Source organism: Sphingoaurantiacus capsulatus (assembly GCF_042648405.1).
Classification (GTDB): Bacteria; Pseudomonadota; Alphaproteobacteria; order Sphingomonadales; family Sphingomonadaceae; genus Sphingoaurantiacus; species Sphingoaurantiacus capsulatus.
Window position 1 is genome coordinate 56,775 of the sequence record NZ_JBHRXV010000010.1, and the last position, 54,910, is coordinate 111,684.

55 protein-coding genes (2 of these 55 only partly in view) are annotated in these 54,910 nt (G+C 67.6%); 29 read left to right on the forward strand and 26 right to left on the reverse strand.

Features of this window, described 5'->3' with window-relative positions:
• The 3 genes from ACFOMD_RS10860 to ACFOMD_RS10870 all read left to right on the forward strand — a co-directional run.
• On the forward strand, positions 1-1,509 hold the 3' portion of the coding sequence (locus tag ACFOMD_RS10860) for a DPP IV N-terminal domain-containing protein (RefSeq protein ID WP_380861202.1). The gene continues 798 nt to the left of window position 1, outside the view; only the last 1,509 of its 2,307 coding nucleotides appear in the window; the start codon falls outside the window, past its left edge; the stop codon is at positions 1,507-1,509.
• A gap of 73 nt (positions 1,510-1,582) precedes the next feature.
• Entirely contained in the window at positions 1,583-2,203 is a 621-nt protein-coding gene (locus ACFOMD_RS10865; protein WP_380861205.1) for an extensin family protein, read from the forward strand.
• Positions 2,204-2,261: 58 nt separating this feature from the next.
• On the forward strand, positions 2,262-3,125 hold the full coding sequence (locus ACFOMD_RS10870; RefSeq protein ID WP_380861208.1) for an LOG family protein: 864 nt from the start codon (positions 2,262-2,264) through the stop codon (positions 3,123-3,125).
• A 131-nt stretch (positions 3,126-3,256) separates the two neighbouring features.
• Here the strand turns inward: ACFOMD_RS10870 and ACFOMD_RS10875 are convergent, their stop codons facing one another.
• Complete coding sequence (locus tag ACFOMD_RS10875; protein ID WP_380861211.1) at positions 3,257-4,528, reverse strand: hypothetical protein; 1,272 nt, start codon at positions 4,526-4,528, stop codon at positions 3,257-3,259.
• A 2-nt stretch (positions 4,529-4,530) separates the two neighbouring features.
• Complete coding sequence (locus ACFOMD_RS10880) at positions 4,531-6,567, reverse strand: S9 family peptidase (protein WP_380861214.1); 2,037 nt, start codon at positions 6,565-6,567, stop codon at positions 4,531-4,533.
• A gap of 63 nt (positions 6,568-6,630) precedes the next feature.
• Here ACFOMD_RS10880 and ACFOMD_RS10885 point away from each other — a divergent pair, with 63 nt between their 5' ends.
• Positions 6,631-7,800, forward strand: a complete 1,170-nt coding sequence (locus tag ACFOMD_RS10885) for an acyl-CoA dehydrogenase family protein (RefSeq protein ID WP_380861217.1) — start codon at positions 6,631-6,633, stop codon at positions 7,798-7,800.
• A 5-nt stretch (positions 7,801-7,805) separates the two neighbouring features.
• A complete protein-coding gene (locus ACFOMD_RS10890) occupies positions 7,806-8,498 on the forward strand; it encodes an aspartate/glutamate racemase family protein (RefSeq protein WP_380861220.1) in 693 nt (230 codons plus the stop codon).
• On the opposite strand, the gene ACFOMD_RS10895 is transcribed toward ACFOMD_RS10890, so the two are convergent.
• Positions 8,495-8,947 (reverse strand): hypothetical protein, encoded by a 453-nt coding sequence (locus ACFOMD_RS10895; RefSeq protein WP_380861222.1) that lies wholly within the window; start codon positions 8,945-8,947, stop codon positions 8,495-8,497. The two genes, ACFOMD_RS10890 and ACFOMD_RS10895, sit on opposite strands and share 4 nt — an antisense overlap.
• Positions 8,948-9,078: 131 nt before the next feature.
• Here ACFOMD_RS10895 and ACFOMD_RS10900 point away from each other — a divergent pair, with 131 nt between their 5' ends.
• Positions 9,079-9,657 (forward strand): hypothetical protein, encoded by a 579-nt coding sequence (locus ACFOMD_RS10900; protein ID WP_380861225.1) that lies wholly within the window; start codon positions 9,079-9,081, stop codon positions 9,655-9,657.
• A gap of 177 nt (positions 9,658-9,834) precedes the next feature.
• Here the strand turns inward: ACFOMD_RS10900 and ACFOMD_RS10905 are convergent, their stop codons facing one another.
• Entirely contained in the window at positions 9,835-10,581 is a 747-nt protein-coding gene (locus tag ACFOMD_RS10905) for a glutathione S-transferase family protein (protein WP_380861227.1), read from the reverse strand.
• Positions 10,578-11,528 (reverse strand): L-threonylcarbamoyladenylate synthase, encoded by a 951-nt coding sequence (locus tag ACFOMD_RS10910; RefSeq protein WP_380861229.1) that lies wholly within the window; start codon positions 11,526-11,528, stop codon positions 10,578-10,580. Before ACFOMD_RS10910 ends, ACFOMD_RS10905 begins: the two co-directional genes overlap by 4 nt.
• Positions 11,529-11,573: 45 nt before the next feature.
• Between ACFOMD_RS10910 and ACFOMD_RS10915 the strand changes: the two genes are divergently transcribed.
• Both ACFOMD_RS10915 and ACFOMD_RS10920 read left to right on the forward strand, forming a co-directional pair.
• Entirely contained in the window at positions 11,574-13,313 is a 1,740-nt protein-coding gene (locus ACFOMD_RS10915) for an acyl-CoA dehydrogenase (RefSeq protein WP_380861232.1), read from the forward strand.
• Complete coding sequence (locus ACFOMD_RS10920; RefSeq protein ID WP_380861235.1) at positions 13,310-13,708, forward strand: DUF6157 family protein; 399 nt, start codon at positions 13,310-13,312, stop codon at positions 13,706-13,708. The genes ACFOMD_RS10915 and ACFOMD_RS10920 overlap by 4 nt, the downstream gene beginning before the upstream one ends.
• Positions 13,709-13,834: 126 nt before the next feature.
• On the opposite strand, the gene cysQ is transcribed toward ACFOMD_RS10920, so the two are convergent.
• The 3 genes from cysQ to ACFOMD_RS10935 all read right to left on the reverse strand — a co-directional run bounded on the left by cysQ (position 13,835) and on the right by ACFOMD_RS10935 (position 15,791).
• On the reverse strand, positions 13,835-14,653 hold the full coding sequence (gene cysQ / locus ACFOMD_RS10925; protein WP_380861238.1) for a 3'(2'),5'-bisphosphate nucleotidase CysQ: 819 nt from the start codon (positions 14,651-14,653) through the stop codon (positions 13,835-13,837).
• 112 nt (positions 14,654-14,765) lie between these two features.
• Entirely contained in the window at positions 14,766-15,113 is a 348-nt protein-coding gene (locus tag ACFOMD_RS10930; RefSeq protein WP_380861241.1) for a GntR family transcriptional regulator, read from the reverse strand.
• A gap of 93 nt (positions 15,114-15,206) precedes the next feature.
• On the reverse strand, positions 15,207-15,791 hold the full coding sequence (locus ACFOMD_RS10935) for a nitroreductase family protein (protein ID WP_380861244.1): 585 nt from the start codon (positions 15,789-15,791) through the stop codon (positions 15,207-15,209).
• Between the two features lie 156 nt (positions 15,792-15,947).
• Here ACFOMD_RS10935 and ACFOMD_RS10940 point away from each other — a divergent pair, with 156 nt between their 5' ends.
• From ACFOMD_RS10940 to ACFOMD_RS10960, 5 genes are read left to right on the forward strand one after another with little or no spacing between them, the layout of a single operon-like run.
• Entirely contained in the window at positions 15,948-17,558 is a 1,611-nt protein-coding gene (locus ACFOMD_RS10940; RefSeq protein ID WP_380861247.1) for a peptide MFS transporter, read from the forward strand.
• A gap of 55 nt (positions 17,559-17,613) precedes the next feature.
• Positions 17,614-19,050 carry an amidohydrolase gene (locus ACFOMD_RS10945; RefSeq protein ID WP_380861250.1) on the forward strand — a complete coding sequence of 479 codons (1,437 nt, stop codon included), beginning with the start codon at positions 17,614-17,616 and terminating at the stop codon, positions 19,048-19,050.
• On the forward strand, positions 19,050-20,357 hold the full coding sequence (locus tag ACFOMD_RS10950) for an amidohydrolase family protein (RefSeq protein WP_380861253.1): 1,308 nt from the start codon (positions 19,050-19,052) through the stop codon (positions 20,355-20,357). Before ACFOMD_RS10945 ends, ACFOMD_RS10950 begins: the two co-directional genes overlap by 1 nt.
• Before the next feature lie 5 nt (positions 20,358-20,362).
• Positions 20,363-21,025, forward strand: a complete 663-nt coding sequence (locus ACFOMD_RS10955; protein WP_380861256.1) for an NnrU family protein — start codon at positions 20,363-20,365, stop codon at positions 21,023-21,025.
• A complete protein-coding gene (locus ACFOMD_RS10960; RefSeq protein WP_380861259.1) occupies positions 21,025-21,822 on the forward strand; it encodes an SDR family NAD(P)-dependent oxidoreductase in 798 nt (265 codons plus the stop codon). Before ACFOMD_RS10955 ends, ACFOMD_RS10960 begins: the two co-directional genes overlap by 1 nt.
• On the opposite strand, the gene ybaL is transcribed toward ACFOMD_RS10960, so the two are convergent.
• The 3 genes from ybaL to ACFOMD_RS10975 all read right to left on the reverse strand — a co-directional run bounded on the left by ybaL (position 21,819) and on the right by ACFOMD_RS10975 (position 25,759).
• Positions 21,819-23,453, reverse strand: a complete 1,635-nt coding sequence (gene ybaL, locus ACFOMD_RS10965; protein WP_380861261.1) for a YbaL family putative K(+) efflux transporter — start codon at positions 23,451-23,453, stop codon at positions 21,819-21,821. The two genes, ACFOMD_RS10960 and ybaL, sit on opposite strands and share 4 nt — an antisense overlap.
• A 96-nt stretch (positions 23,454-23,549) precedes the next feature.
• Positions 23,550-24,254 carry a response regulator gene (locus tag ACFOMD_RS10970; RefSeq protein ID WP_380861263.1) on the reverse strand — a complete coding sequence of 235 codons (705 nt, stop codon included), beginning with the start codon at positions 24,252-24,254 and terminating at the stop codon, positions 23,550-23,552.
• A complete protein-coding gene (locus tag ACFOMD_RS10975) occupies positions 24,251-25,759 on the reverse strand; it encodes a sensor histidine kinase (RefSeq protein ID WP_380861265.1) in 1,509 nt (502 codons plus the stop codon). Before ACFOMD_RS10975 ends, ACFOMD_RS10970 begins: the two co-directional genes overlap by 4 nt.
• Before the next feature lie 268 nt (positions 25,760-26,027).
• Here ACFOMD_RS10975 and pal point away from each other — a divergent pair, with 268 nt between their 5' ends.
• The 5 genes from pal to nadC all read left to right on the forward strand — a co-directional run bounded on the left by pal (position 26,028) and on the right by nadC (position 31,825).
• Positions 26,028-26,558 (forward strand): peptidoglycan-associated lipoprotein Pal, encoded by a 531-nt coding sequence (gene pal, locus ACFOMD_RS10980; RefSeq protein WP_380861267.1) that lies wholly within the window; start codon positions 26,028-26,030, stop codon positions 26,556-26,558.
• 22 nt (positions 26,559-26,580) lie between these two features.
• Complete coding sequence (locus ACFOMD_RS10985) at positions 26,581-26,832, forward strand: hypothetical protein (RefSeq protein ID WP_380861269.1); 252 nt, start codon at positions 26,581-26,583, stop codon at positions 26,830-26,832.
• A gap of 71 nt (positions 26,833-26,903) precedes the next feature.
• Positions 26,904-29,018 carry a prolyl oligopeptidase family serine peptidase gene (locus tag ACFOMD_RS10990; protein WP_380861271.1) on the forward strand — a complete coding sequence of 705 codons (2,115 nt, stop codon included), beginning with the start codon at positions 26,904-26,906 and terminating at the stop codon, positions 29,016-29,018.
• Positions 29,015-30,850 (forward strand): DUF885 domain-containing protein, encoded by a 1,836-nt coding sequence (locus tag ACFOMD_RS10995; RefSeq protein ID WP_380861273.1) that lies wholly within the window; start codon positions 29,015-29,017, stop codon positions 30,848-30,850. Before ACFOMD_RS10990 ends, ACFOMD_RS10995 begins: the two co-directional genes overlap by 4 nt.
• 129 nt (positions 30,851-30,979) lie before the next feature.
• Complete coding sequence (nadC, locus tag ACFOMD_RS11000; RefSeq protein ID WP_380861275.1) at positions 30,980-31,825, forward strand: carboxylating nicotinate-nucleotide diphosphorylase; 846 nt, start codon at positions 30,980-30,982, stop codon at positions 31,823-31,825.
• On the opposite strand, the gene ACFOMD_RS11005 is transcribed toward nadC, so the two are convergent.
• Both ACFOMD_RS11005 and gor read right to left on the reverse strand, forming a co-directional pair.
• Positions 31,822-32,253, reverse strand: a complete 432-nt coding sequence (locus ACFOMD_RS11005; protein WP_380861277.1) for a DUF4112 domain-containing protein — start codon at positions 32,251-32,253, stop codon at positions 31,822-31,824. The genes nadC and ACFOMD_RS11005 overlap by 4 nt on opposite strands.
• 72 nt (positions 32,254-32,325) lie before the next feature.
• The gene (gene gor / locus ACFOMD_RS11010; RefSeq protein ID WP_380861279.1) at positions 32,326-33,672 is read right to left on the reverse strand and encodes a glutathione-disulfide reductase; all 1,347 of its coding nucleotides are present in this window, start codon (positions 33,670-33,672) and stop codon (positions 32,326-32,328) included.
• A 64-nt stretch (positions 33,673-33,736) separates the two neighbouring features.
• On the opposite strand from gor, the gene ACFOMD_RS11015 reads away from it, so the two are divergent.
• Positions 33,737-34,264 (forward strand): DUF411 domain-containing protein, encoded by a 528-nt coding sequence (locus ACFOMD_RS11015; RefSeq protein WP_380861281.1) that lies wholly within the window; start codon positions 33,737-33,739, stop codon positions 34,262-34,264.
• Here the strand turns inward: ACFOMD_RS11015 and ACFOMD_RS11020 are convergent.
• From ACFOMD_RS11020 to glmU, 5 genes are read right to left on the reverse strand one after another with little or no spacing between them, the layout of a single operon-like run.
• On the reverse strand, positions 34,261-34,593 hold the full coding sequence (locus ACFOMD_RS11020; protein ID WP_380861283.1) for a tRNA-binding protein: 333 nt from the start codon (positions 34,591-34,593) through the stop codon (positions 34,261-34,263). The genes ACFOMD_RS11015 and ACFOMD_RS11020 overlap by 4 nt on opposite strands.
• A gap of 8 nt (positions 34,594-34,601) precedes the next feature.
• Complete coding sequence (gene glmS, locus ACFOMD_RS11025) at positions 34,602-36,425, reverse strand: glutamine--fructose-6-phosphate transaminase (isomerizing) (protein WP_380861285.1); 1,824 nt, start codon at positions 36,423-36,425, stop codon at positions 34,602-34,604.
• A gap of 13 nt (positions 36,426-36,438) precedes the next feature.
• On the reverse strand, positions 36,439-36,804 hold the full coding sequence (locus tag ACFOMD_RS11030) for a PIN domain-containing protein (RefSeq protein WP_380861287.1): 366 nt from the start codon (positions 36,802-36,804) through the stop codon (positions 36,439-36,441).
• Positions 36,805-36,807: 3 nt separating this feature from the next.
• Positions 36,808-37,053 carry a ribbon-helix-helix domain-containing protein gene (locus tag ACFOMD_RS11035; protein ID WP_380861289.1) on the reverse strand — a complete coding sequence of 82 codons (246 nt, stop codon included), beginning with the start codon at positions 37,051-37,053 and terminating at the stop codon, positions 36,808-36,810.
• A gap of 32 nt (positions 37,054-37,085) precedes the next feature.
• On the reverse strand, positions 37,086-38,432 hold the full coding sequence (gene glmU, locus ACFOMD_RS11040) for a bifunctional UDP-N-acetylglucosamine diphosphorylase/glucosamine-1-phosphate N-acetyltransferase GlmU (RefSeq protein ID WP_380861291.1): 1,347 nt from the start codon (positions 38,430-38,432) through the stop codon (positions 37,086-37,088).
• A 77-nt stretch (positions 38,433-38,509) separates the two neighbouring features.
• Here glmU and ACFOMD_RS11045 point away from each other — a divergent pair, with 77 nt between their 5' ends.
• The gene (locus tag ACFOMD_RS11045) at positions 38,510-39,196 is read left to right on the forward strand and encodes an HAD family hydrolase (RefSeq protein ID WP_380861293.1); all 687 of its coding nucleotides are present in this window, start codon (positions 38,510-38,512) and stop codon (positions 39,194-39,196) included.
• On the opposite strand, the gene ACFOMD_RS11050 is transcribed toward ACFOMD_RS11045, so the two are convergent.
• Genes ACFOMD_RS11050 through ACFOMD_RS11065 form a run of 4 tightly spaced genes read right to left on the reverse strand, consistent with a single transcriptional unit; the run spans position 39,153 to position 41,742 of the window.
• Positions 39,153-40,190 (reverse strand): nucleotidyltransferase domain-containing protein, encoded by a 1,038-nt coding sequence (locus ACFOMD_RS11050; protein WP_380861295.1) that lies wholly within the window; start codon positions 40,188-40,190, stop codon positions 39,153-39,155. The genes ACFOMD_RS11045 and ACFOMD_RS11050 overlap by 44 nt on opposite strands.
• Positions 40,183-41,064, reverse strand: a complete 882-nt coding sequence (locus ACFOMD_RS11055) for an HprK-related kinase A (RefSeq protein WP_380861297.1) — start codon at positions 41,062-41,064, stop codon at positions 40,183-40,185. Before ACFOMD_RS11055 ends, ACFOMD_RS11050 begins: the two co-directional genes overlap by 8 nt.
• Entirely contained in the window at positions 41,061-41,318 is a 258-nt protein-coding gene (locus ACFOMD_RS11060; protein WP_380861299.1) for an HPr-rel-A system PqqD family peptide chaperone, read from the reverse strand. The genes ACFOMD_RS11055 and ACFOMD_RS11060 overlap by 4 nt, the downstream gene beginning before the upstream one ends.
• Before the next feature lie 25 nt (positions 41,319-41,343).
• Positions 41,344-41,742 (reverse strand): hypothetical protein, encoded by a 399-nt coding sequence (locus tag ACFOMD_RS11065; protein WP_380861301.1) that lies wholly within the window; start codon positions 41,740-41,742, stop codon positions 41,344-41,346.
• 131 nt (positions 41,743-41,873) lie between these two features.
• Here ACFOMD_RS11065 and ACFOMD_RS11070 point away from each other — a divergent pair, with 131 nt between their 5' ends.
• The 6 genes from ACFOMD_RS11070 to phoB all read left to right on the forward strand — a co-directional run bounded on the left by ACFOMD_RS11070 (position 41,874) and on the right by phoB (position 48,161).
• A complete protein-coding gene (locus ACFOMD_RS11070; protein ID WP_380861303.1) occupies positions 41,874-43,103 on the forward strand; it encodes a sensor histidine kinase in 1,230 nt (409 codons plus the stop codon).
• Between the two features lie 93 nt (positions 43,104-43,196).
• Positions 43,197-44,600, forward strand: a complete 1,404-nt coding sequence (pstC, locus tag ACFOMD_RS11075) for a phosphate ABC transporter permease subunit PstC (RefSeq protein WP_380861305.1) — start codon at positions 43,197-43,199, stop codon at positions 44,598-44,600.
• Entirely contained in the window at positions 44,593-45,888 is a 1,296-nt protein-coding gene (pstA, locus tag ACFOMD_RS11080; RefSeq protein WP_380861307.1) for a phosphate ABC transporter permease PstA, read from the forward strand. Before pstC ends, pstA begins: the two co-directional genes overlap by 8 nt.
• A 71-nt stretch (positions 45,889-45,959) precedes the next feature.
• Complete coding sequence (gene pstB / locus ACFOMD_RS11085) at positions 45,960-46,706, forward strand: phosphate ABC transporter ATP-binding protein PstB (protein ID WP_380861696.1); 747 nt, start codon at positions 45,960-45,962, stop codon at positions 46,704-46,706.
• 13 nt (positions 46,707-46,719) lie between these two features.
• The gene (phoU, locus tag ACFOMD_RS11090; RefSeq protein ID WP_380861309.1) at positions 46,720-47,451 is read left to right on the forward strand and encodes a phosphate signaling complex protein PhoU; all 732 of its coding nucleotides are present in this window, start codon (positions 46,720-46,722) and stop codon (positions 47,449-47,451) included.
• On the forward strand, positions 47,451-48,161 hold the full coding sequence (gene phoB / locus ACFOMD_RS11095; protein WP_380861311.1) for a phosphate regulon transcriptional regulator PhoB: 711 nt from the start codon (positions 47,451-47,453) through the stop codon (positions 48,159-48,161). The genes phoU and phoB overlap by 1 nt, the downstream gene beginning before the upstream one ends.
• Here phoB and ACFOMD_RS11100 read toward each other — a convergent pair.
• Positions 48,158-49,699: a 2-isopropylmalate synthase gene (locus ACFOMD_RS11100; protein ID WP_380861313.1), complete on the reverse strand. Its 1,542-nt coding sequence runs from the start codon at positions 49,697-49,699 to the stop codon at positions 48,158-48,160. The two genes, phoB and ACFOMD_RS11100, sit on opposite strands and share 4 nt — an antisense overlap.
• A gap of 463 nt (positions 49,700-50,162) precedes the next feature.
• Here ACFOMD_RS11100 and ACFOMD_RS11105 point away from each other — a divergent pair, with 463 nt between their 5' ends.
• The 3 genes from ACFOMD_RS11105 to ACFOMD_RS11115 all read left to right on the forward strand — a co-directional run bounded on the left by ACFOMD_RS11105 (position 50,163) and on the right by ACFOMD_RS11115 (position 52,315).
• Positions 50,163-51,242, forward strand: a complete 1,080-nt coding sequence (locus ACFOMD_RS11105) for a choice-of-anchor A family protein (RefSeq protein WP_380861315.1) — start codon at positions 50,163-50,165, stop codon at positions 51,240-51,242.
• A gap of 84 nt (positions 51,243-51,326) precedes the next feature.
• Entirely contained in the window at positions 51,327-51,653 is a 327-nt protein-coding gene (locus ACFOMD_RS11110) for a YnfA family protein (protein ID WP_380861317.1), read from the forward strand.
• Positions 51,654-51,715: 62 nt separating this feature from the next.
• On the forward strand, positions 51,716-52,315 hold the full coding sequence (locus ACFOMD_RS11115) for a methyltransferase family protein (RefSeq protein WP_380861319.1): 600 nt from the start codon (positions 51,716-51,718) through the stop codon (positions 52,313-52,315).
• A 9-nt stretch (positions 52,316-52,324) separates the two neighbouring features.
• Here ACFOMD_RS11115 and ilvC read toward each other — a convergent pair whose 3' ends face one another.
• The 3 genes in view from ilvC to ACFOMD_RS11130 are tightly spaced (at most 42 nt apart) and all read right to left on the reverse strand, a layout consistent with a single transcriptional unit that may run on beyond the window.
• Positions 52,325-53,344 (reverse strand): ketol-acid reductoisomerase, encoded by a 1,020-nt coding sequence (ilvC, locus tag ACFOMD_RS11120; RefSeq protein WP_380861321.1) that lies wholly within the window; start codon positions 53,342-53,344, stop codon positions 52,325-52,327.
• Between the two features lie 42 nt (positions 53,345-53,386).
• Entirely contained in the window at positions 53,387-53,902 is a 516-nt protein-coding gene (gene ilvN, locus ACFOMD_RS11125) for an acetolactate synthase small subunit (RefSeq protein ID WP_380861323.1), read from the reverse strand.
• Positions 53,902-54,910, reverse strand: the 3' portion of a protein-coding gene (locus ACFOMD_RS11130) for an acetolactate synthase 3 large subunit (RefSeq protein WP_380861325.1). The gene runs 746 nt beyond the window's last position; only the last 1,009 of its 1,755 coding nucleotides appear in the window; its start codon lies off the right edge, out of view; the stop codon is at positions 53,902-53,904. Before ACFOMD_RS11130 ends, ilvN begins: the two co-directional genes overlap by 1 nt.

Below are 54,910 nucleotides of genomic sequence, written 5' to 3' on the forward strand. Positions count from 1 at the left end.
GACGTGGCGAGCGGGGCGGCGACGGAAGTCGTTAGCAGCCTGTTCGCCAACCCCTATTCGATGTCGCCGATCAAGTGGCGCGCCGACAGCGGCAGCTTCTCCTTCGCCTATAACCAGCGCGGCCACGCCGTGTACCGGCTGGTGTCGGTCGACGGCCGCACCGGCAAGGCCAGCGCCGCGGTCGAGGAGAAATCGGACACCTTCTTCTACGCGCCGCGACACAGCTATCACGACGTGTCGAACCTCGGCCGCGAGATCGTGTGGATGTCGGAGCGCGACGGCTGGAATCACCTCTATCTGATCGACGGCAAGACCGGCCGCACCAAGAAGCAGATCACCCGCGGCGACTGGGTGGTGCGCGAGATCGTCAAGGTCGATGACGAGAAGCGCCAGATCTGGTTCGCGGCGAACGGCCGCCGCAAGGGCAGCGACCCCTATCTGCAGCATTATTACCGGGTGAACTTCGACGGGACGAACCTCGTCGAGCTGACCAGCGCCGACGCCTTCCACGACGTCGCTTTCTCGCCCGACATGCAATTCTACGTCGACACCTATTCGCGCAACAACATGGCGACGGTGTCCGAGCTGCGGCGCGGCGACGGCAGTCTGGTGTCGGTAATCGAGCGTGGCGACATCACCAAGCTGGTCGCCGCCGGCTGGCAGGCGCCGGAGAATTTCGTCGCCAAGGGGCGCGACGGCAGGACCGACATCTGGGGCGTGATCGTGCGCCCGCGCGACTTCGACCCGGCGAAGAAATATCCGGTGATCGAGAATATCTACGGCGCCGGCTGGGACCAGTTCGTGCCGAAGAAATTTTGGCCGTTCGGCTTCCATGCGGGTGGCGACGAGGTGGTCGGCATGCAGTCGCTCGCCGACCTCGGCTTCATCGTCGTGCAGATCGACGGCATGGGCACCTTGCACCGGTCGAAGGCATTCCATGACCATACGTGGAAGAACGCCGGCGACGGCGGAGCGCCCGACCGCATCCTCTGGCACAAGGCCGCCGCCCAGAAATATGCCTATTACGACATCGACCGCGTCGGCCTCTACGGCGGCTCGGCGGGCGGACAGAACACGCTCAACAATTTGCTGTTCTACCCGGAGTTCTACAAGGCGGGCGTGTCGTACAACGGCTGCCACGACAACCGGCTCGATAAGGTCACCTGGAACGAGCAATGGTCCGGCTGGCCGGTCGACGAGAGCTATTCCAAGGCCTCGAGCGTCGACAACGCCTGGCGCCTCAAGGGCAATGTCCTGCTGGTGATCGGCGAGCTCGACATGAACGTCGATCCGGTGGCGTCGATGCAGGTGGTCGACGCGCTGATCAAGGCGAACAAGACCTTCGAAATGCTCAATGTGCCGAACGGCGACCATGGCGTCGGCCGCACCGATGGGCCGATGGATTATGTGCTGGCGCGCCAGTACGACTTCTTCATCCGCCACCTGCAGGGCGTGCAGCCGCCGAACTGGAATGCGATCACCGATGCGACGCCACCGGCGGCTCGCTGAGTCAGTCCGCCGCATTTGACGCCTGACTCCCGCCTGTGCGATTCTGCATCGCATGGGCGGGTCTCGGGGGTTCTTGGCGAAAGCCGTGATGTGGGTGGCGCTGATCGCGCTCGCCGCCTGCGCGGGGCGCGAGGAGCGCGCGCAGCTCGCCAAGCCCGTCGACCTGAAACAATGCCTGCGCCAGCTCGACCGGCTGGAGGGGCTCGACTACCGCCGCCTCGCCGACAAGAAGGCCGGCCCGACCTGCGGGCTGCGCGGCGCCATCGACGTGCGCAACATCGGCGTGGTGGTGAAGGGCATCGGGCCGCTGTCCTGCCCGATGACCGCGCGGCTGCACGAGTGGATCCGCGAGGGGATGCAGCCGGCGGCGCGCAAGCGCTTCGGCAGCGAGGTGGTGCAGATCGACAGCTACGGCACCTATGCCTGCCGCCCGCGCAACAACATGGCCGGGTCGCAGCCGTCCGAGCATAGCTGGGCGAACGCCATCGATATCGCCGGGGTGCGGCTGGCGGACGGGCGGCGGATCAGCGTGCTCAGGGACTGGGACGGCAAGGACAAGGCGACGAAGAAGTTCCTGCGCGACCTGCGCGACGAGGGCTGCAAGGCGTTCAACCTCGTACTCGGCCCCGACGACAATGCCCAGCACCGCGACCATCTTCATTTCGACATGGGACGGTGGGACAATTGCAAATAGCGGCGGCGGCCCATTTCCGCTAAAGACCGCGGCCCAAAAATAAGAATCGAGTTAGAGCATGAACGCCACGCCGACCGTCCCGGAACGCATGTTTCCGTCCGCGAGCGAGGAAGCCCAGGTCGCCGCCAACCCAACGTCGGTGCCGCAGACCGAGCATCCGGCGTACCGGCTGGCCTTCCAGGACCCCGACTTCCTGCTGCGCGAGGATCTGCGCGCGGTGCGGTTCCAGCTCGAGCTCTTAAAGCCCGAGCTGCTGCTCAACGAGGCCAACATCGCGTCGACCTTCGTGATGTACGGGTCGGCGCGCATCCCGTCGCCGGAGGAGCAGGAGGGTGTGCTGGCGGCCGCGGAGACCGACGCGCAGAAGCGCATCGCCGACAATCTCGTCGCCAAGACCTGCTATTATGAGGAAGCGCGCAAGCTCGCGCAGCTCTCCTCACAGGTGCCGCCCGATGAGGACCGCAAGCGCCACTTCGTGGTGTGCTCGGGCGGCGGGCCGTCGATCATGGAAGCCGCCAACCGCGGCGCCGCCGACGTCGGCGCGCCGAGCGTCGGCCTCAACATCGTGCTGCCGTTCGAGCAGGTGCCGAACCCGTATGTCACCCCGGGCCTCAGCTTCCAGTTCCACTATTTCGCGCTCCGGAAGATGCACTTCCTGCTGCGCGCCCGCGCGGTCGCGGCCTTCCCCGGCGGCTTCGGCACCTTCGACGAGCTGTTCGAGCTGCTGACGCTCGTCCAGACCGGCAAGGTGAAGCCGATGCCGATCCTGCTTTTCGGCAAGAGCTTCTGGTCGAAGGTGGTGAACTTTGAGGCGCTGGCCGACGAGGGTGTGATCTCGGTCAACGACCTGAAGCTGTTCCACATCGTCGACGACGCCGAGGAGGCGTGGGCGATCGTGAAGAAGGCGTATGATCTCGCCTGACACCCACTAGGCTGACCTCACCCTACACGCATTAGGCCGTCATACCGGCGGAAGCCGGTATCCAGTCGGGCGCTGGTCTGGATACCGGCTTTCGCCGGTATGACGGGTTTGGGTGGGTCTGCTGGGTCGCGCTACTTCCGCAAATCAGCCGGCAACGTCGGTTCCGACAGCAGTTTCGTCATGGCCTGCCAGCGGGCGGCCTGCGTCTTGCCGGCGCTTTCCACATGCGCCTGCACCAGATCGCGCCCCAGGCCGTAGTTGATGATGTAGCTGCGGTAGGTGTCGATGAACTTCATCCGCTGTTCGGCGCGGGCGGGCGACGACAGCTCGTAGCGCTGGATCAGCGCCTTCGCCGCGTCGCGGGTGAGGCGGCCGGCGAGATAGTCGTTGGCGACGGTGTAGCTGGCGCCGGCCAGCGCGCGCGTCGAGCGGTTGAGTTCGACCAGCGCCTTCGCGGTCGCCGGGTTGAGACCGGCGATCGGGTAGATAGTCTTCGTCTCGAACGCAATCTGCTCGTCCTTCGGAAAGGCGAGATCGATGCCGTAGTTGGCGGAGCCTTCGGCGATCAGCGACTGCGGGCTGTAGAGCGGATAGACGGCGAACTCGGTCCAGCCGCGGCCCTTGACCAGCTCGCGTTCGAGCAGCGCGTTATAGACGTGGTGGCCGGGGTAGCCCTCGTGGCAGCCAAGGTCGACGGCGCGCGCCACATAGGTCGGCAGGTCGGTATTGATCTGGATGAGGCTGTGATAGCCGCCCTTGTACCAATTGTAGCCGCTCCACGGCTTGGCCGAGACGAACTCGAGGTCGAACTTTTCGCCGTCGGGCAGCGGCAGATTCTTCGCGGTGCGCGCCTTGCACTCGGCGATCGCCGCCTCCATCACGGGCTTCAAGCGGTCGGACGGAATCTCGTAGCGCTTGCGGAAAGCGTCGACGCGGTCGGCGAGCGCGCCGGGACCGGGGACGAGCTTGTCGATCTTGGCGAGCACGGGATCGTAGCTGGCGAGCGGCTTCAGCACCGGGCGGACGCCGAACAGCTCCTCCGCCTCGCTGGCGAAGTCGAGCTTCAGCCCCTGTTTCATCGCGATACGGGCGGAGAGCGCGCGGAGCTGGGCGGCGAGATATTTGCGCCGCAGCTCGTCCATGCCGGTCGCCTGTTCGGCGGCGACCCTGGCACGGAGCGCGGCGGTGTCGGTGGTCAGCCGCCCGAGGCTGCGCTTGCTCGCCCGCGCGGCTTCCGCCCATTCGGGCGGGCCGTAATAGGCGTCGACATAGCCTTCCTCATGCTCGCCATATTCGAGCACGAGGGCGACATAGTCGCGGGCCATGTCGTCGAGCGGGGCCGCCGCCACCGGTGCGGCAGCGGCGATCCCCAGCAAGGCGAGCGCGAGCTCCAGGCGGCGCATGCTCACTTCGCCTTGTACTTTTCGAACCAGTCGATCGGCATCAGGATCGAGGTGAGCCACTGGCTCGGCCGGCCCATGCCGTGGTTGGCCTCGGGCAGGCGCACCTTCATCGCATCGACGCCGCGCATCTTCAGCGCCTGATAGTACATCTCGGTCTGCGCGATCGGCGTGCGATAGTCGGCCTCGCCGGTGATCAGCATGGTCGGCGTCTTGACGCTGCCGACGAGGCTCAGCGGCGACTGCGCCCGGTAGAGTTCGGGCTTTTCCCACGGCATCGCGCCGAGCCAGTTCTGCGCGGTGGTCGACTGGATGTCCGACGACAGCGCCTGCACCGTCCAGTCGGTGACCGGGCGCAGCGCCACCGCGGCGCGGAAGCGGTCGGGCGCCTTGGCGATCGCCCAGAGCGTCAGCACGCCGCCGCCCGAGCCGCCGCCGATGAACAGGTTGTTCGCGTCGACATAGGGGCGCGACGCCAGCAGGTCGACGCCCGACATCAGGTCGTCGTGATCCTGGCTCGGGTAGGGCTTGCCGTAGAAATTGGCGAACTCGGCGCCGTAGCCGATCGAGCCGCGCGGGTTGGTGAAGAGGACGATATAGCCCGCCGCCGCATAGAGCTGATGGGTGATCGAGAACATCGGGCCGTAGTCGGTGTTCGGGCCGCCGTGGATGTCGAGGATCAGCGGGTATTTCTTCGCGGGGTCGAAATCAGGCGGATACTGCACCCAGCCCTGGATGTCGCGGCCGTCGGCCGAGGATTTGTAGCGGACCTCCTCCAGCTTGCCGATCGACTTGCCCTTGCGCCAGTCGCCGTTGAAGTCGACCGTCGCGATGGTCTTGCCGCCGCGGTTGATCGCGAGGCCGGCGGGGCGGTCGGTGTAGAGCGAAGTGTAGGCGATGGTGCCCTTTTCCGCGCTGTAATTGCCGCCCGCCGACGGCAGGTAGAGGCGGGTGCCGCCGACTTCCTTGACGACGGTGCGCGGCGCGCTGCCGTTGACCGGCACGAGCGCGACGCGGGTGACGCCTTCCTCATTGTAGAGGACGTAAACGCCCTTGCCGTCTTCCGCCCACACCGGGTTGGCGACCGGGCGATCGAAGCCCTGCGTCAGGTTCTTCGCCGCGCCGCCGCCGGCGGGCATCACCCACAGGTCGTCCTGCACGTAGAAGCCGGGCGTCTCGGGGAAGCCGGTGAAGGCGATCCACTTGCCGTCGGGCGAGACGGCCGGTTCGGATTCGTTGCCGAGACGGTCGGTGAGCTGGCGCGGCGTGGTGCCGTTGATCGGCACCAGCCACAGATCGGCCTCGCGCGCCTGCAGATCGCGCTCGGGACGGCGGTTGCCGACCGCGATCAGCGACTGCCCATCGGCGGTCCAGGTCAGGCCGCCGCCGTCGATATGATCGAAATTGCCGCTGGTGATCTGCCGCGTCGCGCCGCCGGCGGCGGGGACGACGAACAGGTGGCGATAACCCGGCGTCAGATAGCCGGTCTCGTTGAGGCGATAGCGGTAGGTGGTGGTGACGCGCGCGTCGGCGGCCCAGACGGCGCCTTCGGGCTTCGCCGGCATGCCGGTGACCTTGACCGGATCGCTGGTCACCGCCGCGGCAAAGGCGAGGCTCTTGCCATCGGGCGCCCATTCGACCGCGAAGGGCGCGGTCTTCGACGAGGTGACCGGCCGGCCGATGCCTTCCGACAGCTTCATCACATGAATCTGCGGCTTGCCGGCGAACGGCGCGACATAGGCGATGCGCTGGCCATCCGGTGACCATTTGACGCCGCCGGCGCGGCTGCCGGCGCCGATCAGCAGGCGACGGTTCAGATCCTTGGCGCCGATGTCGCCGATCCAGATCTCGCCCTGCCGCGAATCAGTGCCGATGTCGAAATAGGTGCGGGTGAAGATCACCTGCTTGCCGTCCGGCGAGACGACGGGGTCGGTGACCATCGAGAATTTGTAGAGATCGGCGCCGTCGACCTTGGCCGGCGCCTGCGCGAGAGCGGGGGCGGCCAGCGCGAGGGCGAGCGCTGGCAGGATGGCGAGCTTCATGACGACTCCCGGTTATGCTTTGGTTGCGCGCAAACAAGCACAGTTGGGGAGAGGGCGAAAGCCATGACGATGTTCGACGAATGGCGCGCAAGGTCGCCCTATTATGACGAGAGCCACGAGGCGGTGGCGCAGTCGGTACGGCGCTTCGTCGAGCGCGAGGTAACGCCCCACATCGACGCCTGGGAGGATGCGCGCGAGCTGCCGCGCGAGCTTCACAGAAAGGCGGCGGAGGCGGGCATCCTCGGCCTCGGCTACCCGGAGGAATATGGCGGCCACTCCGAGGGCTTCGACATCTTCCACTCGCTCGTCCAGTCGGAGGAGCTGGCGCGGCCCGGCGCGGGCGGGCTCACCGCGTCGCTGATGACGCACGGCATCGGGCTGCCGCCGATCCTGAAGATGGGGTCGGAGGAAATGAAGCGGCGGATCGCGCCGGAGGTGCTGGCGGGCGAGAAGATCATCGCGCTCGGCATCACCGAGCCGTCGGGCGGGTCGGACGTCGCGCAGCTGAAGACGCGCGCCGAGAAGGTCGGCAACAAATATGTCGTCAACGGCTCCAAGATGTTCATCACCAGCGGGATGCGCGCCGACTATTACACGGTGGCGGTGCGCACCGGCGGGGCGGGGATGGGCGGCATCTCGCTGATGCTGATCGAGAAGGACATGCCGGGCTTCACGCAGACGCCGCTCGAGAAGATGGGCTGGCACTGTTCCGACACCGCCGCGCTCTATTTCGACAATGTCGAGGTGCCGCCGGAAAATCTGATCGGGCCGGAGAATGCCGGCTTCATGGGCATCATGCAGAATTTCAACGGCGAGCGGCTGGGCATGGCGCATGGCTGCTGCGCTTATGCGCGCGTGTGCCTCGAGGAAGCGGTGGCGTGGGCGACGACACGCGAGACCTTCGGCAAGCGGCTGGCGCAGCATCAGTCGATCCGCATCAAGCTCGCCGACATGGCGCGGCAGATCGAGGCGACGCAGGCGTGGGTCGACCTCTGCGCCTGGCAGAACCGCGAAGGCAAGGCAAAACCCGCCGACTTCGCGATGCTGAAGGTGCAGGCGACGCGCATGCTGGAGGCGGTGGCGCGCGAGGCGGCGCAGGTGCTGGGCGGTGCCAGCTATCTGAAGGGCAGCAAGGTCGAGCGCATCTACCGCGAGGTGCGCGTCAACGCGATCGGCGGCGGCAGCGAGGAGATCATGCTCGACTTGGCAGGACGGCAGCTCGGCTATAGCTAAGGCCGATGAGAACAATCGGACTATTGGGCGGCATGAGTTGGGAAAGCACGGCGATCTATTATCGCCGGCTGAACGAGCTTGTCCGCGACCGGCTGGGCGGGTTGCATTCGGCCGACCTGCTGCTCCGCTCCTTCGATTTCCAGCCGATCGCCGACGCGCAAGGCGCCGACGATTGGGCGGGCCTGACCGCAATGATGATCGCGGCGGCGCAGAAGCTGGAGGCGGGTGGCGCCGAGGCGGTGCTGATCGGCAGCAACACGATGCACCGCATGGCCGACGAGGTCGCGGCGGCGATCTCCGTGCCGCTGCTGCATATCGGCGATGCAACGGCGGCGGCGATCAAGGCGGCCGGCAGCCGAAAGCCGCTGCTGCTCGGCACGCGCTTCACGATGGAAGGCGACTTCTATCGGGGGCGGCTCCGTGACAAGCATGGCCTCGACATGCTGCTCCCCGACGCAGGGCAGCGCGTGGAGGTCAACCGCGTCATCTATGACGAGTTGTGCCGCGGCGTGATCGATGCCGGGTCACGTACCGTCTATCTCGACATCGTCGAGGCGGCGAAGGCAGCGGGCGCCGACGGCGTGATCTTCGGCTGCACCGAGGTGGGCCTGCTGATCGGCGGCATCGACCTAGGCGTACCGTCCTTCGACACCGCCGAACTACACTGCGCGGCGGCTGTCGATTTCATGTTGGGTTAGCAATCGGCGACCTGCGCGAGCGACGCCGCCAGCGGCAGCAGTCGCGCCGCGCGGGGTTCGGCGCAGAGATCGACGAGCGCGTCGCGCGCGGCGTCGGGATCGTGCCGCGCCGAGCGTAGCGCGAACAGGATCGAGCCCTCATCCGCCAGCAGGATCGAGCAGGTCGGGTCGCCGACCTGGAGCTTCCGCGCCGAATAGGCGCCGAGCGCGGTGAGCAGGCAGCGCAGCAGATGCTCCACCCCCAGTGCCTCGTCGCCATAGACCTGATGCAGCGCGGTGCGCACCGAGCCGCAGCTCGGCCAGCAGACCAGCATGTGGCGCATCGACCAGAGCATGAGCTGCTCGGGCGGCGGCAGCGACGTCCAGCTTGGATCGGTCCCGAGATTGGCGGTCGCGATTTCGGGATGTTCGGCGGCGTCGAACCAATCGACAGGCAAAGCGACGTTCATGGCGACTCCCTCAATGTCCCCGAAGCTAAGTCATAATGAGAGTCGATTGCAATAGAGTGTTTTCGAGGGTTCAGCCCGCATTCACCCGCGGTGCGTTGTATTGGGGTGAAAAATATAGAAAGCTCCGTGCCATGCGCCCCCAGTTCCGCCGTCTCCCGCCGCTGATCCTGCTCGCCGCGCCGCTGCTGCTCGCGGGCTGCATGTACTATCCGCTCGGCGACGACAGCGGCGGCTACAACGACGATGGCGGCTTCTACGGCGGCGCCTCGATCGGCAGCGGCGGCTATTATGGCGGCGGGCCGGGCTATTACGGCGGCGGCGGCTCGGGCTGGTACGACGACTATTATTACCCGGGTAACGGCTATTATGTGTACGACCGCGCCGGCCGCCGCCACGAGATGCGCGACAAGGACCGCCAGCGCTGGATCGAGCGTCGCGAGGCACGCCGGGACGATCGCGAGGAGCGCCGCGACCGCCGTGAGGACCGGGCCGAGCGTCAGCGCGAACGCGCCGAGCGGGTAGCGAACATGACGCCCGAGCAGCGGGCCGTGGTGCAGCAACGCCGCCAGGAGCGTCAGGTGCGGCGTGAAGACCGGCAGGACGCTCGCCGCGACACCGGCGTGTTCAACCGCGAGGCGCGGCAGGCGGTGCGCAATGCCGTCCGCTCGCGTGGGGCGACGACGGGTGATACACCGGAGCGTGAGAACTGAAGCCTAGTCCCTCCCCGCTTGCGGGAGAGGTTAGGTGAGGGTGTGCGAGCGTCAGCGAGCTTGGCGCCTGCACGCACCGAGCCGAGAGGGCGGTACCCTCACCCTCCCACCGCTTCGCGGCGGGCCCCTCCCTCTCCCGCAAGCGGGCGAGGGGGAGGAGCGGGCGAGGGGGAAAGATCAGCCGAGCGTCATGACGCCGCGGCGGGGGGTGTCGCCACCATAGTCGACTTCGCTGAGCGCTGCGCCGAGGTCCGCAAGCCCGGCGCGCTGCTGCTTTGGCGGCGTCTTCAGGCAGAGGGTTTCGAACGGCTCCAGCGCCTTGAACGCCGGGTGCGCGAAGGCGCGGGCGATCAGCCCGGCCATCTTCGGCCAGCGCGCCGTATCGGGACGCCAGCGCACGAACAGCGCATTCTTGAACGGGGCGACCAGCGCGATGTCGGCGAGCGAGAGCTGGTCGCCGAACAGGAAGCCGTCGGCGGGCGCCTGCGTCTCCAGATAGTCCATCGCGGCGGGCAGGTCGGTTTCGAGGATCTGCGCGACCTTGTCCGCGTCGGTCGCCTCGCCGAGCACCGCGGGCTTGATCGCCTGCTGGAAGAACAGGCCCCAGATGAGCAGATCGCAGAGGCGGGTGTCGGCGAACTCCTCGATCCAGCGGGCCTTGGCCCGATCGGCCGGGGCGGCGGGCATCAGCGGCGGCGCCGGATAGCGCTCGTCGAGATATTCGTTGACGACCGTCGAGTCGGTGAGCGTCACCTGATCGTCGATCAGCACCGGAATGCGGCGCAGCGGGCTGAGCTTCAGGAAGTCGTCGGTGGCGAAGAAGGGCACCAGCGGGTCGATGCGATAGGGCACGCCCTTGAGGCCGAGCACCACCAGCACCTTGCGCACATAGGGCGAGACATAATTGCCGATGATCGTGGTCATGCGGAGGCTCCTTCGCGGGGCGCGGCTGCGCGGCGCAGCCGGTCGTTGATCGCGGCACCGAGGCCATGATGCGGGATCGGCGCGACGGCGATGCCGGTGCGGCCGCTCCCCTGCGCGGCGTGCAGTGCGTCGAACAGGTTGGCGGCGGCTTCGGTGAGGTCGCCGGTGGGGGACAGCGAGCGGTCGCCGGCGATGGGGCCGAAGCCGATGTGGAATTCGGTTGGCGTCGCGGTGGCGGCGTCGAGGCGGACGGGCTGCGCGGGGGCATAGTGGCTGGCGAGCTGGCCGGGGGCGGTGATCGGGCCACCGCTGACGCTGGTGTCGGTCAGGCCGAGCGCTTCGGCGGGGACGGCGCCGGCTCGGAGCAGGCGGACCCGGTCGCCCTCGACCGTGACGATGGTGGATTCGATGCCGGCGCGCGTGGCGCCGCCGTCGAGGATCAGCGGGATGCGGCCCGACAGGCTGTCGAGGACATGCGCGGGGCGGGTGGGGCTGATCCTGCCCGACGCGTTGGCGCTCGGCGCGGCGATCGGGCGGCCGAGGCTTTCGATCACCGCCCGCGTGACGGGATGGTCGGGGCAGCGGATGGCGAGCGTCGATAGCCCGGCGGTGACGATCTTTGCGATCGTCGCATCTGGGCGGAGCGGCAGCACGAGGGTTAGCGGCCCCGGCCAGAAGCGCGCCATCAGGTCGAGTGCTGCGGGCGGCACCTCGACCAGCTCCTGCGCCAGCGACAGGCCGGTGACATGGACGATCAGCGGGTTGAAGCTGGGGCGGCCCTTGGCGGCGTAGATGCGCGCCACCGCCTGCGCGTCGGTGGCGTCGGCGGCGAGGCCGTAGACGGTCTCGGTCGGCAGCGCGACGACCTCGCCGGCGCGCAAGGTCGCCACCGCCTGCGCGATACCTGCCGCGTCGGCAGCCAGAACTTCGGTCGTTTGTGCGGTCACAGGCCCCCCGCTATACCCTCTGCCGGAGATCGCCAAGGGACCCCGATGACCTACACCGCGCCCATCACCGAACAAACTTTCGTGCTCGAGACCGTCGCCGGCATCGGCGAGATCCAGCAACTGCCCGCCTATGAGTCGGCGACGCCCGACCTGGTGCAGGCGATCCTCGTTGAGGCGGGGAAGCTGGCGTCGGGGGTGTTCGCGCCGCTCAACCGCAAGGGCGACACCGAAGGCGCGAAGTGGAACGACGGCGCGGTGACGTTGCCGGCGGGGTTTGCCGATGCGTACCGGCAATATGTCGAGGGCGGCTGGGGCTCGCTCGGCGCCGATCCGGTCTATGGCGGGCAGGGCATGCCGTTCGTGCTGGCATCGGCGGTGCAGGAGCAGCTGACCTCCGCCAACATGGCGTTCAGCCTGTGCATGATGCTGACGCAGGGGGCGATCGAGGCGCTGGGGGCGCACGCGTCGGAAGATCAGAAGCAGGAGTACCTCACCAAGCTGATCAGCGGCGAGTGGACGGGGACGATGAACCTGACCGAGCCGCAGGCCGGGTCCGACGTCGGCGCGCTGCGCAGCCGCGCCGAGCCGCATGCCGACGGCAGTTACCGCATCACCGGGCAGAAGATCTTCATCACCTGGGGCGAGCATGACGTCGCCGACAACATCATCCACCTGGTGCTGGCGCGCCTTCCCGATGCGCCGGGCGGCACCAAGGGCATCTCGCTGTTCATCGTCCCGAAGATCCTGCCCGACGGCAGCCGCAATGATCTGCGTTGCGTATCGATCGAGCACAAGCTCGGCATCCACGCCTCGCCGACCTGCACGATGAGCTATGGCGATGAGGGCAACTGCATCGGCTATCTCGTCGGTGCGGAGAATGCCGGCATGCGAGCGATGTTCACGATGATGAACCATGCGCGCATCAACGTCGGCATGCAGGGCGTGTCGGTCGCCGAGCGCGCCTACCAGCATGCGCTCGCCTTTTCGAAGGAGCGGGTGCAGGTGAAACGGATCATCGAGCATCCCGACGTGCGCCGCATGCTGATGACGATGAAGTCGACGACCGAGGCGATCCGGGCTTTGGGCTATCTCAACGCCGCCGCGGTCGATCGCGCGCATGGCGAGAGCGATACCGAGGCGAAGCGCGAATGGCAGGCGCTCGCGGACCTGCTGACGCCGGTGACCAAGGGCTATGCCACCGACATGGGCGTCGAGATGTCGAGCCTGGCGGTGCAGGTGTTCGGCGGCATGGGCTTCATCGAGGAGACGGGCGCGGCGCAACATCTGCGGGATTCGCGGATCGCGCCGATCTACGAGGGCACGAACGGCATTCAGGCGCTCGACCTCGTCAACCGCAAGCTGCCGCAGGGGCGGTGGAAGCCGCTGTTCGCCGACATCCGCGAGACGATCCGCGCGCTGCCGGGCGACGGCGACCTCGGCGCGATCAAACCGTACCTCGACGATGGCTTGGCGGCGCTGGAGAATGCGACGGTCTGGCTGGTCGGCAACCACGGTGACGGCTTCGACGACGCGGCGGCGGGGGCGACGCCCTACCTGCGCATGTTCGGAATCGTCGCCGGCGGCTGGCTGCTGGCGAAGCAGGCGCTGGCCGCGAGCGAACGGCTGGCGGCGGGCGAGGGTGATCCGGCGTTCCTCAAGGCGAAGATCGTCACCGCGCGCTTTTTCGCCGAGCAGATCGTGCCGCAGGGCACCGCGCTGCTCGGGCCGATCACCCGCGGCGGCGCCTTGCTGTTCGCGCTCGACGAAGCACAATTCGCGGCATGAGCACCACCAACTACGCCAACACCTTCATCGCGGTGTCGCCGGACAGCCCGGTGACGGCGGGCGACCCGGCGCCGAAGCCGGGGTCGGTCGCGGCGATGCAGCTCGAGCTGCTGCAGGCGAAGCCCTACGGACTGACCAGCGACGATCTGCTGTTCGAGGTGCATGCGGGGCGGGCGGACATCGCGAAGGCGGATCGGGCAGAGGCGCGCGCGCGATTCTTCAGCAAGCCGCAGGCGTGCCTGCGCGCCTCGCCGCTGGTGAAGAAGCATGGCTGGGGGATTCATCACGACGCCGAGGGCCGTGTGGCGGCGGTGGCGGTCGAGAGCGATGACTACGCCAAGCTGAAGGCGCGCACCGATCTCAAGCAGACGATCGGGATGCGGAGCGCCCGATAATTCCCCTCGCCCGCTTGCGGGAGAGGGAGGGGCCCACGAAGTGGGAGGGTGAGGGTGACCGGCGGCCGAAGGGCTCGCTGGCGCTCGCACACCCTCACCTAACCTCTCCCGCAAGCGGGAGAGGGACTAGGAAAGTGGTGGGAGGCGACCGATGCTGTCGGGTTCACCTACCGCGAGGAAGGCCCCGTTCAGGAACTCGGCCTTGCCGTAGCTGAAATCGCGGCCGTCGGGGTGGCGGGTGGTGCCGCCCGCGGCGCGGAGGACGGCGTCGCCGGCGGCGGTGTCCCATTCGCTGGTCGGGCCGAAGCGCGGGTAGACGTCGGCCGAGCCCTCGGCGAGCAGGCAGAATTTGAGCGAGGAGCCGCTGGGGCGCGTCTGGGCGTTGGGGATCGCCGCGCAATAGGCGCGGGTCTGGTCGTCGAGGTGCGAGCGGCTGGTGACGACGACGGGGGCGGTAGGCATCGCGCGCGTCGCGATCGGCTCGCGCGCGCCGTCAGCGGCCTGGCGGAACGCGCCGACTCCGATGGCGCCCGCCCACAGCATTCCGCTGCGCGGCGCCAGCACCAGGCCGAGCATCGGGACACCGCCGTCGATCAGCGCGACGTTGACCGAATAGTCGGGGCCGCCGGCGATGAAGTCCTTGGTGCCGTCGACGGGATCGATCAGCCAGAAGCGCGCGGTCGGGTCGGGGCGGACGCCGGCGGCGCAGGCTTCCTCGCCGACGATCAGCGCGCCCGGGTCGGCCGCGGCGATGGCGGCGGTCAGCAGGATTTCGGCCTGCTCGTCGGCTTCGGTGACGGGCGAGGCGTCGGCCTTGTCGCGTGACACGAAGCCCGCGAGGCGGATACGCTCGACGAGCTCTCCGGCTTCGCGAACCGCGAGCGCGAGGGCGTCGATCAGTCGGCTGTGCATGGGGGCGTCGTAGGGGTCGGGCGGCGCGGTCACAAGAGTGATCCGCTCAAACCCGGCGCGTCATCCCGGCGAAGGCCGGGATCCATTCCGACGACCGTATGGATTCCGGCCTTCGCCGGAATGACGGACACTAAAATGGAGGGGCTTAAGCCGTCTCGCGCGCGAACAGGTCGGCCTGCGAGAGGCCGAGGCGGTCGATGTGGCGGCGGATGCGCGGCCAGTCCTCGGCGATGAACGCGGCGCGTTCGCTCTTCAGCAGCTTTTCCTTGGCGCCGGCCTCGACGAACAGGCCGAGGCCGCGGCGCGCAGCGATCAGCCCCGCGCTCTGCAGCTCCTGATAGGCCTTCGACACCGTAAGCGGATTGACCTCGCGGTCGGCGGCGAGCGCACGAACCGAGGGGAGCGGATCACCGGCGCGGTAGGTACCGTCGATGATGCCGCCGACGATGAGGTCGCGGATCTGCAGATAGATGGGTCGAGCGTCTTGCCACATGACTGTTGTATGCATCTACAACGGCAGTACGGTCAACCCGTATGCGACCGCATGGCGCACAAGCGTATCATTTCGCCGTGGGAACGGCTCGGTTCAGCCGTTCCAGACGCGGACGACGTCCTCGAGCAGCGGGCGGGGCCGCTCCTCGAGCTTCTTCACCGGCATGCCGATGAAGAAGAAGCCGGCGATGGTCTCGCCGGGCTCGCCGATCGCGGCGAGGACGGCGGGCGAGGTGCTCGCCCAGCCGGTCAGCCAGTTGCCGACGAAGCCCTGCGCGTGCGCCGCGAGCAGCAGATTGTGGCAGGCGGCGCCGACGCTCAGCTGCTGCTCCCACTGCGGAATGTGGCTCTCGGGCTTCAGGCGGCTCATCACCGCGACGAGCGTGGGAGCCTGCACCGCGAAGTCGCGCATCGCCTGGATTTCGAGGCGCCCGGCCTCGGGCTTCTCGGCGCGGTAGGCGGTTTCGAGCAGCTCGGCGAACTTTTCGCGGGCGGTGTCGGGGATGACCACGAAGCGCCACGGCGCGAGCTTGCCATGATCGGGGACGCGGCTGGCGATGCGCAGGATCTGCGCGAGCTGGTCGGCGGAAGGGCCCGGCGCGGCCATGTCGCGGGCCTTGCCCGAGCGGCGGGTGAGCAGCAGGTCGAGCGGGGTCGAGCGGTCGTTGAACGCAGTCATACCCTGCCGGTAGCCGATCCCCCGTTTGCCGTCACCCCTGGCTGTCCGTCGCACGCCGGGTGCCGGGGGCTATACGCTCCCCAAGGGCGCGGCTATCGTGCGCGCCATTACGGGCCGGCACAGATCGGCCCGGAGGGAGATTAAGGGGAGATACCCATGGCTCAGCCGCCAAGTGCTGCCGTGAATGGCGGCTTGCCGCCGTCCGATTCAGAAGGAACCTTCTTCGGACATCCGAAAGGTCTTTTCGTCCTGTTCTTCGCCGAAATGTGGGAGCGCTTTTCCTACTACGGCATGCGGGCGCTGCTGATTTTCTATCTCACGCAGCATTGGCTGTTCTCGGACGAAGCCTCGTCGGTCATCTATGGCGCCTACACCGCGCTGGTCTACATCACCCCGGTCATCGGCGGCTATCTCGCCGACCGCTATCTCGGGCAGCGCAAGGCGGTGCTCTATGGCGCGGTGCTGCTGACCATCGGCCATTTCCTGATGGCGTTCGAAGGCGAAGGCGGTCAGACGTCGGCCTATCTCAACATCTTCTGGCTGGCCCTGTCCTTCATCATCGTCGGCTCGGGCTTCCTGAAGGCGAACATCTCGGTGATCGTCGGGCAGCTCTATCCGCGCACCGACGTGCGCCGCGACGGCGCCTATACGATCTTCTACATGGGCATCAACGTCGGCGCCTTCATCGGCACGATCATTGCGGGCTACCTCGGCCAGACCTACGGCTGGGCGTATGGGTTCGGCGCGGCCGGCGTCGGCATGCTGCTCGGCCTCATCGTCTTCGTCTGGGGCACGCCGCTGCTGATGGGACGCGGCGAGTCACGCGACCCGCAGCGGCTGACCTCGCGCGTCGCCGGCCTGCCGTTCGAATGGCTGCTCTACGGCGTCGGCATCGTCGCCGTCGCCGTGGTCTGGCAGCTGATCCAGTATCAGGAGCTGGTCGGCACCTTGCTCGGCGTCGCGGGCGCGCTGCTGGTCGGCTACGTGCTGTTCACCGCCGTCTTCAAGCTGCCGGCGGAGGATCGCGACCGCATCTTCGCGGCGATGTTCCTCATCGTCGGCTCGATCCTGTTCTGGGCGCTGTTCGAGCAGGCGGGCTCATCGCTCAATCTGTTCGCCGATCGCCACGTCGACCGCGAGATATTCGGCGCCGTCGTTCCCGCGTCGGTGTTCCAGTCGGTCAACCCGGCCTACATCATTCTGTTCGCGCCGGTGTTCGCCTGGCTGTGGACGACGCTGGGGCGCCGCGGTCTCGAGCCCTCGGCGCCGGCCAAATTCGGCCTCGCGATGATCCAGCTCGGCGCCGGCTTCCTGGTGCTGGTTGCCGGGGCGCTCGCCTTCGGCGTCGAGAATGCGACGCCGCTGGTGTTCATCTTCCTCGTCTACCTCTTCCACACCACCGGCGAGCTCTGCCTTTCGCCCGTCGGCCTTTCGGCCATGAACCGGCTGGCGCCGGCGCATCTGGCGGGCCTGATCATGGGCACCTGGTTCTTCGCATCGGCCACCGGCAACTTCGCCGCCGGTCTGATCGCGGCGGCCACCGGATCGGAGAGCGCCTCGGGGTCGGGCGCGGCCAAGACCGTCGTCCTCGATGTCTATACGACGGTGGGCTGGACCGCCGTCGGTGTCGGCGTCGTCGTCATCCTGATCTCGCCGCTGATCAAGCGGCTGATGCACCTCGACACGCTGGGCGACGACGAGATCGAGGGCCGCGCCGAACTGGCCCAGTCGACCGCCAACGTCGTTACGCCGAAGAACGTGAACTGATGAACGTCGCGGGCTTCCGGCATCTGTCGGAAGCCCGCCTCCCGAGAGAGGAACTATGCAAGGCAAGCTGATCATGGCAGCGCTGCTGCTGACGACGGTCGCGTGCACGTCGGGCCAGAACGGCCCGGCGCGCTCGGCGTCGGACAAGCCGGCAAAGCCCGGCGAGGTGGTGCGGATCAACGAGGATCCGTTCCCCTCCACCTACCGCGCCTACGGCTCGGTCCCGACCGTCCTGCAGAACGTCAACATCTATGACGGGCGCGGCGGCAAGATTCTGAACGGTATGGTCGCGCTTGCCGACGGCAAGGTCGTCGCGGTCGGCCAGACCGTCGCGGTGCCGGCCGGCGCCACCGTTATCGACGGGCAGGGCAAGTGGGTGACGCCGGGTGTCATCGACATCCACAGCCACCTCGGCAACTACCCGTCGCCCGGCGTCCAGGCGCATTCGGACGGCAACGAGGTCACCGGCCCCGTCCGCCCCGAAGTGTGGGCCGAGCACTCGATCTGGCCGAACGATCCGGGCTTCAGCCGCGCGCTCGCCAACGGCGGCGTTACCGCGCTGCACGTGCTCCCCGGCTCGGCGAACCTGTTCGGCGGCCGCGGCGTCACGCTGAAGAACGTCTATGGCCGCAGCCAGCAGGACATGAAGTTCCCGGGCGCGCCCTACACGCTGAAGATGGCGTGCGGCGAGAACCCCAAGCGCGTCTATGGCAGCCGCAACCAGATGCCGGGCAGCCGCATGGCGAACATCGCCATGGATCGCCAGACCTGGGCGAAGGCGCAGGAGTATCGCCGCAAGTGGGCCGACTATAACCGCAAGATCGACGACGGCACCGCGAAGGCCAGCGATGCGCCGAGCCGCGACCTTGCGATGGATACGCTCGCGGGCGTGCTCGACGGCAAGATCCTGGTGCAGAACCACTGCTATCGCGCCGACGAGATGATGAACGTGATCGATATGTCGAAGGAGTTCGGCTACAAGGTCACGACCTTCCATCACGCGGTCGAAAGCTACAAGATCGCCGACATCCTCGCACGCGAGGGCATCTGCTCGGCGATGTGGGCCGACTGGTACGGTTTCAAGATGGAGTCGAACGACGGCATCCGCGAGAACATCCCGTTCGTCCATGCCGCCGGCGCCTGCACCATCGTCCATTCGGACGACGCCAACGGCATCCAGCGCCTGAACCAGGAAGCGGCGAAGTCGATGGGGGACGGCAAGCGCGTCGGCATCGACATCGCGCCGGAAGTCGCCTGGACCTGGCTCAGCTATAACCCAGCAAAGGCGCTCGGCATCGCCGACAAGACCGGCAGCCTCGAGGCCGGCAAGATGGCGGACGTGGTGCTGTGGAACGGCGACCCGTTCAGCGTCTACACGCGGCCCGAGAAGGTGTGGATCGACGGCGCGCTGATGTTCGATGCGACCAACCCGCGCCTCCGCCCTGTCAGCGATTTCGAGCTCGGCCAGCCGGGCGAGGGAGATGTGAAGTGATGCGCCTGAAAGCTCTGCTCGGGGTGGCCGCGCTCGCGCTCGCCGCCCCCGCGATGGCCCAGACCGTCGCCATCACCAATGCGAAGATCGCCACCGGCACCGGTGCCGCGGCGATCGACGGCGGCACCGTCGTCATTTCGGGTGGCCGCATCGTCTCGGTCGGCCGCGGCGGCGCGCCCGTCGGCGCGCAGGTCGTCGACGCGCAGGGGCGCTGGGTGACTCCCGGCATCATCGGCGGCTTCTCGCGGCTCGGCCTGCTCGAGGTCGACGCCGTCGACCCGAGCAACGACACCGTTGCCGACGAGGATGGCAATCCGTTCAACGCCTCGCTCGATGTCACGCCGGGCCTCAACCCGCTGTCGGTCAACATTCCGATCAACCGGATCGAGGGCGTGACCCGTGCGGTCGTTGCGCCCAACGCCGGCCAGAGCGTGTTCGCGGGGCAGGGGGCGATCATCACCCTTGGCGACGCCGACGACATCGCGACCAAGCCGCGGGCTTTCCAGTTCATCGAACTGGGCGAGGCGGGCGCCGACATCGCCGGCGGCTCGCGCAGCGCGGCGCATGCGATCTTCCGCAACGGCCTGCGCGAAGCGCTGGCCTATGCGCGCAATCCGGGCGGCTATGAAGGCGGCAAGGATCGCGGGTCGATCATGACCGCGCTCGATGCCGCCGCGCTCGTTCCGGTGGTGCAGGGCCGCATGCCGGCGCTGATCCATGTCGAGCGCGCGAGCGACATTCTCCGCGTCATCGAGCTGAAGCGCGAATTCCCCAATCTGAAGCCGATCCTCGTCGGCGTCAGCGAGGGCTGGATGGTCGCCGACAAGATCGCGGCGGCGGGCGTGCCGGTCATCGCCTCGGCGATGAACGACCTGCCCAACCGCTTCGAGATGCTCGGCGCCACCCAGTCGAACGTCGGCCGGATGGTGAAGGCCGGCGTCAAGGTCGCGCTCGGCATGATCGACGACGAGGATGGCCGCCAGATCCGGCTGCTGCCGCAGCATGCCGGCAACCTCGTCGCGGTCGGCCGCCTGCCCGGTGGCACCGGCGTCACGCCCGAACAGGCGCTGATGCTGATGACCAAGGCACCCGCCGATATCTTCGGGCTGACCGACACCGGTTCTCTCGAGGCCGGCAAGCGCGCCGACGTGGTGATCTGGGACGGCGACCCGCTGGAGTTGGCGTCGGCGCCGGTTAGCGTCATGATCGACGGGCGGCAGGTGCCGCTGACCTCGCGGCAAACCAAGCTGCGCGATCGCTACATGCCGAACCGGCCCGATACGATGCCGGTGCAATATCGGAGGTAGGTGACATGGGTGGGCTGGCCCTCGCGGTACTGAGTTTCGTCGGTAGTCACGAGTTGCTGTCCCACCCGCTTCGCCGGCCGCTGGTCGCGCGGCTCGGCGAGAAGGGTTTCCTGCTGCTCTATTCGCTGGTGGCGTTCGCCACCTTCGCGTGGATCGTCGTCGAATTCCGCGCGGCGCCCGACAATTTGCTGTGGGTCGCGCCCGACTGGGTGTGGACGGCGGGGGCGGTAATCATGCTGGCCGCGTCGATCCTGTTCGTCGGCAGCCTCACCGCGCCGAACCCGGCAATGACCGGCGCCGCCGGCGTTCTCGCGCGCGATCCCGACCCGCAGGGCGTGCTCTGCATCACCCGCCATCCGATGATGTGGTCGTTCGCGCTGTGGGCGCTGGTCCATGCGGCGGTGTCGGGCCGGGCGGCCGTGCTCATTCTCGCCATCGGCATCGGCGGCCTCGCCCTGTTCGGGGCGACGATGCAGGATCGCAAGAAGGCGGCCCTCCATGGCGAGCGCTGGGCCGCCTGGCGCGCCAAGACCAGCTTCATTCCCTTCACCCGGCTGAACTGCTGGCCGGGCTGGATCGCCGTCGTGGGCGGCATCATCCTTTTCCTCGTGGCGACGTGGGCGCATCCGCGCCTCGGCGCGCCGCTCATCGGCTTCTGGAGACTTTGATGGATTTGAAGGGCAAGACCGTCTGGATCACCGGCGCGAGCAGCGGCATCGGCGAAGGATTGGCGCGCGCGATGATCGGCGCCGGCGCCGCGGTGATCCTGTCGGGCCGCCGCGTTGCCGAACTGGAGCGGGTGGCGGGCGAGATCGGCGGCGAGACCTTGGTGCTGCCGTTCGAGGCGACCGACTATGACGCGCTTCCCGGCGTGGTGGCAACGGCGGAGGGCTGGCGCGGCGGCGTCGACATGCTCGTCAACAACGCCGGCATCTCGCAGCGCAGCCTCGGCCTCGATACCGGGTTCGACGTCTACCGGCGGCTGATGGAGATCGACTTCTTCGCGCCGTTGCGGCTGACGCAGCTGGTGCTGCCGGCGATGGTCGCGAGGAAGTCGGGGCATTTGATGGCGATCAGCTCGGTGGCGGGCAAGGCGGGGTCGCCGCTGCGCACCGGCTATTGCGCGGCGAAGCATGCGGTCGTCGGTTACTTCGATGCGTTGCGTGCCGAGATCGCCAAGCATGAGATCGGCGTGACCGTGGTGACGCCGGGCTTCGTGCGCACCTCGATCGCCGCCAACGCGGTGCAGGGCGACGGCTCGACACGCGGCTATTCGGACGACGATATCGACGCGGGCATCAGCGCCGACGAGGCAGCCGCGCAGATCTTGGCGGGGCTGGCAAGCGGCCAGCGCGAAATCCCGGTCGGCAAGGCCGGCGGCATGGAGATGGCGCTGCTCGACCTGAAGCGCGCCAACCCCGATCAGGTGTTCGACCTGATGGCGAACGCCGCGCGTAATCTTTAGGCGGTCGCCAAACCCAGCATTCGAGCGGCAATCTCGCGCTCGCCCATCACGACATGATGGGCACCGTGCCGGCCGAGATAGTCGACCTCCTCGTCCGAATGGGCGCGGGCGATGATGACGAGCGCCGGATTGATGGCGCGGGCCTTCTCGGCGATCTGGCCGGCCTCGAAACCTTCGGGGATGGCGAGCAGCAGGCGTGAGGCGTTGGCGAGGCCGGCGCGCTTCAGCACCGCGGCGTCGGCAGCATTGCCGACGATGACCTCCGAGGCGAGGCCGCGCGCGGCTTCGACGATGTCCTTCTGGTCCTCGATCACCACGAAGCGCTGACCGGCCTTCGCCAGCCCCTCGCCGAGCAGATGGCCGACGCGGCCGTAGCCGATCAGCACGACATGGCAATCGGGGCATTCCTCTTCGGGCTCGGCGGCGGCTGCGGCGACGATGGCGTCCGCCGCGGCCTGCTCCAACCTCTTGCGTTCGGCGCGGCGGTTCTCGACGGCGCCGAAGATGAAGGGGTGGAGGAGGATCGAGATGATCGCGCCGGCAAGGATCAGGTCACGGCCCTCGGCGGGCAGGACGCCCAAGGTCACGCCGAGGCCGGCGAGGATGAAGCTGAACTCGCCGATCTGCGCGAGGCTGGCCGAGACGGTGAAGGCGGTGCCGTCCTTATGGCCGAAGGCGCGGACGATCGCGTAGGCGGCGACCGACTTGCCGATGACGATGATGAGGACGGTGGCAAGCAGCGCCCACGGCTGTTCGGTGACCACCGCCGGGTTGAACAACATGCCGACCGACACGAAGAACAGCACCGCGAAAGCGTCGCGCAAGGGGAGCGTCTCTTCGGCGGCGCGCTTGCTGAGCCGTGTCTCGCCAAGGATCATGCCGGCGAAGAAGGCACCGAGGGCGAAGGACACGTCGAACAGGGCGGCGGCCCCGAAGGCAACACCGAGCGCGATGGCGAGGACGGCGAGGCGGAACAGCTCGCGCGAGCCGGTGTGCGCCACCCAGTGCAGTACCCAGGGGATGACGCGGCGGCCGACGATCAGCATGAAGGCGATGAAGCCGGCGACCTTCAGCGCGGTGAGGCCGAGCGCGAGGCCGACATCGCCGCCCCGCCCGGCGAGCGCGGGCAGCATGACCAGCGCCAGCACCATCGCCAGATCCTCGACGATCAGCCAGCCGACGGCGATGCGCCCGCGTTCGGTCTCGATGAGGTTTCGGCTTTCGAGCGCGCGCAGCAGCACCACGGTCGAGGCGACCGAGAGCGCGAGGCCGAAGACGATGCCGCCGGGGATTGACCAGCCGAGCATCTGCGAGAGGCCGAGGCCGAGAAGGGTGGCGACGCCGATCTGCACCACCGCGCCGGGTACCGCGATATTCTTCACCGCCATCAGGTCGCGCAACGAGAAATGAAGGCCGACGCCGAACATCAGCAGGATGACGCCGAGTTCGGCCAGTTCGCCTGCCAGCCGCGCATCGACCACATAGCCGGGGGTGAACGGCCCGACGAGCACGCCCGCCAGCAGATAGCCGGCCAGCGGCGAGACGCGCAGCCGCTGCGCCAGCGCGCCCATCAGGAAGGCGACGACAAGACCGGCGACGATGGTGGCGATTAGGGGCGTGTGGTGGGTCATGGTCCTCGCGCGTGGGGCAGTCGCCCGCGCGGAAGGGCCGCGAGGCCGCACCTGCTGGATAGCAGCCGGTGCTGCCAGGGCGTTACTATAGGTTTTTTATGAGCTTTCGCCGCGAAGGTCGTCGGCGAGGCGGTAGCCGACCCCCGCCTCGGTGAGGATCAGCCGCGGCTCGGCGGGGTCTTCCTCGAGCTTCTGGCGCAGCAAGCCCATGTAGACGCGCAGATATTGCGTGTCGGCGGCGCCGTCGCCCCAGCCGGCGGCGAGCAGGCGCCTATGGGTGACGACCTGCCCGGCGCTTTCGGCGAGCGTGGTCAGCAGCGCATATTCCTTCGGCGACAGTTTCACGATGTCGCCTGACAGGGTGACGCGCCGCGCGGGCATGTTGATGGCGAGCGGGCCGGCGCGGAATTCCGCCGGCTTGCGCTGAACGCTGTCGCGGCGGCGAAGCGCGGCGCGGACGCGCGCCATCAGCTCACCGATCTCGAACGGCTTGTTGACATAGTCGTCGGCGCCCTCGTCGAGCGCGGCGATCTTCTCGCCCTCCTGGTGGCGGGCCGAGACGACGATGATCGGTACGTCGCTGTGCGTGCGGATGCGGCTGATCACCTGCTTGCCGTCGATGTCGGGCAGGCCGAGGTCGAGCAGCACCACCTCCGGCCCGCCGGCGGCGACCGTCGCCACCGCGCCGGCGCCGTCGACCGCGACGGTGACGGCATAGCCCTCCGCCTCCAACACCGGCTTCAGCACGCCGACCAGCGACGGCTCATCGTCGACAACGAGGATGGTGGCGCGATCGGTCATGGGGCGCTGTCTCCTGAAGCGGCGATAGGCAGGCGGATGGCGATGCGGGTGCCGCGGCCGTCGAGGCCGGGCGTCTCCGCCCAGATGCGGCCGTCGAACGCCTCGACGAAGCCCTTGGCGATAGCGAGGCCGAGGCCGCTGCCCTTCGGCGCTGCCTCGTAGCGGGCGACGCGCTGGAAGCGCTCGAACACGCGCTGCAGGTCGGTTTCGGGAATGCCGAAGCCGGCGTCGCAGACGTCGATCGCGGCCTCGCCGACCTCAACGCGGACGACGACGACGATGCGCGCACCGTCGTCGCTGTAGGCGATCGAGTTGGAGAGGAGGTTGACCAGCGCCAGCTCGAACAGCGCGGCGTCGGCGCGGACCAGCAGCGGCCCGTCGGGAAACTGCCGTTCGAGCTTTCGGCCGCCGAGCTTGCCGCGCATGCGCTGGAGCACGGTGCCGACCAGTTCGACCACGTCGATGACCTCGCCGGCGGGGCGCAGGCCGGCCTGCAGCTTGCTCATTTCGAGAAGGTTGGCGGTGTAGCGGTTGAGGCGTTCGCCCTCGTCGATGATGCTGCGGAGCAACTGCTCGCGGGCGTTCGCGTCGAGGCGGTCGCCATAGTCGCGCAGCGAAGTCGCCGAGGCGCTGATCGCGGCGATCGGCGTGCGGAAATCATGGCTGACCGAGGAGAGGAGGGCGGTTTTCAACTCCTCCGACCGCGCCAGCGCCGAGGCCTCCGAGATGCGCGATGACAGCTCGGCGCGTTCGAGCGCGAGCGCCAGCATTCCGCCGAGTGCGGAGAGGAAGCCGATATCGACGGTATCGGTCGCATGCTCGCCGGCGGCGACGAGGACGCCGATCGGGCCGCGCGCGGCGGAGAGGGGAATGGCGACGGCATTTTCCTGCTGCGTCGGCATGTTCGCGGTCCACACGAGCTGTGCGATGGCGGCGACATCCGGCCCGGCATCGTTGCCGAGCGCCACCAGCCGGCCGCCCTCCTGAAGGAAGGCGTGCAGCGCGAGGCCGAGGCGGGCGGGGGCGCTGGCGGCGAGGGTGGCCAGCACTTCCTCGCGGCGGACGGCGGCCTGCAGCAGCTGGCCGGTTTCCAGCAGGCTGGCGAGCTGGAGGTTGGCGCGCTGCGCCGCCTTGGCGCGGTCCTGCAGCCGCCCCGCGAGGACGCCGGCGATCAGCGCGACGAAGTTGAAGGCGACGAACGGCGCCGCATCGGTGGTGGTGGTGAAGCGGAAGGTCAGGAAGGGTTCGGTCAGGAAGAAATTGTAGATGAGGAAGGCGACGAAGGCGGCGATCAGCGCGGCGGCAAGGCCGTGAAGCGCACCGACCAGCATGACGCCGAGCACGAACAGCAAGGCGGCGGAGACGAGGCCGATGAACGGTTCGCTCCAGACCGCGAGGCTCGACGACACCGCCACGATGAACACGCTCGACGCCGCCTCGCGCCAGGTCAGGTGCAGGCGGAGATCGCGGAACGTCGATCGGCCGAGGTCGCGGTAGCTGCTCACGGTGCCACTATAACGGGTTGAACCGGAAAAGGGTGGCCGCGGCGGCTAGCTCAGGGGGAGATGACCGCCGCGGCCGAGTACGAGCGCAGGTTCAGGGTGATCTCGCCCTAACTCCGAGGGGTTGGGCAGGACGATTTCGGTCAACGCTCGCAAATAAAGCTAGGGCGGCACCCCTTAAGGAAACAATGCATATAAATTCTATAATAACGCTGTGCCGTGCCCCGACTTATGCCTGACGGCGGATCGCAAGGATTAAAGGGGCGACAATATGCGACTGATTACGATGACCGCCATCGCGGCGCTGGCGCTGACCACCGCTGCTTGCACCAAGAACAAGAAGGCCGAGGATATGCCGCCGCCGGTCGATGCGCCGGCGACCTCGTCGGCCGCACCGGCCGACACCAGCGTCGCGACCAGCGACGTCACCCCGGGCAGCCAGGCCGACCTCGTGGCCAGCGCCGGCAGCGACCGCGTGCTGTTCGAATATGATTCGTTCGAGCTGACCGGCGAAGCGCGCGGCATCCTGACGCGCCAGGCCGAGTGGCTGCAGAAATATCCATCGGTCGCCTTCACCGTCGAAGGCCATGCCGACGAGCGCGGCACGCGTGAGTACAACCTCGCGCTCGGCGACCGCCGCGCCAATGCGACGAAGAACTTCCTCGCCGCACAGGGCGTGGCGGCCACCCGCCTGCGCACCATCTCCTACGGCAAGGAACGGCCGGAGGTTCAGGGATCGGACGAGTCGGGCTATGCGCAGAACCGGCGCGCCGTCTCGGTCGTGTCCGGCGCGGCGAGCTGAGGCGCGCCGGCGGAAAACGACCATGCCCGACGACGAATTGCGCGCGTTGCTGGCCCGGTATCCGGACCTCGACGCGCGCGATCGTCGCCGGTTGCGCAAGCTCTACCAGGAGGCGAGCGCGACCGAGATCATGGCGATCCTGCTGCATCCCGACCTGGGGCCGAAGGCACGTCGCGTCGAGCGGCCGAGCGACTTCACCTGGGACGTGTGGCTGGCGCTGACCGCCGCCGCCGCCGCGCTGCTGATCGCGCTCTACCTGCTGATGCAGTCCTAGAAGCACTCCCGGCTTTCGCACCGTCCGTAGCTTGGCTACACCGGGCGGCATAAGAATCCGGGAGGATAAACTTGCGCAATTTTGCCCTGCTCGCCGCCGGCGCGCTGTCGCTGGCGGCCGTCGCCACCGTCGCTCAAGGTGTCGAAGACCCCTACATCTGGCTGGAAGAGATTGAGGGCACCCGCGCGCTCGATCAAGTGAAGGCCTGGAACAAGTCGACCGAGGAGCTGCTCGCGCAGGACCCGAAGCTGGCGAGCTATCAAAGCCGCGCACGCGCCATCCTCGATGACGAGCAGCAGATCGCGACGCCCGACCGGATCATGGGCGACCTCGTCGCCAATCTGTGGCGTGACGCGAAGAACCCGCGCGGCATCTGGCGCGTGTCGCCGCTTGCCGCCTATCGCGCCGGCAAGCCGGCCTGGCGGACGATCATCGACGTCGACGCGCTGGGGAAGAGCGAGAAGCAGAGCTGGGTGTGGCACGGCGCCGACTGCCTTGCGCCCGCCTACACGCGCTGCCTCGTCTCGCTGAGCCCCGGCGGCACCGACGCCGATGTGGTGCGTGAGTTCGATCTGTCGAGCGGCAAGTTCGTCGACGGCGGCTTCGTCGTGCCGGAATCGAAGAACACCGCCGCCTGGGTCGATGCCGACACCTTGTTGCTGGTCGGCGACTTCGGCCCCGACTCGCTGACCGCGTCGGGCTATGGCCGCATCGCGAAGCTGTGGAAACGCGGCACGCCGCTGAGCGCGGCGACGACGGTGCTTGAGGGCACCAAGACCGATGTGTCGGTGTCGCCCTTCGCCCGGCAGGACGGCGACCGGCGCTGGACCTTCCTGACGCGCGGCAAGACCTTCTGGACGTCGGACGTGTCGCTGCTGACCAAGGACGGCAAGGTGGTGAAGACGCCGCTGCCCGAGGATGCGAGCTTCGAGGACATCATCGATGGCCGGCTGATCGCCAAGCTGCAGAGCCCGCTGACCGTCGGTGGCACCACGCTGCCCGAGGGCGCGATCGTCGCTTATGGCCTCGCCGATATCGAGGCGGGCCGCAGCGTGGCGCCCGAGCTGGTGATGGCGCCGACCAAGACGCAGGCGATCGAGGAGGTTGCGGCGTCGGAGAATATCCTGTGGGTGAAGGCGCTCGACGACGTGTCGGGCAAGCTGTTCGCGCTGCGCCGCAGCGATGACGGCCGCTGGACGCAGGCGGCGACCGCGCTGCCCGACAACAGCACCGTCCGCCTGCTGGAAACGGCGGGCAAGTCGGACACCGCCTTCGCCATCGTCGAGGGCATGCTGACCCCGCCAACGCTCTATGCGGTGACGGCGTCGGGCACGCCGGCGAAGGTCCAGTCGCTGCCTGCCAAGTTCGACGCCGCGACGATGACCGTCGAGCAGAAGTTCGCGACCTCGAAGGACGGCACCCGCATCCCCTATTTCCTCGTCCGCAAAAAGGGCGTGAGTGGCGCGGTGCCGTCGCTGATCCACGCTTACGGCGGCTTCCGCGCCGCGCAGACGCCGGGCTATCTGACGGGGCAGCCGTATCGCGCCGGGCCGCTCGGCATGTTCTGGGTGGAGGAGGGCAATGCCTATGTCCTCGCCAACATCCGCGGCGGTGGCGAGTACGGCCCCGAGTGGCACAAGTCGGTGCTGCGCGAGAACCGGCAGAAGAGCTTCGACGACTTGCATGCGGTCGCCGAGGATCTGATCCGCACCGGCGTGTCGGCCAAGGGCAAGATCGGCATCTCCGGCCGGTCGAACGGCGGCGTGCTGGTGGGGGCGGCGCTGACGCAGCGGCCCGACCTTTATTCGGCGGTGATCTCGGGATCGCCGCTGCACGACATGAAGCGCTATTCGAAGCTGCTCGCCGGCGCCTCGTGGGTCGGCGAATATGGTGACCCGGACGTGGCGGGCGACTGGGCGTTCATGTCGAAATATTCGCCGTACCAGCAGTTGAAGCCGGGCGTGAAATATCCGGCGGTGTTCTTTTACAGCTCGACCAAGGACGACCGCGTCCATCCCGGCCATGCCCGCAAGATGGCGGCGCGGCTGAACGAATATGGCAACCGATTCTATTTCCACGAATATCTGGAGGGCGGCCATTCGGTGGGCGCCGACCATGCCGAGGACGCGCACCGCGCCGCGCTGCTGATGGCCTATCTGAAGCGCGAACTGGGAGGAAAGAAATGATCCGCCGCCTGCTGACCGGCACCGCTGCCGCCGCGCTCGTCTTCACTGCCGTTCCCGGTGCCGTCGCGCAGCCGGCAACGGCCACGGCATCCGCCACGGCCACGGCCACGGCGGCGGTCGCGCCGTCCGACGCGCTGAAGCTGCTGTTCGCGCAGAGCGACGAGGCCAACCTCAAGCGCAACCCGCTGTCGGCGCTGTACCGCGGCGACATGCGCTACGCCGACCGGCTCGGCGACTTCATCAGCGACGAATATTTCGCGGCCGAGCGCGCGGCCGCCGAGGCCGATCTCGCGGCGCTCGCCCGCATCGACCGCGCGACGCTCTCGCCAGACGAGCAGGTGTCCTACGACAGCTTCAAGTGGCAGCGGACGATCGACCTGCGCGGGCTGCAGCCCGATCTGCTGGCGCTGACCGCGGTGCGGCCGGTCGATCATATGAACGGCTTCCACACCTTCTTCGCGCAGATCAGCTCGGGCACCAGCGTCGCGCCGTACAAGACGGTGACCGACTATGAGAACGGCCTGAAACGCGTCGCCGATTTCGTGAAGTTCAGCGATGCCTCGATCGTGCGGATGCGCGCCGGCATGGCCTCGGGCGTGGTGCAGCCGAAGCTGGTGATGGAGAATGTCCTCCAGCAGCTCGACATGATGCTCGCCGAAGGGGTCGAGGGCAGCGCCTTTTATCGCCCGGTCGCCAACTTCCCGGCGGATATCTCGGCGACCGACCAGGCGCGGCTGAAGACCGCCTACGCTAACTCGATCCGCACGCAGATCGTACCGGCGCTGACCCGCCTGCGCGATTTCATCCGCACCGACTATCTGCCGAAGACCCGCGACAGCGTCGGCCTGCGCGAGATGAAGGGCGGGCCGGAGCTCTATCGCTATCTCGTCGAGCAGCAGACCACGACGACGATGACGCCCGAGGAAATCCACAACATCGGCCTCAAACAGGTCGAGCAATTCCACGCCGAGATGGAGAAGGTGAAGGCGCAGGTCGGCTTCAAGGGCACGCTGAAGGAGTTCTTCGATCACATCCGCACCGACCCGAAGTTCAAGCCGGAGTCGCGCGAGTGGCTGCAGCAGGAATATGTGCGGATCGGCAAGCGCGTCGACGCGCAGGTCGGCAAGCTGTTCTCGACCCTGCCCAAGTCGCCGCTCGATATCCGGCCGGTGCCGGCGCTGACCGAGAAGGGCGCGGCGCGCGGTTCCTACAATCCGGGTACGCCCGACGGGACGCGGCCGGGCGTTTTCTACTTCAACGCCTATGACCTGCCGTCGCGCACCACGCCGTCGATGGTCACGCTGTACCTGCACGAAGGCGCGCCGGGGCATCACTTCCAGATCAGCATCGCGCAGGAGAATGCGAACCTGCCGAACTTCCAGCGCTTCGGCGGCAACAATGCCTATGTCGAGGGCTGGGGGCTCTATTCGGAGACGCTCGGGAAGGAACTGGGCGTTCTCGAGGATCCGTATCAATATTTCGGCTTCCTCGATTCGCAGCTGTTCCGCGCGATCCGGCTGGTCGTCGACACCGGCATCCACACCAAGGGGTGGGGCCGCGATCAGTCGATCCAGTACATCCTCGACAACAGCTCGCGCGGCCGCGCCAACGCCACCGCCGAGACCGAGCGCTACATCGCCAATCCGGGGCAGGCGCTCGGCTACATGATCGGCAATCTGAAGATCACCGAGCTGCGCCGGCGCGCGGAAAAGGCGCTGGGGCCGAAGTTCGACCCGCGCGAGTTCCATGCGCAGGTGCTGATGACCGGCGCGCTGCCGCTGTCGGTGCTGGAGGCGAAGATCGACCGCTGGATCGCGGCGAAGAAGGGCTGAACCGAACTCCCCTCCCCGAGGGGGAGGGGTTGGGGGTGGGCTGCGCCAGCGCGGTCAGCTTCGAAGCTCGACCTCGCCTTGACAACCCACCCCTTGCCCCTCCCCCTCGGGGAGGGGATAGGAACGCGCATGATCGATCAATTCGCTATCGCCGGCTTCGACCTCGACGCCTTCGTCCGCAGCACGCTGGCGGAGGATATGGGGGAGGGCGGCGACCGCACCTCCGCCGCGGTGATCCCCGCCGAGGCGCAATTGCGCGCGGTGATGGACAGTCGCGATGCGGTGGCGGTGGCGGGATTGCCGATCGCCGAGGCGTTCTTCCGCGCGCTTGATCCCACTGCGCGCATCGAGCGGCTGGTCGAGGACGGGACGCGCGTCGATGTCGGCGCCGATCTGCTGCGCGTCCACGGCAACGCCCGCGCGCTGCTCACCGCCGAGCGGTCGGCGCTCAACACCGTGCAGCATCTGACCGGCATCGCCACGCTCACGCGCCGTTATGTCGATGCGATCGCCGGGACGGGCTGCATCCTGCTCGACACGCGCAAGACCCTGCCGGGCCTGCGGCTGCTCGAGAAATATGCGACGCGGATGGGCGGGGCGACCAACCACCGGCTGCGCCTCGACGACGGGGTGATGATCAAGGACAACCATATCGCGGTGGCGGGCGGCGTCGAGCCGGCGGTGCGCGCGGCGAAGGCGGCGGGGTTGGCCGACGTGGTGGTCGAGGTCGATCGTATCGACCAGATCGAGCCGGCGTTGAACGCAGGTGCCGACCGGTTGCTGCTCGACAATATGGGGCCGGATGTGCTGCGTGAGGCGGTGGCGCTGGTCGCGCGCCGGGTGCCCACCGAGGCGTCTGGCGGGGTAAACCTCGATACCATCCGCGCGATTGCCGAGAGCGGCGTGACCTATGTCTCGGTCGGCCGGATCACGCAGAGCGCGCCGGCGGCCGATATCGGCCTGGATTTCGCTTAGAGCTTCTCGCCCTCGATGATCACCGTCGAGGGGTGGTGCTTGTCGAGGTGCGCCTTGATGATGCGCAGGTTGCGGCTGTTCGACTTGAACACGAAGTCGAACAGGTCGCCGGCGAAGGGGACCATGCCGACGGCGGTATCGAAAACCGCGTTGCCGCTCATCCGCGCGAGCTGCCACTTCGACATGCCGAGGTTGCGCGCTTCCCAGATGAGGTAGGCGGACATCGCGCCGGTCACCCAGTCGCCGACAACCGGCACGAGGCCGACGATGGCGTCGAGGCCGACCTTGTATTGGGTGCCGGGGACGGTGAAGGCGCGTTCGAGCACCTTCTCCAGCGCGACGACGCGCTGCCGCACCGCCTGCGGGTTGCGGTCGAGGCTCGAAAGCGCGCCCGTGACCTGATCGAAGCTCTTCTGGTTGATCGCCATGCCGTCTCCAACCCGCGAGATCGCGGGGTCGTTCCGGCCTGATGTTGGAAGCATAAGCGCCGGGTTCAATCCCTAGCGCATCAGCACCAGCTCTTCCGCCATCGTCGGATGGATCGCGACCGTCGCATCGACCTGCTGCTTGGTGAGCCCCGCCTTCACGACGATCGCCATCGCCTGCAGGATCTCGGCGGCATCCGGCCCGATGATGTGCGCGCCGACGACCTTGTCGGTCGCCGCGTCGCAGACCAGCTTGTAGAGCGCGCGCTCGTTGCGGTCGGCCAGCACGTTCTTCATGGCGCGGAAGTCCGAGGTGTAGACCTTCACCGAGCCGAATTTGGTGCGCGCCTCGCTCTCGGTCATGCCGACGCTGGCGATCTGCGGGTGGCTGAACACCGCCGAGGGGATGCAGTCATAGTCGACTGTCCACGGCTTGCCGCCGAACACGCTGTCGGCAAAGGCATGGCCCTCGCGGATGGCGACGGGGGTGAGCTGGACGCGGTTGGTGACGTCGCCGACCGCGTAGATGTTGTCGATATTGGTGCGGCTGTGCTCGTCGACGATGACGGCGCCGGCCTTGTCGAGCTTCACCCCGACGGTGTCGAGGCCGAGGCCCTCGCTGTTGGGCGGGCGGCCGATCGCGTAGAGCAGCATGTCGGCCTCGATCGGTTCGTCGCTGCCGGCGACATGGATGATCAGGCCGCCGTCGGCCTTCTTCTCGATGCGCTCGAAGCCGGCGTTGAAGCGGAAATTGATGCCCTTCACCGTCGAGATCAGGTGCAGGCGCTCGCGCAACGAATGGTCGTAGCCGCGCAGCAGGGTGTCGCCGCGTAGCATCAAGGTCACCTTGGTGCCGAACTCGTTGAAGATGCCGGCGAACTCGTTGGCGATGTAGCCGCCGCCGGCGATGACGATGCTCTTCGGCAGCTTGTCGAGATGAAACACCTCGTTCGAGGTGATGCCATGCTCGGCGCCGGGCACGTCGGGGAGGGCCGGGCGCGCGCCGGTGGCGATGAGGATTTTGTCCGCCGTCACCTTCTTGCCGCCGACATCGAGGGTGTGCGCGTCGATGATGGTGGCGCGGCCGAGCAGGACTTCGACCCCGGCGTTGCTGAGGTTCTGCGTGTAGATGCCGTTGAGGCGCTCGACCTCGCCCAGCACGTTGTCGCGGAGCGTCGGCCAGTCGAACGTGGGCGTGCCGACATCCCAGCCGAAGCGGCGGGCGTCCTCCAGATCCTCGGCGAAATGCGCGCCGTAGACGAGCAGCTTCTTCGGGACGCAGCCGCGGATCACGCAGGTGCCGCCGACCTTATGCTCCTCGGCGATCGCGACGCGGGCGCCGTGACCGGCCGAGATGCGCGCGGCGCGGACGCCGCCCGAACCGGCGCCGATGACGAAGAGGTCGTAGTCGTACTTGGCCATGCATGATCTCCGTTCGACAGCCGACCTAATGCGCGAGCGCCGTGATTCCAAACGGGAAGATGTGATGGCTGTGATCGAGCGGGACGATCATGCCGCACTTGGCGGCCGCGCGACGATCGGGGAAAGTGCGGGCATGGACATGAACCGCCGCTATCTGCTCGCCGGCCTCGGCGCGTTTGCCGTCACCTCGCCGGCCGCCGCCGCGCCGAAGCAGGCAATCACCGTTCACAAGGATGCCAATTGCGGCTGCTGCAGCGTCTGGGCGGAGCGGATGACCGCGACCGGGCGCTATGCGCCGAAGCTGATCAACCAGCCGGACATGGTGGCGGTGAAGACGCGGCTGCGCGTGCCGCCCGAACTGGCGTCCTGCCATACGACGCAGGTCGGCACCTATGTGGTGGAGGGGCATGTGCCGCCGTCGGCGGTCGACCGGCTGCTACGCGAGAAACCGAAGGGCGTGATCGGGCTGGCGGTGCCGGGGATGCCGGCGGGGTCGCCGGGAATGGAGATGCCCGACGGGCGGCGCGAGGCGTATGACATCTATGCGTTCACGGCGGATGGCCGCAGCCGGGTGTTCGCGCGGATCGCCTAGTGCATCCGCCCGCCGTCGGGGACGGGCTGATCGGGGGCGAGCAGGACGATGCGGCCTTCGGCGTCGCTGACACCGAGCACCAGCACCTCGCTCATGAACTTGCCGATCTGCTTGCGCGGGAAATTGACCACCGCCAGCACCTGCCGCCCGACCAGCGCCCCGGACGCGTAAAGGTCGGTGATCTGCGCCGACGATCGCTTGACGCCGATCTCCGGCCCGAAGTCGATGGTCAGCTTGATCGCCGGCCGCCGCGCCTCGGGGAAAGGCTCGGCGGCGATGACGGTGCCGGCGCGGATGTCGACGGCGAGGAAATCGTCGTAGCCGATCATCGCTTCGCCTATTCGACGGTCACCGACTTGGCGAGGTTGCGCGGCTGGTCGACGTCGGTGCCCTTGGCCACCGCCACATGATAGGCGAGCAGCTGCACCGGCACCGCATAGACCAGCGGCGCGATCAGCGGGTGGACCTTGGGCATCTCGATGGTCGCGAGGCAGCCTTCGCCGGCCTCGTGCAGCCCTTCGGCGTCGGAGATCAGCACGATCTTGCCGCCGCGGGCGCGCACTTCCTGCATGTTCGACACGGTCTTTTCGAACAGGGGCCCGGACGGCGCGAGCACGATCACCGGCACCGCCTCGTCGATCAGCGCGATCGGGCCGTGCTTCATCTCGCCCGAGGCATAGCCTTCGGCGTGAATGTAGCTGATCTCCTTCAGCTTCAGCGCGCCTTCGAGTGCGAGCGGATAGTCGGGGCCGCGCCCCAAGTAGAGCACGTCGCGCGCCGGCGCGATCAGATGCGCCATCGACGCGATCTCGGCGTCGTGCGCGAGCGCGGCGTTGAGCGCGGCAGGTGCCTCGATCAGGTGGCGCACGATCTCCTGCTCGTCCTCGCGCGACAGCTTGCCCTTCTTCGCGGCCAGATGCGCGGCCAGCGCGGCGAGTACCGCGAGCTGGCAGGTGAACGCCTTGGTCGAGGCGACGCCGATCTCGGGGCCGGCGTGGGTCGGCAGCAGCAGATCGGCCTCGCGCGCCATCGAACTGGTGGGCACGTTGACCACCACCGCGATCTTCTGGCCGTTGTCCTTGCAGTGGCGGAGCGCGGCGAGGGTGTCGGCGGTCTCGCCCGACTGCGAGATGAACAGCGCCAGGCCACCCGGCTGGAGCACCGGGTCGCGGTAGCGGAATTCCGAGGCGACATCGATGTCGACCGGCACGCGCGCGAAGGTCTCGAACCAATATTTGGCGACCATGCCGGCGTAGAAGCTGGTGCCGCAGGCGACGATGGTGATCCGCTCGATGCCGGCGAGATCGATGTCCATCTGCGGCAGAGCGACCTGCTGCTCGATCGGGCGGATATAGCTCTGTAGCGTCTGGGCGACGACGGTCGGCTGCTCGAAGATTTCCTTCTGCATGAAGTGGCGATACGGCCCCTTCTCGACTGCCGCGGCGGTGACGCCCGACGTGGTGATCTCGCGCTCGACCGGCTGATTGTCGCGATCGAAGATCTTCGCCCCGTCGCGGGTGATGATCACCCAGTCGCCTTCCTCGAGATAGGCGATCTTCTGGGTGAGCGGGGCGAGCGCCAGCGCATCCGAGCCGAGATAGGTCTCGCCGTCGCCATAGCCGACGACCAGCGGCGAACCGAGGCGCGCGCCGATCAGCATGTCCGGGTGCTGGCGGAAGGCGATTGCCAGCGCGAAGGCGCCGCGCAACTCGGGCAGCACCGCCTTCACCGCGTCGGCGGGGCTGAGGCCCGCTTCGACCTTTTCCGAGACGAGATGGGCGACGACCTCGGTATCGGTCTCGCTTTCGAAGCGGCGGCCGCGCGCGGTCAGCGCCTTGCGCAGCGATTTGAAATTCTCGATGATGCCGTTGTGAACGAGCGCGACCTCGCCGGTGGCGTGCGGATGCGCGTTGCTGGTGGTCGGCGCGCCGTGCGTCGCCCAGCGGGTGTGCGCGATGCCGATGACGCCGGGGGCGGGGTTGCCGGCCAGTTCCTTGACCAGATTGCCGAGCTTGCCCTCGGCACGGCGGCGCACGAGCTGGCCGTCGTGAACGGTGCAGACGCCGGCCGAATCATAGCCGCGATATTCCATGCGCTTCAGCCCGTCGACGAGACGACCCGCGACCTCATCCTTACCAACGATGCCAATGATGCCGCACATGAAATTGCCTCGCTTATAGGGTGTAAGGAACGCGGATACCCGGCATTTGCTGGGGGAAATCCCTCGTGTTTCGGGTGATAAGGATCGCGCCATTCACCTGCGCGGTCGCAAGAATATACGCATCCATCAGCTTCATCGGCGAACGAAAGTGAATATCCGCGGCGGCAGCAGCGATCCGGGCATCGATCTCAACGACTTCGAAATAGGAGATAGCCTGTTGAAGGGCGTCTCGGTCTTCGATTGGCACTCCCGCCAAGAGTTCTGTCCATACAACGCGGCTGATCCGATGTTTCTTGTAGCGCGACAGCTCTGCAATGGCCTTCGGGTTGTCGTTCAACCAGTCGATCAGGATGTTGGTGTCGAAGAACGGAGCCGACACAGCTCAGATATCCTCATACGGTCGGCGATCCTCACGCATGGCTCTCTGATATTCGACGGCGTCGCCAATGTCGGTTCTGTGCTTCCACAGCCCTGCGCCGCGTGCGATCCAGTCCTGATTGTCAGCGGTATGAACGAGATACAGCTTTACGGCATCGCGGATGGCGGCGGCACGCGAGCGCTTGCTTCGGGCTGCCAGCGCGTCGAGCTTCTCGATATCTTCATCGGGAATGTCGGTCAGAATCCGCATATCGATATATAGATATCATATCAGCATATCATTCAAGTGGATTTCTTCCTCGCCGTCATCGCCGCGCGGAATTTTGCCGCCCAGCCGGGTTTCTCGCCCTGCTCGGCGCGCACGAGCGCCAGCGCGTCGGCGGTGACGTCGCGGGTGACCACGCTGCCGGCGCCGACGATGGCGCCCGCGCCGATGGTCACCGGCGCGACCAGCGACGAGTTGGAGCCGATGAAGGCGCCTTCGCCGATCACCGTCTTGTACTTGAAGAAGCCGTCGTAGTTGCAGGTGATGGTGCCGGCGCCGACGTTGGCGTTGGCGCCGATCTCGGCGTCGCCGATGTAGGTGAGGTGGTTGGCCTTGGCGCCCTTGCCGAGCGTCGCCTTCTTCACCTCGACGAAATTGCCGACCTTCGACTTGTCGCCGAGCTTGGCGCCGGGGCGCAGGCGGGCGTAGGGGCCGACCTCGGCGCGCGGGCCGACCTCGGCGCCTTCGAGGTGGCTGAAGGCGCGCAAGGTGGCACCGTCGGCGACACTGACGCCGGGGCCGAAGAAGCAGCCGGGCTCGATCAGCACGTCGCGGCCGATCTGCGTGTCGAAGGCGAACCAGACGGTGGCGGGGTCGATGAGGGTGACGCCGGCGGCCATCATCTCGGCGCGCTTCGCGACCTGCCATTTCGCCTCGACGGTCGCCAGCTCGGCGCGCGAGTTAATGCCGGCGACCTCGTCGGCGTGCGTTTCGACGACCACCGAGCGGCGGCCGTCGGCGGTCGCGATAGTGACGACGTCGGGGAGATAATATTCGCCGGCGGCATTGTCGTTGCCGACGCGGGCGAGCAGCGGCCACAGGTCGGCGGAGCGCACCGCGAGCAGGCCGGAGTTGCAGAGCGAGACGTTGCGCTCCGTGGCGCTGGCGTCCTTATACTCGACCATCTTCTCGATGGTGCCGTCGGGCTTCGCGATGATGCGGCCATAGGCGCCGGCGTCGTCGGGGCGGAAGCCGAGCACGGCGCAGGCGACATCGCCGGTCAGCGCCGCGAGCATTGCGCGCATCGTCTCAGCCTTCACCAGCGGCACATCGCCGAACATCACCAGCACGTCGCCATCGAAGCCGGCGAGCGCCGATTGCGCCTGGAGGACGGCGTGGCCGGTGCCGAGCTGCGGCTCCTGCGTCACCACCGCGGCGCCGGTGCCGGCGACGGCGGCCTCGACCTGCTCGCGCCGCGCGCCGACGACGACGACCTTGGCGGCGGGGGCAAGTTCATCGACGCTGGCGAGGAGATGCATCAGCATCGGCCGCCCGGCGATCGGGTGCAGCACCTTGTGCAGGTCGGACTTCATGCGGGTGCCCATGCCCGCGGCAAGGACGACGGCGGCGACCGGACGGGTCATGGATGCTCCCTCAACAGACCTTGCGGCGCTTGCCACAGCCGGCTTGCCTTTTCCAGTTCAGCCGCCACAAGGCGGCCATGACCAACACGCTTCCCCGCCTCGTGATCTTCGACCTCGACGGCACGCTCGTCGATACCGGCCCCGACCTGACCGCCGCGCTCAACCATGCGCTCGGCGTGCTGGGGCGGCGTGAGGTCGACGAGGAGTCGGTAAAGGAGATGGTCGGCCTGGGTGCGCGCAAGCTGCTCGAGCGCGGGCTCGAGGCGACCGGCGTGATGACCGACGAGCTGATCGACGCCGGGGTGCAGCCGTTCCTCGACTATTATGCCGCCAACATCTGTGTCGGGTCGAAGCCCTATCCCGGCCTCGAAGCCGCGATGGACGAACTGGCCGCCGACGGCGTGACCCTTGCCGTCTGCACCAACAAGCCACAGCGGCTGAGCGAGCTGCTGATCGAGGCGCTGGGCTGGCAGGGGCGGTTCGCCGCCATCCTCGGTGCCGACCGGGTGCCGCAGCGCAAGCCGCATCCCTCGCATGTGCTGTCGACGATCGAGGCGGCGGGCGGCGACGTGCGCTCGACGGCGTTCATCGGCGATTCGATCGTCGATGTGACGGCGGCGAAGGCGGCCGACGTGCCGGTGATCGCGGTGAGCTTTGGTTTCCCCGACCGGCCGGCGGATACGCTCGGCGCCGATGCGGTCATCGACAGTTACGCCGAGCTTATCCCGGCCCTTCGCCGGCTCGCCGCATCCGCCACTTGGTGAACAGGTGCCGCGCGAGCAGCGCGGGCGGCATGCGCAGCCAGTGACCGCGGATATAGAGTGCCTGCCGGGTCAGCGGACGGATCGGCAGCCCATAGCCGTCGCGCGCGGTTAGCCGCCGGCGGATGAGCCGGTCGAGCGGGGTCGGCTGCCCCGCGAGGGCCGCGTTCACCTTCGTGCCGTAGAAGTCACGCGCGAAGCGGAGCGCGCGGGCGAGCGGGACTTCGAGCTGATGCAGCCGCGCGCGCTCGGCGAGCTGCCGCCAGAAGTCGGGTGTGTCGAAGCCGGTGATCAGCCGGTGGATGTCCCAGAGATTGCGCAGGCCGCCGTCGAAGTCGCCATCGTAGAACAAATGCGCCACCGAATGCAGCAGCATGTCGGGTGGGCTGAGCATGTGCAGGCCGTCACCGACCGGCACGGCATCGGCGATCAGCGCCTCGGCATCGGGTCGCAGCCGCGCGGTCAGCGGCAGGATGGTATGGTGAACGTCGATGACCGAGCCGCGCTCGGCATGTGCCAGCGGCGGAATCTCGTGCATCCATTGCCGGTAATAGGCGTCATCGTAGCCTTCATCCTTCAGCGGGTCCCAGCCGTTGGCGCGCAGGACGCTTTCCGCATCGTCGATGGCGGCGCGCGGGACGAGGATGTCGAGATCGCCGACGGTGCGACCCTCGGCAGGAGGGAGGTCAGCGACCACATAGGCGGCGCCCTTCATCAGCGCGACGGGATAGCCGCGACCGCCGAGCAGCCGCGCCGCGTCGCGCGCTTCCCAGCGGGCGGAGCGCTGGCTGGTTTCGACGCCGATCATCGCGTCGTCGAGGATCGTCTGCGCGAGCGGTGGCGGCGTGATGCCGGCTTCGCGCACCCGCATCGCGAACTGGCCGATCAGCGCCTCGCGGCGGGCCATCCGCAGCAGCCGCTCCCATGTGGTGGCATCGGCTGTCGTCAGCTTCGAGGGCTCGCGCAGATGATCGACGAGGAGCGACAGGTCAGCCATGCGTCGCCCACAATTCCTCGACCAGCATTTCGGCGTCGGCGGTCGAGCCGTAGGCAATCTCGTAGGCGGGCGCCGCCTCGACGGTGCGCCACACCGCTTCGAACCCGGCTTCGCCGGTGGCGCGATAGTTGGTCGAGGCCTGGCTCAGCTGGAAGAAGGCCTCGGCGCGGCTCATCCGGCGCAGGGTGGGTTCGCTGCCGGGGGTGAAGGCGGGCATCACGATCACCTTCGGCGCGGCGGGGACATCCATGTCGCGGATCGCTTCGACCGGCGCCGCGAGGTGTTGGACGCTGCCCTTGATGGTGCCGTCGAAGCGCGGGCCGAAGCGGTCGGCGGGCGCCTCGGCGGCGAGCAGCGGGATCGAGGCGTTCTTCAGCGAGATCGGGCGCGGGAAGGGGTGGAGCTGGCCATCGGCGGGCGACAGCAGCGCGAACTCGTCGCCCAGGAAACGCCAGCCGCGATGGCCGAGGATGGCGGCGAGCGTGCTCTTCCCCGCGCCTGAATCGCCGGTCATCAGCAGCGCGCCGTCACCGCGCGCCACCGCCCCGGCGTGGATCAGCACATAGCGGTGCATGCCGGCGGCGAGCTGGAGGTTCATGCCCATCTCCAGCGCGAGCAGGCCGTGGGCGCGTGGCACCGGCGCCATGAACGGCACCTCTACATCGCAGGCGAGCACGAGGTTCGGCCGCACCCAGCGCCGCCAGACGGCGGGTGGGTGCACCGCGACGCTGTACTCGGCAAGGGCGCCGGCTTCGGGATAGTCGCGATAGAGGTGCGCGGCGTCGTCGATCACCTCGCGCAGGGGCGAGCGCAGCACGAAGCCGAACGGCCCGACGCGCACGCGCAGCTGCGGCCAGTTCTCGCTGCCGGTCACAGGCGGTCGGCGAGGCCGAGCGCGACCAGCTCGGCAAGGCGCGCCTCGATCACCGCCAGCGGCGCGTCGTCCTCGGCCTCGATGTCATGGGTGGCGGCAAGGGCCGCGAGCACGCCGGGCGCGTCGAGCGGCTCGCCGTCGATCGCTTCCAGAATCGCGAACAGGTCGGGGGCGAGCATGTGCGTCTCCCCCGACGGCCGATGGTAGAGAAGATACAGGTCGTCGGTTTCGTGCCACGCCGCGTCGCGGCGCATCGACGATCGGTAACGGATGACGGGATCAGATCCCGGCGCGGCGGCCGGCGATCGACGCCCAGCAGGTGAAGCCCGCGGTGCCGCGCTGCAGCTTCTTGATGTATTCGACGTGCGCGTTGAACGCCTGCTGCGTCAGCGTCTGATTGTTGGTCATCTTGATGTTCGGGCGCTGGTTCCGCAAAATTTCCTCGCCCTTATAGGCGCGGCTCGGCGGCGGGAAGGCACCGTTGCTGTTGGCGGCCTTGATGGTGCCCGTCGAATCGACCCAGTTGGTGATCGGAATCTGGCAGGCCATTACCGAGGTGACGGCGGCATAGGCCGGCTTCATCGTCACCACGGCCGGCACCGCGATCGCGCCAAGGCGCAGTACGGCGCGGCGCGAGGCTCCTGAATCCGGAGCTGCGTCGTTAGTCTGTTCGCTCATGGTCGCGGATGTCCCGAAATTGTAACCCCAGCAGAGAATAGCGCGTCCGGCGTCACCCGCAAACCGCATTTCGTCGCGGTTGCTTGTCGGCCGTGGCAGTTGCACAGGAAAGACATGGAGCAGACGGCGGCATGAACGACAGCGGCAACCGGTTCTTCGCCGCGCTGACGGCGGCGGTTGGCGCCGCGTTCGCCGCCGTCGCCTGGTGGGCGACGGGCGAGATCGCGGTGGTCGCCGCCGTCGCGGTGGCCGCCGCCGCGATCGTCTATGCGATCGAGGCAAACCCGCACATCAAGCCGCCTGAGCTACCCGCCGCCGAGCCGGCGATTCGCGCCGACGCCGTCAGCATCGAGTCGCTGGCCGATCCCGCACTGCTGATCGACCGGGCCTCCGCCATCACCGCCGCCAATGCCGCGGCGAGGAAGCTGGTCGGCGAGCGCGCGGTGGGCGAGGGGCTGGCGGTGCTGCTGCGCCACCCGGCAGCGCTTGATGCGGTGCGGCTGGCGCGCGAGCATGACACCCCTATCGAGCGCGAGATCGCCGGGCTTGGGCGGGGGGAGGGCCTCTATCGCCTCCGCGTCACCGGCATCGGCAACGATCGGCTGCTGTTGCTGTTCAGCGATATCAGCGCGGCGCGGCTGGCGGAGCGGATGCGGGTCGATTTCGTCGCCAACGCCAGCCACGAGCTGCGCACCCCGCTGGCGACGATCATGGGCTTTATCGAAACCTTGCAGGGGCCGGCGTCGGAAGACGGCCCGGCGAGGAAGCGATTCCTCGAGATCATGGCGCGCGAGGCGGGGCGGATGACCCGGCTGATCGACGATTTGCTGTCGCTGTCACGAATCGAACTCGACAAATATGTGCGGCCGACGACGCCGGTCGGGCTCCAGCCGCTGCTCGCCGATGTCGGCAAGACGCTGGCGATGCGACTCGACGCCGATCAGCGCAAGCTGACCATCGATGCCGACGACGAACTGCCGCGGGTGATCGGCGACCGCGACCAGATTTTGCAGGTGCTGCACAATCTGGTGTCGAACGCGCTGAAATACGGCCGCACCGGCACGCCGATCACGTTGCGGGCCGAGCGAATCGACCGGCCGCAGCCGATCATCCGCGTGTCGGTGATCGACCAGGGCGACGGCATCGCATTGGAGCATCTGCCGCGGCTGACCGAGCGCTTCTACCGCGTCGACAACAGCCGTTCGCGGTCTCTCGGCGGCACCGGCCTCGGCCTTGCCATCGTCAAGCATATCGTCGAACGCCATCGCGGCGAGCTCGGCATCGACAGCCAGGAAGGGATCGGCACCACCGTTTCCTTCACACTGCCGCAGGCCGAAAACGGTGCGATGTCACATAACTGAAATGAAATTGTCATACGGCGTCCACCGCGGGCAGCTACCGCGGTGCCGGGGCTTTTATGACAACAAACGGAAAGGCACGGGGGTGACGCGAGGATGACGCTGTCTGCCATCACGCTGATCGTCCTCGGGCTCGGCATTATCGCATATTTCACCGCCCGGGCGCGGGCGAGCGCCTTCGCCGCACCGAAGGGCGCCGGCGCGCGCGACATCGGCGCCGTCCACTCGCGGCCCAACCAGCATGGCTGGTTCGTCGTGCTGTGGGCGTTGGTGCCGGCGCTGCTGCTCGTCGCCACCTGGAGTGTTGTCGACCAGAACATCATCGACGCGCAGGCGCTCGATTCGGTGCCCGCGGCGCAGCGCCCGGCGACCAACCTCGACCGCCAAGCCTTCCTCAATGAAGTGCGCGGCGTCGCCACCGGCGAAATGCAGGCGGCGTTCGATCCGAATGCCGAGCGCGCCGCAATGGTGTGGCGCAGCGCGCGCAACAGCCTCAACCTGATGGTCCTCGGCCTGGCCGCTGCGCTGGCGCTGGCCGGCGGCGCCTATGCGCTCACCCGTGTCCGCCCCGATTTCCGCGCCCGGCCGCGGGTCGAGCGTTTCGTCATGGGCATGCTGGTGCTCGCCTCGCTGGTGGCGATCGCCACCACCATCGGCATCGTCGGTTCGCTGATCTTCGAAAGCTGGCGCTTCTTCACGATGGTGTCGCCGATCGAATTCCTGACCGGCACCACCTGGTCGCCGCAGACGGCGATGCGCGCCGATCAGGTCGGCTCGTCGGGCGCGTTCGGCGCGGTCCCGCTGTTCTGGGGCACGATCTTCATCGGCGCGATCATCGCGATGATCGTCGCCATTCCGCTCGGCCTGATGTCGGCGATCTACCTGACGCAATATGCCAAGCCCGCGACGCGCAAGACGATGAAGCCACTGCTCGAGGTGCTCGCCGGCGTGCCGACCGTCGTCTACGGCTATTTCGCGGCGCTGACCGTGGCGCCGGCGGTGCGTGACTTCGCGCTGTCGATCGGCATCGAGAACGCCTCGTCGGAAAGCGCGCTCGCCGCCGGCCTCGTCATGGGCATCATGATCATCCCGTTCGTCTCCTCGATGGCGGACGACGCGATCAACGCGGTGCCGCAGGCGATGCGCGACGGCAGCCTTGCGATGGGCGCCACCACCTCGGAAACCATCCGCCGCGTGCTGATCCCCGCCGCGCTGCCCGGCATCGTCGGCGGCGTGCTGCTCGCGGTCAGCCGCGCGATCGGCGAGACGATGATCGTGGTGATGGCGGCGGGCCTTGCCGCCAACCTCACCGCCAACCCCTTCTCGAGCGTGACTACGGTGACGACGCAGATCGTCCAGCTGCTGACTGGCGATCAGGAGTTCGACTCGGCGAAGACGCTGTCGGCCTTCGCACTCGGCCTGGTGCTGTTCGTGGTGACGCTGATCCTCAACATCTACGCGCTCCGCGTCGTGAAGCGCTATCGGGAGGCTTATGAATAGCGCCGCGATCGGCAGCCGCGCGCCGACCGAGTGGAGCTCGTCGGCGATGCAGGCGCGCATCCGCAGCCGCTACCGCTCGGAACGGCTGTTCCGGCTGGCGGGGCTCGGCGCGCTGCTGCTCGCCGCAGCTTTCCTGGCCTTCCTGCTGGTCAGCATCGGGTCGAAGGGGCTGACCGGCTTCCAGCGCACCGACGTCAAGCTGACCGTCGCCTTTTCGCCCGCGATCCTCGGCATCGACCCGGCGGCGGCGCGCGGGCCCAATGCGCAGGTCGTGCTGCAGCAGGCCAATTATCAGGGCCTGCTCGATGCCGCGGTCGCGGCGAGCGTCGGCCCCGATGCCGACGGCGTGGTCAGCGAGGGCGCGTGGCTGCGGCTGCGCGAGGCGCTGATGGAGAATCCTTCGCTGCTCGGTATGCAGGCAGATCTGTGGGTGCCGGCGACCAGCGACATCGACCTGCTGGCGAAGGGCATCCTTAACAAGGAGTCGCCGACCGGCGCGGTGAACCCGCAGCTGATCCGCGAGCACAAAAGGCTCGATGCGGCGGGGAAGATCCGTACCGGCCTCAACACCACTTTCCTGTCGATGGCGGATTCGACCGATCCGGAGCTGGCCGGCATCTGGGGCGCGGCGAAGGGCTCGCTGCTGACCCTGCTGGTCACCCTGCTGATCAGCTTCCCGGTCGGCGTGCTGGCGGCGATCTACCTCGAGGAATATGCGCCGAAGAACCGCTTCACCGACATCATCGAGGTGAGCATCAACAACCTGGCCGCGGTGCCGTCGATCATCTTCGGCCTGCTCGGTCTCGCGGTGTTCCTGCAATTCTTCGGCATGCCGCGGTCGGCGCCGCTGGTCGGCGGCTTGACGCTGGCGCTGATGACGCTTCCCGTGATCGTCATTTCGGGGCGCGTCGCCATCAAGGCGGTGCCGCCGTCGATCCGCGACGCCGCGCTCGGCGTCGGCGCCTCGCCGGTGCAGGTGGTGTTCCACCATGTGCTGCCGCTGGCGCTGCCCGGCATCCTCACCGGCACGATCATCGGCATGGCGCGCGCGCTCGGCGAGACGGCGCCGCTGCTGATGATCGGCATGCGCGCCTTCGTCGCCGACGTGCCCTCGGGCCTCAGCAACCCGGCGACGGTGTTGCCCGTTCAGATTTTCCTGTGGTCCGATGATGTCCAGCGCGGCTTCGTCGAGAAGACATCGGCAGCCATTATCGTGCTGCTGGTCTTTTTGATGTTGATGAACGGGCTTGCCATCTACCTTCGCAACAAGTTCGAGAGACGGTGGTGAACGACATGGCCTTATCCGCGCCGGTATCGGCGGCGACCGCGCAGCACGCGACGCCCAACGAAACGGTCAAGATGACCGCGCGCAACGTCAGCGTGTCCTACGGGGCGAAGCAGGCGGTGAAGGAGGTGTCGATCGACATCGGCCGCGAGAACGTCACCGCGTTCATCGGCCCGTCGGGCTGCGGCAAGTCGACCTTCCTGCGCTGCCTCAACCGGATGAACGACACCATCGAGGGCGCCAAGGTCACCGGCGAGATCCGCCTCGACGGGCAGGACATCCATGGCGCGGCGATGGACGTGGTGCAGCTGCGTGCCCGCGTCGGCATGGTGTTCCAGAAGCCGAACCCGTTCCCGAAATCGATCTACGAGAACGTCGCCTACGGGCCGCGCATCCACGGCTTGGCCGGATCGAAAACCGACCTCGACGAGATCGTCGCCACCTCGCTGCAGCGCGCCGGCCTGTGGGATGAGGTGAAGGACCGCCTCGCCGACAGCGGCACCGCGCTGTCGGGCGGCCAGCAGCAGCGCCTGTGCATCGCGCGCGCCATCGCGGTCGACCCCGAAGTCGTGCTGATGGACGAGCCGGCCTCGGCGCTCGACCCGATCGCCACGGCGCGCATCGAGGAGCTGATCGACGAACTGCGCGGCCGCTATGCGATCGTCATCGTCACGCACAATATGCAGCAGGCGGCGCGCGTCAGCCAGAAGACGGCGTTCTTCCACCTCGGCACGCTTGTCGAATACGGCGATACGTCGGAGATCTTCACGAACCCGCGCGAAACGCGCACCAAAGACTATATCACCGGCCGCTATGGCTGAGGAGAATTGGCACATGACGCAGAGCCAGGGTCACACGGTCAAGTCGTTCGACGACGACCTTCGCCAGCTCCGTTCGCTGATCAGCGAGATGGGCGGCCTCGCGCAGGAACAGATCACCGCGGCGATCGACGCGCTCACCCGCCGCGACAGCGAGGGTGCGATGAAGGTCGTCGCGCAGGACAAGTCGATCGACGCGCTCGAAGCCGAGGTCGAACGCTTCGCGGTGCGCATCATCGCGCTGCGCGCGCCGATGGCCGACGACCTTCGTGAGGTCATCGCCGCGCTGAAGATCAGCTCGGTGCTCGAACGCATCGGCGACTATGCCAAGAACATCGCCAAGCGCACGCCGGTGCTCGCCGAGAACAGCATCATCCAGCCGGTGAGCATCCTCCCCGAGATGGGGCGGATCGTGGCGCGGATGGTTCGCGATGTGCTCGACGCCTTCGTCAACCGCGACGCCGAGCTGGCGGTGGCGGTGTGCCAGCGCGATAAGCAGGTCGACGATTTCTACAACAGCCTGTTCCGGGCGCTCCTCACCTACATGATGGAGAATCCGCACCACATCACCGCCTCGGCGCACCTGCTGTTCATCGCCAAGAACCTCGAGCGCGTCGGCGATCACGCCACCAACGTCGCCGAGATGGTGCATTATGGCGTGACCGGCGAACATATCGGCGAACGGCCCAAGGCCGACGCGACGCCTTATGTTAACATCACGCCGGGCGACACGGCGGAAGGCGCGTGATGAAACCGAAGGTCCTGCTGGTCGAGGACGACGAGAGCCTCGTCGAGCTGATCCGCTACAACCTCGGCGCCGCCGATTTCGACGTGACCTCGACGCCCGACGGCGAAGAAGCGCTGATGCTCGCCGAGGAAGAGCTGCCCGACGTCGTCATTCTCGACTGGATGGTCGAGGGCGTGTCGGGCATCGAGGTGTGCCGCCGCCTGCGCCGTTCGCCGGCGACCGCCAACGTGCCGATCCTGATGCTGACCGCGCGCGCCGAAGAGGCCGACCGGGTCCGCGGCCTCGAGACCGGCGCCGACGATTATCTGACGAAGCCGTTCAGCCCGCGCGAGCTGATCGCGCGCATCCGCGCCGTGCTGCGCCGTCTGCGCCCGGCGCTGACCGGCGGCACGCTCGACTATGCGGGCATCAGCATGGACACGGCGACGCACAAGGTGAGCCGCGACGGCAAGCAGCTGTCGATCGGCCCGACCGAATTCCGGCTGCTGCGCCACCTGCTCGAGCATCCGGAGCGGGTGTTCTCACGCGAGCAGCTGATGGATGCGGTCTGGGGCCGCGACGGCGATATCGAGACGCGCACCGTCGACGTGCATATCCGCCGGCTGCGCCGCGCGGTGAACCTCGACGACACGCTGCCCGACGTCATCCGCACGGTACGCTCGGCCGGTTACGCGCTGCAGGTCGAAAACCCGCACAAGCTCGCCAGTTAGGACGCCTTCGCGTCGAGCGCCGAGCGGCCGCGCTTCACCATCAGCTTGTTGAGCGCGTTGGCATAGGCGCGCGCCGAGGCGATCAGTGTGTCGACGTCGGCGCCGACGCCGCGCACCGAGCGACCGTCCTCGCGCAGCACCACGCTCACCTCGGCCTGCGCATCGGTGCCTTCGGAGACGGCGTGCACCTCATAGAGATGGAGCACGCCGCGGTCGTGCGGCACCAGCTCGTGGATGGCGTTGAACAGCGCATCGACCGGGCCGTTGCCGCGTGCGGTCGCCGTCTTGGTCACGTCGTCGATAGCGAGCGTCAGCACCGCGCGCGCCGGGGCGTGCGAGCCGCTGTAGATCTCGACCTCGACGACGCGGATGCGGTCATGGCCGCGCAGCACCTCGTCGTCGACCAGCGCGACGATATCCTCGTCGAACACCTGCTTCTTGGCGTCGGCTAAGTCCTTGAAGCGCTTGAACGCGTCCTGAAACTCATTGTCGGCGAGCGCATAGCCGAGGTCGGCGAGCTTCTGGCGGAAGGCGGCGCGGCCCGAATGCTTGCCGAGGACGAGGTTGGATTCGGAGAGGCCGACCGATTCCGGCGTCATGATCTCGTAGGTCGACGCGTCCTTCAGCATGCCGTCCTGGTGGATGCCGCTTTCATGCGCGAAGGCGTTGGCGCCGACGATCGCCTTGTTGGGCTGCACCTGGAAGCCGGTGATGCCCGACACCAATCGGCTGGCGCGGGTGATCTCGGTGGAGACGACGTTGGTGCGGTAGGGCATCGCGTCGTGGCGCACCTTCAGCGCCATCGCGATCTCCTCGACCGCCGCGTTGCCGGCGCGCTCGCCGATGCCGTTGACGGTCGATTCCACCTGCCGCGCCCCCGCCATCACCGCCGACAGCGTGTTGGCGACGGCGAGGCCGAGGTCGTTATGGCAATGCGTCGAGAAGATCGCCTGATCGGCGTTGGGCACGCGGGAAATCATGTCGCGGAACATCGCGCCATAGGTCTCGGGAGTCGCATAGCCGACGGTGTCGGGCAGGTTGATGGTGCGGGCGCCGGCGCGGATCGCCGTTTCGATGGCGCGGGCGAGGAAGTCCGGGTCCGACCGGGTCGCATCCTCCGCCGACCATTCGACGTCGGGGCAGATGTTGCGGGCGTGGCTGACGCTGCCGCGGATCGCCTCCAGCACCGCCTCGGGCGCCATGTTGAGCTTCACGCGCATGTGGAGCGGCGAGGTAGCGATGAAGGTGTGGATGCGGGGTTTGCCGGCGTGGCGCACGGCGGCCCAGGCGCGGTCGATGTCGGCGGTGGCGGCGCGGGCCAGGCTGGCGACGGTGGCGCGCTTGCACTGCTTCGCCACCTCGCTCACCGCCTCGAAATCGCCTTCGGAGGCGATGGCGAAGCCGGCTTCGATGATGTCGACGCCCATCGTTTCGAGCTGGGCGGCGACGCGCAGCTTTTCGGCGAGGTTCATCGAGCAGCCGGGCGATTGCTCGCCGTCGCGCAGGGTGGTGTCGAATACGAGGACGGTATCGGTCATCTGGGTCGCGCCTTCTTCATCCGGCAGAACGTCTTGGTCGGATGTCCCTTAGGCGGCGATGCGATCGCCCCGGCGACGGGGCAGCGTCCTTCGCGCGCCTAAGGGCGCGCAAGTCGAAGAAGGAGAAGGGCCTGAATGGCTCGCATGATGGCGCCTGTGTGCATTTGTTCGGATCGGTTGTCCAGCGGGCCCTCGACAGAAATTAAGCTGCTTGCACGATTTGCATCGCGACATGTCGTTACCGAAGCATCGTTTAGATGTTGTTGACACCCCGTATTTATCTTATGCGCAAAGGTGAAATAACGACGTGTTCAAACTCGTTTCGCCCAGAGTCGGTGGATTTTACACCGTCACAAAAGGCGATGAATTATACCTTTATAAAACAGTGGCTTAGCTTTTGGCACGGATGCTGCTTGATGGGTGGCAACTCGATTTAGTCCGTTATCTGTTCTGGGGGTTACCAGTGGTTCGTCACACTCTCGCCGCTCTGATGCTGCTGGCTGCCGCGCCGGCCGTCGCGGGTCCGCTCGGCGTTGCCGGCGACTACAATGCCTTCGTTCTTGGCAACACGAACATGCAGTATGTCGACACCCACGGTAAGCTCGCCGTCGGCGGCAACTTGCAGCTGAACGGCGTGCAGATCGGCAGCCAGCTGAGCCAGGGCAGCCCGACCAACCTCGTCGTTGGCGGCAACCTCAACGTGACCAGCGGCTCGATCAACGGCAGCACGGTCGTGTACGGCAACGTCACCGCCAACAACCCGACGTTCCACGGCAATCTGTCGGCCGGCGGCTCGGTGTGGATCAACCCGAACCAGGGCGGCTCGGTCAACGGCTCGGTCACCTACGGCACCAGCTTCACCAAGCCGGGCTGGATGAACCCGCCGGCGACGCAGGGCTCGATCACCCAGCCGGTCGACTTCGCGGCCGCTGCGGCGAGCCTGACCGCGCTGTCGCAGGCGCAGGTCGGCCCGAACGATCCGGCCGGCACCTTCCAGTGGAACCAGCTCTTCCTCACCGGCGGCGCGGGCCTCAACGTTTTCGGCATCACCGAGGCGGTTCTTGAAGGCTCGACCGGCGGCTTCAACATCAACGCGCCGTCTGGCGCCACCGTGATCATCAACGTGGCGGGCAGCGACCTGACGCTGCTGAACACCGGCCTGAACCTGTCGGGCGGGATCACGATGGATAAGATCCTGTGGAACTTCTACGAGGCAACCTCGCTGACCTTTAACGGCAGCTGGAACGGCTCGGTCCTCGCCACGCAGGCGGCGGCGAAGGCGCAGTATGGCGCGATGAACGGCAATTTGATCGTTGCCGCGCTGCACGGCTACGGCGGCCCGTCGACCACGACCAGCCTCGAGGTTCACACCGTGATCAATGGTCAGCCGACCTTCTTCTCGGGCACCACGCGCCCGGTCGGCAACCCGGACCCGGATCCCAATCCGAACCCGGTGCCTGAGCCCGGTACGATGGCGCTGTTCGGCCTCGGGGCGATGCTCGCGGCGATGTCGCGCCGCCGCCGCCAGACCGCCGCGGCCTAAGGCTTCGGACAGGGAAACAAGGGCCGGTGCGCTGCACCGGCCCTTTTTCTATGCACGCGGTTCGGGGGCGGGCTAGGAAGCGACGTGACCTTGCTCGCCTATGTCCTCGCCGCCGTTGCCGAGATTGCCGGCTGCTTTTCCTTCTGGGCCTGGGCGCGGAACGGAGCGTCGGCATGGTGGCTGTTGCCGGGCATGGCGTCGCTGGCGCTGTTCGCCTGGTTGCTGACGCTGGTCGACAGCGCTGCTGCCGGCCGTGCCTATGCGGCCTATGGCGGCGTCTACATCGCCGCATCGCTGGCATGGCTGTGGCTGGTGGAAGGCGTGCGGCCGGATCGTTGGGATCTGATCGGCGTGGCCGTCTGCCTCGCGGGCGCCGCCATAATCCTCCTCGCTCCGCGAACCGCCGCTTGACCCTGTAGCGGTCACGGGGTGCAGGGTCCGCACCGACTCGAAACGTCGGAAAGGACCGGCCCATGGTCGTCAGCCCCGCCGCAGCGCTGCTGCTGTTCTTCCTGTTCTACTTCACCGCGGCCTTCGTGTGGCCGACGCTTCGCCTGTGGCGGCGCGACCGGGTGAATGCGCTGGTGCTGGCGCGTGACGACAGCGCGCATGGCGTCCTCGCGAGCTGGTTCCGGGGACTGATCGCCGTGATGATGCTTTTGCTAATCGCGCGGGCCGCCGGGCTGCCGGCGTCGGCGCTCGGCGCGATCGACTGGCTGGCGCTGCCGGCGCTGCGATTTGTGGGGTGGGGGCTGCTGCTGGCCTCGCTCGCCTGGATCGTCGCGGCGCAGGCGCAGATGGGCGCGTCATGGCGCATCGGCATCGAGCCGGGCACGCAGCCGCCGCTGGTGCGCCGCGGGCTGTTCGGGCGCAGCCGCAACCCGATCTTCCTCGGCATGCGGCTCAATCTCGCCGGGCTGTTCCTCGCCGACCCCAACGCGGCGACGCTCGCCGCGCTCTTGCTCGGCGAGGCGCTGATCCAGGTACAGGTGCGGCTCGAGGAGGTGCACCTCGCGGGGGTCTTCGGCGCCGATTATGACGCCTACCGCCGCGAGGTGCCGCGCTGGATTTAGGCCGAGCCCTTAGTTCTTCGCCTTGTCGACCAGCTTGTTCTTGGCGATCCACGGCATCATGTCGCGGAGCTTGGCGCCGACCTGCTCAATCGGGTGCTGCGCCTGCAGCTTGCGCGCCGCCTTCAGCTCGGGGTTGCCGACGCGGTTGTCGAGCATGAAGTCGCGGACGAAGCGGCCCTGCTGAATGTCGGCGAGCACGCGGCGCATCTCCGCCTTGGTCTCGTCGGTGATGATGCGCGGGCCGGTCTTGTAGTCGCCATATTCGGCGGTGTTCGAGATCGAGTAGCGCATGTTGGCGATGCCGCCTTCGTACATCAGGTCGACGATCAGCTTCACCTCGTGCAGGCACTCGAAATAGGCCATCTCCGGGGCGTAGCCCGCCTCGACCAGCGTCTCGAAGCCGGCCATGACGAGATTGGTGACGCCGCCGCAGAGCACCGCCTGCTCGCCGAACAGATCGGTCTCGCATTCCTCGCGGAAGGTCGTCTCGATGACGCCCGAACGGCCGCCGCCGATCGCCGAGGCGTATGAAAGGGCGATGTCATGCGCGTTGCCGCTCGAATCCTGCGCGATGGCGACGAGGCAGGGGACGCCGCCGCCCTTCTGATATTCGCTGCGCACCGTGTGGCCGGGGCCCTTCGGCGCGATCATGAACACGTCGATGTCGGCGCGAGGCTCGATGAGGCCGAAGTGGACGTTGAGGCCGTGCGCGAAGGCGAGGCCGGCGCCCGGCTTCATATTGGGCTTCAAATCCTGCTCGTAGATCGCCGCCTGATATTCGTCGGGCGCCAGCATCATGATGACGTCGGCCCATTTGGCGGCCTCGGCATTCGACACGACCTTGAAGCCGGCCTCGCCGGCCTTCTTGGCGGTCGCGGAATCGGCGCGGAGCGCGACGGCGACCTCGGCGACGCCGGAATCGCGCAAATTCGCCGCGTGCGCGTGGCCCTGGCTGCCATAGCCGATGACGGCGACCTTCTTGCCCTTGATGAGCCCGACGTCGGCATCACGATCATAGTACACGCGCATGGAAAGCTTCCTCTTCGCCCCGAAAAATCCAGTGGATGTGAATTACAGCGCCTCGCGGCCCCGCGCGATGGCGACGACGCCGGTGCGGACGACCTCGACGAGGCCGACCTCGCCCATCAGCGCCACGAAGGTGTCGATCTTGTCGGTCGACCCGGTCACCTCGAACACGAACGAACCGGTCGTCGCATCGACGACGCGGGCGCGATAGACATCGGCCATGCGCAGCGCCTCGTCACGTTCGACACCGCTGCCCGCGACCTTCACCAGTGCCATCTCGCGCTCGACATGCGGGCCGAGCGCGGTGAGGTCGGTGACCTTGTGCACCGCGACGATGCGGTCGAGCTGCGCGAGGATCTGCTCGATCACATGCGCGGTGCCGGTGGTGACGACGGTGATCCGCGATACGGCATGGTCGGCGCTGACGTCGGCGACGGTCAGGCTTTCGATATTGTAGCCGCGGGCCGAGAACAGCCCGACGATGCGCGCGAGCACACCAGCCTCGTTATCGACGATGACGGAGAGCGTATGCCGCTCGGAAGCTTCCACCTTGCGGGCCATCAGACGAGCGCCTGCCCCTCGCTGCTCGCGGCGCCGACAACCTCGGCGGCGTGCAGCATCATCTCGGTATGCGCCGCACCGCTCGGGATCATCGGGAAGCAGTTGGCGAGCTTCGCCACGCGGCAGTCGACCATCACGGGGCCGGGCTCCGCCAGCATCGCGGCGATGCCGTCGTCGAGCTGGTCGAGCGTTTCGATGCGCAGGCCCTTCCAGCCATAGGCCTCGGCCAGCTTCACGAAGTCGGGTAGCGCCTCCGAATAGCTTTCCGAATAGCGGCCGCCGTGGTTCAGCTCCTGCCACTGGCGGACCATGCCCATATATTCGTTGTTGAGGATGAAGATCTTGACCGGCAGGCGATACTGCTTGGCCGTCGACATTTCCTGGATGTTCATCAGGATCGACGCCTCGCCGGCGATGTCGATGACCAGCCGGTCAGGGTGGCCGAGCTGCGCGCCGATCGCGGCGGGCAGGCCATAGCCCATGGTGCCGAGGCCGCCCGAGGTGAGCCAGCGGTTGGGGCCTTCGAAGCCGAAATGCTGGGCGGCCCACATCTGATGCTGGCCGACCTCGGTCGAGATGATCGGGTCAAGATGCTTGGTCGCATCGTACAGCTGCTTGATGGCGTGCTGCGGCAGGATCTCGGCGCCCTTCTTCTGCTCGAAGGCGAGGCAGTCGCGCGCCTTCCAGCCGGCGATGCGGGCGTTCCACTCGTGGAGGTCGGCGGCGCGGTGGCCGCGGCGCTTCCATTCGGCGAGCATCGCCTCGATCACCGCGCCGACGTCACCGACGATGCCGAGATCGACGCGGACATTCTTGTTGATCGACGAGCGGTCGATATCGACGTGGATCTTGCGGCTGCCCGGCGAGAAAGCGTCGAGGCGGCCGGTCACCCGGTCGTCGAAGCGCGCGCCGAGGCAGAGCATGAGGTCGCACTGGTTCATCGCCAGATTGGCCTCATAGGTGCCGTGCATGCCGAGCATGCCGAGCCACTGCGGGTCGGCCGACGGG

What these genes read in the sequence shown, in the direction of transcription:
- ACFOMD_RS10870 (WP_380861208.1), top strand. Translation starts at nt 2,262, where the DNA reads ATGAACGCCACGCCGACCGTCCCGGAACGCATGTTTCCGTCCGCGAGC.
- ACFOMD_RS10875 (WP_380861211.1), bottom strand. Translation starts at nt 4,528, where the DNA reads ATGCGCCGCCTGGAGCTCGCGCTCGCCTTGCTGGGGATCGCCGCTGCC.
- ACFOMD_RS10880 (WP_380861214.1), bottom strand. Translation starts at nt 6,567, where the DNA reads ATGAAGCTCGCCATCCTGCCAGCGCTCGCCCTCGCGCTGGCCGCCCCC.
- ACFOMD_RS10885 (WP_380861217.1), top strand. Translation starts at nt 6,631, where the DNA reads ATGACGATGTTCGACGAATGGCGCGCAAGGTCGCCCTATTATGACGAG.
- ACFOMD_RS10890 (WP_380861220.1), top strand. Translation starts at nt 7,806, where the DNA reads ATGAGAACAATCGGACTATTGGGCGGCATGAGTTGGGAAAGCACGGCG.
- ACFOMD_RS10895 (WP_380861222.1), bottom strand. Translation starts at nt 8,947, where the DNA reads ATGAACGTCGCTTTGCCTGTCGATTGGTTCGACGCCGCCGAACATCCC.
- ACFOMD_RS10900 (WP_380861225.1), top strand. Translation starts at nt 9,079, where the DNA reads ATGCGCCCCCAGTTCCGCCGTCTCCCGCCGCTGATCCTGCTCGCCGCG.
- ACFOMD_RS10905 (WP_380861227.1), bottom strand. Translation starts at nt 10,581, where the DNA reads ATGACCACGATCATCGGCAATTATGTCTCGCCCTATGTGCGCAAGGTG.
- ACFOMD_RS10915 (WP_380861232.1), top strand. Translation starts at nt 11,574, where the DNA reads ATGACCTACACCGCGCCCATCACCGAACAAACTTTCGTGCTCGAGACC.
- ACFOMD_RS10920 (WP_380861235.1), top strand. Translation starts at nt 13,310, where the DNA reads ATGAGCACCACCAACTACGCCAACACCTTCATCGCGGTGTCGCCGGAC.
- ACFOMD_RS10930 (WP_380861241.1), bottom strand. Translation starts at nt 15,113, where the DNA reads ATGTGGCAAGACGCTCGACCCATCTATCTGCAGATCCGCGACCTCATC.
- ACFOMD_RS10935 (WP_380861244.1), bottom strand. Translation starts at nt 15,791, where the DNA reads ATGACTGCGTTCAACGACCGCTCGACCCCGCTCGACCTGCTGCTCACC.
- ACFOMD_RS10940 (WP_380861247.1), top strand. Translation starts at nt 15,948, where the DNA reads ATGGCTCAGCCGCCAAGTGCTGCCGTGAATGGCGGCTTGCCGCCGTCC.
- ACFOMD_RS10945 (WP_380861250.1), top strand. Translation starts at nt 17,614, where the DNA reads ATGCAAGGCAAGCTGATCATGGCAGCGCTGCTGCTGACGACGGTCGCG.
- ACFOMD_RS10950 (WP_380861253.1), top strand. Translation starts at nt 19,050, where the DNA reads ATGCGCCTGAAAGCTCTGCTCGGGGTGGCCGCGCTCGCGCTCGCCGCC.
- ACFOMD_RS10955 (WP_380861256.1), top strand. Translation starts at nt 20,363, where the DNA reads ATGGGTGGGCTGGCCCTCGCGGTACTGAGTTTCGTCGGTAGTCACGAG.
- ACFOMD_RS10960 (WP_380861259.1), top strand. Translation starts at nt 21,025, where the DNA reads ATGGATTTGAAGGGCAAGACCGTCTGGATCACCGGCGCGAGCAGCGGC.
- ybaL (WP_380861261.1), bottom strand. Translation starts at nt 23,453, where the DNA reads ATGACCCACCACACGCCCCTAATCGCCACCATCGTCGCCGGTCTTGTC.
- ACFOMD_RS10970 (WP_380861263.1), bottom strand. Translation starts at nt 24,254, where the DNA reads ATGACCGATCGCGCCACCATCCTCGTTGTCGACGATGAGCCGTCGCTG.
- pal (WP_380861267.1), top strand. Translation starts at nt 26,028, where the DNA reads ATGCGACTGATTACGATGACCGCCATCGCGGCGCTGGCGCTGACCACC.
- ACFOMD_RS10985 (WP_380861269.1), top strand. Translation starts at nt 26,581, where the DNA reads ATGCCCGACGACGAATTGCGCGCGTTGCTGGCCCGGTATCCGGACCTC.
- ACFOMD_RS10995 (WP_380861273.1), top strand. Translation starts at nt 29,015, where the DNA reads ATGATCCGCCGCCTGCTGACCGGCACCGCTGCCGCCGCGCTCGTCTTC.
- nadC (WP_380861275.1), top strand. Translation starts at nt 30,980, where the DNA reads ATGATCGATCAATTCGCTATCGCCGGCTTCGACCTCGACGCCTTCGTC.
- ACFOMD_RS11005 (WP_380861277.1), bottom strand. Translation starts at nt 32,253, where the DNA reads ATGGCGATCAACCAGAAGAGCTTCGATCAGGTCACGGGCGCGCTTTCG.
- gor (WP_380861279.1), bottom strand. Translation starts at nt 33,672, where the DNA reads ATGGCCAAGTACGACTACGACCTCTTCGTCATCGGCGCCGGTTCGGGC.
- ACFOMD_RS11015 (WP_380861281.1), top strand. Translation starts at nt 33,737, where the DNA reads ATGGCTGTGATCGAGCGGGACGATCATGCCGCACTTGGCGGCCGCGCG.
- ACFOMD_RS11020 (WP_380861283.1), bottom strand. Translation starts at nt 34,593, where the DNA reads ATGATCGGCTACGACGATTTCCTCGCCGTCGACATCCGCGCCGGCACC.
- glmS (WP_380861285.1), bottom strand. Translation starts at nt 36,425, where the DNA reads ATGTGCGGCATCATTGGCATCGTTGGTAAGGATGAGGTCGCGGGTCGT.
- ACFOMD_RS11035 (WP_380861289.1), bottom strand. Translation starts at nt 37,053, where the DNA reads ATGCGGATTCTGACCGACATTCCCGATGAAGATATCGAGAAGCTCGAC.
- glmU (WP_380861291.1), bottom strand. Translation starts at nt 38,432, where the DNA reads ATGACCCGTCCGGTCGCCGCCGTCGTCCTTGCCGCGGGCATGGGCACC.
- ACFOMD_RS11045 (WP_380861293.1), top strand. Translation starts at nt 38,510, where the DNA reads ATGACCAACACGCTTCCCCGCCTCGTGATCTTCGACCTCGACGGCACG.
- ACFOMD_RS11050 (WP_380861295.1), bottom strand. Translation starts at nt 40,190, where the DNA reads ATGGCTGACCTGTCGCTCCTCGTCGATCATCTGCGCGAGCCCTCGAAG.
- ACFOMD_RS11060 (WP_380861299.1), bottom strand. Translation starts at nt 41,318, where the DNA reads ATGCGCCGCGACGCGGCGTGGCACGAAACCGACGACCTGTATCTTCTC.
- ACFOMD_RS11065 (WP_380861301.1), bottom strand. Translation starts at nt 41,742, where the DNA reads ATGAGCGAACAGACTAACGACGCAGCTCCGGATTCAGGAGCCTCGCGC.
- ACFOMD_RS11070 (WP_380861303.1), top strand. Translation starts at nt 41,874, where the DNA reads ATGAACGACAGCGGCAACCGGTTCTTCGCCGCGCTGACGGCGGCGGTT.
- pstC (WP_380861305.1), top strand. Translation starts at nt 43,197, where the DNA reads ATGACGCTGTCTGCCATCACGCTGATCGTCCTCGGGCTCGGCATTATC.
- pstA (WP_380861307.1), top strand. Translation starts at nt 44,593, where the DNA reads ATGAATAGCGCCGCGATCGGCAGCCGCGCGCCGACCGAGTGGAGCTCG.
- pstB (WP_380861696.1), top strand. Translation starts at nt 45,960, where the DNA reads ATGACCGCGCGCAACGTCAGCGTGTCCTACGGGGCGAAGCAGGCGGTG.
- phoU (WP_380861309.1), top strand. Translation starts at nt 46,720, where the DNA reads ATGACGCAGAGCCAGGGTCACACGGTCAAGTCGTTCGACGACGACCTT.
- phoB (WP_380861311.1), top strand. Translation starts at nt 47,451, where the DNA reads ATGAAACCGAAGGTCCTGCTGGTCGAGGACGACGAGAGCCTCGTCGAG.
- ACFOMD_RS11100 (WP_380861313.1), bottom strand. Translation starts at nt 49,699, where the DNA reads ATGACCGATACCGTCCTCGTATTCGACACCACCCTGCGCGACGGCGAG.
- ACFOMD_RS11115 (WP_380861319.1), top strand. Translation starts at nt 51,716, where the DNA reads ATGGTCGTCAGCCCCGCCGCAGCGCTGCTGCTGTTCTTCCTGTTCTAC.
- ilvC (WP_380861321.1), bottom strand. Translation starts at nt 53,344, where the DNA reads ATGCGCGTGTACTATGATCGTGATGCCGACGTCGGGCTCATCAAGGGC.
- ilvN (WP_380861323.1), bottom strand. Translation starts at nt 53,902, where the DNA reads ATGGCCCGCAAGGTGGAAGCTTCCGAGCGGCATACGCTCTCCGTCATC.